Raw genomic sequence first — 57,671 nt, forward strand, 5'->3', positions numbered from 1 at the left:
TAATGGCACGACTTCTTTACGCATGGTATCGACCATTGAAGGTATACTCCCCTCGCGATAGAAGTTCATCATGAACGGAGTCATGAAGATGTTAGCTTTCCGGTGCTTAGGCAACATGCCGCAGAAATCGAAATAAGCGATCTCCTCAGGAAAAATTTCGTTGGCGGCAAGGAGGACGCTTCTTTGGCGGTCTATCACAGTGAAGTCTTCCTGAGCCCATACGAGGGAAGCAGACAGGACAAACAGCGCCGTTACGAGTGAGACGCCATAGCGCCTAGCGACCATGGCAACTGGAAGCGCACACGCAACGGCGACAGGCGCCAACATGAATACGTAATAATAAGGCGCGGTATTGTGATAAAATGCTAGCGTAATGACTGGTAAGAATAGACCAAATATGGCTATTTTTTCAGAAAGAGAAAGTTGGGACTTTCGGATCGCGAGGGGGAATAGAATCATCATGATGAAGAAAGGAACAGAGAGGGCTGCAAACTTGATTGCCATCATCCAATAAGGGGGCAGCCCAAGCACGAACATTTTTTGGGCTGAACGAGAGAGTACTGTCTGGCTATCCACCTCGACCGTAACACCAGCGGTGGAATGATAGCCGAAGAGTAGTGCAAATGATCCAACGGTCAGTACCCCTGCTATCAGTAAACGAAACAAGAATGCTTTTTCGTACCCGGCTTCACGCCAGCGCAGCCAGGCAATGCCGGCAAAAGCCGGCGCGTACAAAATAATTTTGATGCTGAACATTGACGCTAGTGCCAGAAGAACTGCGAAAATTGCGACCCAGACGCCTCGAAAGGGACTGCATGCCAGCAGGACTAGAGCAGACATCGCCAACGCTGCCAGACCGGGGTCCGCTCGGAAAGAAAAGCCATGCTGAAGCACAAAGCCGACTGACAAATATGACAGCGCTGCGAGCAGTCCAGTCGACAGATTTGTAAAACGCCTTGCGAGCAGCGCGATTGCGGCCGCAACAATAATTTCGCAACCGAACATAAACATGCGGACGACGATCAACTGATCAACCGCAGTTCCTGGCAGCATAGTTGCCCAGCTAAACAGCCGTATAAAGTAGGTCTGCAATGGCGTGTAGAGGACGCCCTCATTAAGCAAGTTGGCTAGGTGGAAGTGCCAGAATGAATCCCAGTTGATGGCGCGCCGAAACACCATAGTCGCTTGTAGAACTAGGACGAAAATAATTCCGACTAATGGTGAGAAAGCGGAGAAAGAGCGAATTGGCAGGACCGGTATAAATGAAAACCGATCGCGACGATCTTGAATTTTCACAGCCTTCGCTTTCTTGGCCATCCTACCGTATATTTTTCATCCCCTTGAAGGGACGAAGGGTTCGCTGAGGAACTATTTGTGCCGAACTGATGCTCGAGCCGGCGCACGTGCTCCAATGTCATTTCCAGAAGTTTTCTATTACCGGCGATGAGGTCCGCGAGAACGCCTAACATTCCCGCCACCACGCCAAGGACAAGCAGTGCTCCGCCCAGTATCAGAGACTGGATGTGTCCAGCGGTCTCGCCGATCAAGGCGAAGTAGAGAAAGCGCACGATAGGCAGAGCACCAATGACAGCGCACGCCACTCCCGCAATCAGGAACACTCGTAGCGGATTGTACATTGTGTAGGCCCGCACCATCGTCGTGCCAGTGCTGACGATGAACTGGGGAATATTACGAAACAGGCGCGACGGCCGGAGCGTACGGTTGGTCTGGACAGGCACGCTGACGATTCCGAGCCGTTTCCGACCCGCCTGGATGAGCATATCGGTAGTGTAGGAAAATTCGCTGGTAATCGCGATGCGTTGAGCGGCCTCTCTACTTAGTGCGCGAAAGCCGCTCACGGCATCGGGGATGTGCGTGCGTGCTAATCTTTGGACAACCGCGCTACCGAGCTTCTGCAGATGTCGTTTCACGAGGCTGAAATGCGCGTTGTTCGCAACGCCTCTATCGCCAATCGTGATGTCGGCCTGACCCTTTAGAATGGGCTCTACGAGCGCGGCAATATCATTGCTCTCATACTGGCCGTCGGCATCCGTGTTGACAATTATGTCAGCGCCTGCCTTCAAAGCAGCATTGAGTCCGGTCTGAAATGCAGCGGCAAGACCCCGGTTGGTTCGGTGCTTCACAATATGGTGGACGCCGAAGCGGAGCGCGATGTCGCTCGTGTTGTCATGGCTTCCATCGTCTATGATAAGCAGTTCGATGCAATCCACGCCGGTGATCTGACGGGGAATGCTCAACAGCGTTGCAGGCAGATGTTCGGCTTCGTTGTAGCAGGGAATCTGGATGATCAGTTTCACTTGCCTGCTCCTTAACGGGCTGCGGGTCGTCCGGCGTCGGTTGAGATGATTTGAAATCTGCAATTAGACCTCGATGATCATTCATCGCGCCCTAAGGCCTGATGGTTAATATTTGATCCAAGTTCGCGTATGGCCCTGTTGAACCTGTCTCTGAGTGACGTCTACCCGGGACCCTATTATCCATTTCTCAAAGTTTTCCGCCTAGTTCTGTCTGTCGAATGCCTCCGGGTATGCATCCTGAGATAACTGAGCAGACATCATGAACGCATTTGGACGAAAGAGCGGATTGGGCGGCAAATCGTCCTTTGGCTTGGCGCGGCCTATGCACGGGCCGGGCGTCTCTTCGCAGTCAAGTCCCGCGCCATCGGTCCCGCCATCGCCAGAACCCGTACCGGCCGATCTTCCGGCCAACCCCACCCCCGATCGTCACGCCGATGCGCTCGGGCGCCTCAATGAGCGGATGAATTCCGAGCATGCGCAGACCGATCATTCGCAGGGGTTCGAGGCCAACGTCCATCGCATTAAGGAGCAGGTGCTGCCGCGCTTGCTGGAACGGGTGGACCCGGAGGCGGCCGCGACGCTGACCAAGGATGAGCTGGCCGAGGAATTCCGGCCGATCATCATGGAGGTGCTGGCGCAGCTCAAGCTCACGCTCAACCGGCGCGAGCAGTTTGCACTGGAGAAGGTGCTGGTTGATGAGCTGCTCGGGTTCGGGCCGCTCGAGGAGTTGCTGGCCGACCCGGATATCAGCGACATCATGGTCAACGGCCCGGCCCAGACCTACATCGAGAAGAAGGGCAAGCTGCAGCTCGCGCAGATTCATTTCCGCGATGAGGAGCATCTGTTCCAGATCGCCCAGCGCATCGTGAATCAGGTCGGCCGCCGGGTCGATCAGACCACGCCGCTGGCGGACGCCCGCCTGCCGGACGGTAGCCGCGTCAACGTGATCGTACCGCCGCTCTCGTTGCGCGGCACGGCGATCTCGATTCGTAAGTTCGCCGCCAAGCCGATCACGCTGGACATCATGGCGCGGGGCGACTCGATGTCCGACAAGATGGCAACGGCGCTCAAGATCGCCGGGGCCTGCCGGTTCAACATCGTGATTTCGGGCGGCACCGGCTCGGGCAAGACGACGATGCTGAATGCCCTCTCCAAGATGATCGATCCGGGCGAGCGCGTGATCACCATCGAGGACGCGGCGGAACTGCGTCTTCAGCAGCCGCACTGGCTGCCGCTCGAAACCCGGCCGCCGAACCTGGAAGGGCAGGGGGCGATCACCATCGGCGATCTCGTCAAGAACGCCCTGCGTATGCGCCCGGACCGCATCATTCTGGGCGAAATTCGTGGCGCGGAGTGTTTCGATCTGCTCGCAGCCATGAACACCGGCCATGATGGCTCCATGTGTACGCTCCACTCCAACAGCCCGCGCGAGTGCCTCGGCCGTATGGAGAACATGATCCTGATGGGCGACATCAAGATCCCCAAGGAAGCCATTTCAAAGCAGATCGCCGATTCGGTGGACCTGATCGTGCAGGTGAAGCGCCTGCGCGATGGCTCACGGCGGGTGACCAACGTCACCGAGGTGATCGGCATGGAGGGCGACGTGATCGTCACCCAGGAGCTGTTCAAGTTCGAATATCTGGATGAAGATGCGGACGGGCGGATCATCGGCGAATATCGCTCGATGGGCCTGCGTCCCTATACGCTGGAGAAGGCGCGCGGCTTCGGCTTCGACCAGGCGTTGCTCGAAGCCTGCCTCTAAGGGCAGCGCGTTCGTCCGTCATTGGGTTGCGCTCCGTCCGGGCTTGCGACATCTTGCCGCATAACGCCCCTCACGGAGAGACACCCCATGCCTTTCAGGACATCCCTCATGCTCGCCGGTGCGTTTCTGCTGGCTGGCAGTGCCGTCGCCACCGCTGCGGCTCTGGCGGCCACCGAGGCAGCCGTCACTATCAAGCCGGACATCGCCGCTGCCGTCGCTGCGCCGACCCGCACCGCCAGCAATGTTGCCCGCGATACATATCGCCACCCGGCCGAAACGCTGAGCTTCTTCGGCGTGAGTGGTAATCAGACCGTCGTTGAATATTTCCCCTCCGGTGGCTGGTATCTTGAGATTCTTGCGCCTCTGGCGGCCAAGGGCGGCGGCACCTATTATGGCGTCCAGCCCGGCGGGCAGGGGCGCCAGTCCACACAGAAGCTGATCGAGGCCAATCCTGCGCTCTATGGCGGGGTGAAGCTGGTCGAGCTGACCGAAGTGCCGGATGGCGCGGCGGATACCGTGCTCACCTTCCGCAACGTCCACAATATGGTCATGCGCGGCAATGGCGGCGAGACTTTCGGCCAGTTCTTCCGGATGCTCAAGCCCGGTGGCGTGCTGGGCGTGGTCGATCATCGCCTGCCCGAAGACCGCGACACTGCGGCCGAGAAAACGAGCGGCTATCTGAAAGTCTCGACGGTGCGCAAGCTGGCGGAGGATGCCGGCTTCGTGCTGGAGGCAAGCTCTGACGTGAACGCCAACCCGCGTGACACGGCGGACTGGGCCACCGGCGTCTGGACGCTGCCGCCGACCCTGCGCAATGGTGCGGTCGATCGGGACAAATATCTGGCGGTGGGCGAAAGCGACCGCATGACGTTGCGGTTCCGCAAGCCCGGCTAAGCGGCGCGGCCCCGCGCAGCCCCCATCTTTTATGCGGGGGCGGGCGGGTTGCCGTCTGATGGGGCCTGTGCGGCGATCTGGCGTAACGCCTGCTCATAGGCCTCGGCGGGCTGCGCGCCGGAGATCAGGTAGCGACCGTCGATGATCGCTGCCGGCACGCCTGTCACGCCGCGGGTCTGCCAGAGATATGCGGCCTGACGCACGTCATTGGCATATTCATCCGAGTCGAGCACCGCACTTGCTGAATCCCGGTCCAGCCCGGCTTTCTCGGCGGCGTCGAGGAGCACGTCAGCGGTCGCGATATTCTCGTTGCGGCTGTGATAAGCCTCGAACAAGGCGCGCGCGAGGGCCGGCTGCCGGCCTTGCAGCCCTGCCCAATGCATCAGGCGATGGGCATTGAAGCTGTTGTAGACGCGCGTCTCCAGCGAGGTCTTCATGTCGAAGCCCAAAGCGGCGGCGCGATCGCTCACCACGGCGCGGCGCTGGAGGATCTCGTCGGGCGTTGATCCATAAGCCTGCGCAAGATGATCGACGACAGTGCGTCCCTCCGGCGCCATATCTGGGCTGAGCTCGAACGGTTGGAAATGCAGGTCGACATCCACGTCACCCGCCAGGCGATCGATCGCCTCTTCAAGCCCGAGCAGGGCCAGCACGCACCAGGGGCAGGCAATATCGGATACGAAGTCTATTCTGAGGGTGCGGGTCATGGTCTCTCCTGATCGCGACGAATGTAGCGGAGGGGAGGGGGAGCACAACCCCGGCGAGGGCCTGTCTACCGCCGCCTCTGGCACATGAAGAAGGGGCGACAGACCATCGTCCATCGCCCCTTTCTCGATATCGATCGGGTCAGCGTGCCCGGTCCCTTGAACCTCAGGCCGCCAGCTTGCGCAGCACGTAGGGCAGGATGCCGCCGTTGAGGAAGTAATCCAGCTCGTTCACCGTATCGATGCGGCACAGCGCCTCGAAGGTGAAGCTGGTGCCGTCCGCGCGGCGCGCTTCCACCGTCACCGTCTGGCGCGGCTTGAGGCCGGCGACGTTGCGGATGGTGAAGCTCTCGTCGCCCTTGAGGCCCAGCGTCTCGCGGTTCGTGCCCTCGGGGAACTGCAGCGGCAGTACGCCCATGCCGACGAGGTTGGAGCGGTGGATCCGCTCGAAGCTCTCGGCCACGACCGCACGCACGCCGAGCAGGCGCGTACCCTTGGCCGCCCAGTCGCGCGAGGAGCCGGTGCCATATTCCTTGCCGGCGATGACGACGAGCGGCGTGCCGTCGGCCTCATGCTTCATGGCTGCGTCATAGATCGGCATCACTTCGCCGGCATAGCTGGTCATGCCGCCTTCCACGCCGTCCAGCATCAGGTTCTTGATGCGGATGTTGGCGAAGGTGCCGCGCATCATCACCTCATGATGGCCGCGACGCGAGCCGTAGCTGTTGAAGTCGGCGGGTGCGACCTGCCGCTCCTGCAGCCACTGGCCGGCCGGGCTGGCCGCCTTGATCGAGCCGGCCGGAGAGATGTGGTCGGTGGTGATCGAATCGCCGAAGATGGCGAGCGGCTTAGCGTCGATGATGTCGGCGACCGGCGCGGGCGTCATCTCCATGCCCTCGAAATAGGGCGGGTTGGCGACATAGGTGCTGCCGGCGCGCCACGCATAGGTATCCGAGCCGGTCACGTCGATCGCCTGCCAGCGCTCGTCGCCGGTGAAAACGGCGGCATAGCGGCTCTGGAACATGTCGCGGGTGAGCGCGCCTTCCATCACCGAGCGGACTTCCTCGTTCGAGGGCCAGATGTCCTTGAGATAGACATCCGTGCCATCGCTGCCCTGGCCGATCGGCGTTTCGACAAAATCGGTCGTGACCGTGCCCTTGAGCGCATAGGCAACCACGAGGGGCGGGGAGGCCAGGAAGTTGGCGCGCACATCCGGGCTCACGCGGCCTTCGAAGTTGCGGTTGCCCGAGAGGACTGACGCCGCGACGATGTCGTTGCCGTTGATCGCCTTGCTGATCGGATCGGCGAGCGGGCCGCTGTTGCCGATGCAGGTCGTGCAGCCATAGCCGACGAGATTGAAGCCGACGGCATCCAGATAGGTCTGGAGACCCGCCTTCTCGAGATAGTCGGTGACCACCTGCGAGCCGGGTGCGAGGCTGGTCTTCACCCACGGCTTGGGCTTGAGGCCCTTTTCGGTGGCCTTCTTGGCGACCAGACCGGCGGCGACGAGGACGCTCGGGTTGGAGGTGTTGGTGCAGCTGGTGATCGCGGCGATCACAACGTCGCCGTCACCAATGTCATGCGCCGCGCCCTCGACGGGCACGCGCACGGCGGCATCCTTCTTGTAGACCTTGGCGAGGTCGGCGTTGAAGACCTCGTCCACCTGCGTGAGGATCACCTTGTCCTGCGGGCGCTTGGGGCCGGCGAGGCTGGGCACGACCGAGCCCATGTCCAGCTCCAGCGTGTCGGTGAAGATGGGGTCGGCAGCTTCGGGGTCGAGCCAGAAGCCCTGCACCTTGGCATAGGCCTCGACCAGCGCGATCTGGTCTTCGTCACGGCCGGTGAGGCGCATGTAATCGAGCGTCTTGCCGTCGATCGGGAAGAAGCCGCAGGTCGCGCCATATTCCGGCGCCATGTTGGCGATGGTCGCACGGTCGGCGAGGCTGAGCGCCGAAACGCCGGGGCCATAGAACTCCACGAAGCGGCCCACGACGCCCTTGGCGCGCAGCATCTGCGTAACCGTGAGCACGAGGTCGGTGGCGGTGATGCCCTCGGCCAGCGTGCCGGTCAGCTTGAAGCCGACGACCTCGGGAATGAGCATGGAAACCGGCTGGCCGAGCATCGCCGCTTCGGCCTCGATGCCGCCGACGCCCCAGCCGAGCACGCCCAGGCCATTGATCATCGTCGTGTGGCTGTCTGTGCCGACGCAGGTGTCCGGATAGGCGACCGTCTCGCCATTGGCATCGACCGAGGTCCACACGGCCTGCGCGACATGCTCCAGATTGACCTGATGGCAGATGCCGGTGCCGGGAGGAACGACCTTGAAGTTGTCGAGGCTCTTGGACCCCCATTTCAGGAAGTCGTAGCGCTCCGCGTTGCGCTGATATTCCAGCGCGACATTGTCCTCGAACGCCTTGGGCGTGCCGAACTCGTCGACCATGACCGAGTGATCGATGACGAGGTGGACAGGCACCTGCGGGTTGATCTTGCTGGCGTCAGCGCCGAGCGCGTTCATCGCATCGCGCATCGCGGCGAGGTCGACCACGCAGGGCACGCCGGTGAAATCCTGCATCAGCACGCGCGCGGGGCGATACTGGATCTCGTTGCTGGAGGCCGTGGGGTTCTTGAGCCAGTCGATGACCGCCTGCGCATCATTGGTGGTGACGGTGACGCCATCCTCGAAGCGGAGCATGTTCTCCAACAGCACCTTCATCGAGAAGGGAAGGCGCGAGCAATCGCCGAGCTTCGCGGCGGCCTTCGCCAGCGAGTAATAGCCATAGCGCTTGCCACCGACATCCAGTGTGTCGCGCGTGCCAAGCGTATCCTGTCCGATCGCGGTCATCAGCGGGTCTCCTCGAAAAATATCAGTGGCTGGCACTCCGCATGGTTCTAGCCGTTCAGTGCGGTCGCAGCGCAGGGCGTTTTGATCGGTTGGGCCATAACGGTTCAATGCGACCTGTCAACGGGAGCGCGAGCGCGGGCCGGGCCAATCAGAGCGCGGACGTGGCGCCCCGGCTCGGTGCCGATAGGACTGGATTGGTGGCGGGACAGCCAATTCATCCAAAATGGAACAAAACTGGTTCAAAAGGTTAATCGAATGGCGCATATTGGTGCCAGATCAAGCAATTGAGGCTCGAAATGTTAACAGGCTTCGATGACAACCCGCGTTATGATGCAAGCTTTGCGCCCCGGCTCGACCAGATGCTGTGCGAAGCGTTGGAGCAGCCCACGGTCCTGGTGGGAGGGGATCGCCCGGCAGGTGACTTTTTGGCGCGGGCTGCAGAGCGCGCGGGACTGCAATGCATCGGGTCTACAAGCCTCACGGCCCTTCTTTGGTCGGCGGTCTCGACCGTGCCCGATCTGCTGCTGCTCGATCTAAGGGGTGAGGAGGCCCACGACTGGCTGGAGCATCCCTTGGCGCCACAAGTCATGCTGAAGGGGCGCCGCGTCTGTGTGCTCGTCGATCTGGCTTCCCTCGAGCGCGCTTTTGCGCTTCTCGAAGGCGTCGAGGCCGAGGTCTTGTGCGACCCCAGTCTTGCGGACATCGTCACGATGCTCGTCTCCGCCGGGCTGCGCCCGATGACGTCTGGACCTGCGACGATGCGCGATATCGCCGGGGACGGGGAGGGCGTTCGGCTGGAGAGACTGAGCGAGGAAGTCCGCCGGCTCGCCCAGACGCTCGAGCGACTGTCCGGCAGCGCCAAGCCTGCCTCGTCGCTAGCGGGTTCGACATCGCAAAGCGGACAGGCGCTTTCCCCGCCGCCTTCCACACAAAAGCCTCAGGTCGCAGCGGTCCCAGCCCAGCCGGCCATGGCGGAGCGGTCGCCGATCGAAAGCCGCGCCAGTGCCGCGGAGATCCGCGCCCTCATCCGGGCGCGGCGGCTCCGCGACGAGTTTCTGCCGGCGGACCTGTTCGCCGATCCCGCCTGGGACATGCTGTTGGACCTGCTGGCGGCCCGCCTTGCCGGCCAGCGCGTTTCGGTTTCGAGCCTCTGCATTGCCGCTGCCGTTCCGCCGACCACGGCGCTGCGCTGGATCACGCAGCTGACCGAGCGCAAAATCCTGGTCCGGCTTGCTGATCCCACCGATGGGCGGCGGGTATTCATCGACCTGACCGACGAGACGGCGGACGCGGCCATGCAATGGGTCGACAAAGTGCGCCGCAGGGGCGGGCTTCTGGCGCCGCCGCGTTGAAGCACAGCTTGACCCGCCCCCATAGCGACCGATAAGGGGCGCCTGTGGCGGACGAACCGTCACGATGCTGCTCCCAAATCCCGGATTGTTTCTCTATCGCACCGAGAAGGTTGCCGAACCCAATGATGTTAGGAAGATGGCTTTTACGGCCGACCTTGTCCGAATGGACGAATTGGAGCGCCTCGGGGTTCGCGGCGGCCCATTCTAGAGCATTTGTAACGATTTCGCGCGAGCGGGCGTCAGGAATATCGACGATCCGCGGCAGGATTAGACGGCAAAAATCGGCCATCTTTGACCAAGCGCGCTGATCATTCTTCTCCATCAAGGCATCGATGAAGGCGACTGCCGCCCTATCGTCGAGAATATAGGCGATCTTGAACACCAGCGGCATACGCAGCGCCGGCATATTATAAGCGTGCCAAGGCACCGCCTTATTCTCAAAGGAGTCGAACAGGGTGTCGAAAACCTTGGTTGCTACGACGTAACTCTTTTCGACCCGCGCTATCGCGAAGGCTGGTCCAGCCTTACGGATCACCTTGAGCAGGTCTTTCGCGATGCTCTCGAGTCGTCCAATTCCCAAAACTGCTGCGTGGATCTCATCCGCGCCGTACACCTGCGCAATTGCACGGATGTCGTTGGCGAAGCGGACGTCGAAGTCCGAACGCGTCAACAGCGCCGCAGTCATGAACAACGGCTGCGCCTCGTCTAGCAGCCTCGCGCCTGTATTCCCGGTTTCATCGATATAAGCGAACATGTTGATCTTCTTTCCATCGTCGGTCAGATGGGTTGAAGCCGTCGACTTCTTCACGGCCAGCTTTGCTCATGTCTTAATCGATCACTATTGGCGTGTGAATGTCGGGTTTTTAGGAAACCGGGCGGTCGAGATTGCATTTCTAAGTGACAACTAACTTCCACTTCGGTCGAAAGATATCCCGCGGCGGCCTGATGAACGAACGGCAGATTTCAGGTAACCGTTTCGAGCGGCCGAATGACCGCTTTGTTGGCGGAAGCAGCTAATTTAGAAATGCTAGCTGCCATCAGACACTAGAAGCTTCGCGATGCCCCGGTCGGATCTCAAGCCGATCGGGCAAAACTTGTAAACGCCAATGCCAAGTGATCGAAGACGGCCCGAATGCGAGGCACATCGCGCAGGTCTTCATGAGTCACGATCCATGTGTCGAGCATACCGATTTCGAGATTTGGCAGCACTTGAGAAAGACGCGGATCGGCCAGACCGACGGGCCGCTGCACGACGGCTATACCGAGGCCCGCCCGGGCGAGTGCAAGTTGCGCCGGATGGCTGTCGGTCCGCGCCGCGAAATAATCACGACGAAAGGCAGGAAAGAGCGTCGCGGCGAACTGCAGATCCGGGCCAGAGCGATCGGGCCCGATGAAATCATGTTTATCCAAATCCTCAAGGCTCTGCGGTATTCCCCTGCGGGCCAGATAGCCATTATGGGCAAATAGGGCTAGCGCGATTGACCCGGCTTTCTTGGCGACGAGCGCGCCCTGCCGAGGCGGATGCATTCGCACGGCTATATCGACCTCCTGCTCCAGCAGATCGGCCGACACGTTGCTCAAAGACAGTTCAATGGCAATGCGCGGATGCTTCTGGCGCAGGCTCGCAATCATGGGCGGCAGCACCTCGATGCCCACAAACTCCGACACGCTGAGCCGCACCACGCCCGCGACCTCACCTGGGGGCGCCGATGCAGTGCGCACAAACGCTTCGGAGGCACGCGCCATGGCCCGGGCAGCGTCGGCGAGAGCACGGGCCTCCTCGGTCGGCGCAAGGCCATTGACCGAACGCGTGAAGAGGACCGTGCGGAGCGTCTGCTCCAGCGCAGCGATACGTGCACGCACCGTAGGCTGTGCAACGCCAAGGCGCCGCGCCGCACCGGATAGGCTGCCTTCCTCGAACACGGCGAGGAACGCACGCTGATGGTCCCAGTCGATGTTATTGCTCATAAAAAGTCTTCTAGCAGATAGAGATATTTCAGCAATTCTATATGATCTTTGTTGCGGGCATCCTTTGGCCATCAGCTAGAGGAGAAGTGAGGTGAGGAAGAACAACACAGCACTGGTATTGGGCGCCACGGGCGGCATAGGCGGCGAGGTTGCCTGCCAGCTTCGCGATGCGGGCTGGGATGTGCGCGCGCTCAGGCGTGGCCAACAGAACACCACCGTACGCGATGGCATTACCTGGATTGGGGGCGACGCGCTCAATCGCGATGACGTGATGGGAGCGGCACGGGGCTGCTCAGTGATCGTGCACGCGGTGAACCCTCCGGGCTACCGTCATTGGGCGGAACTCGTGCTGCCTATGCTCGACAACACCATCGCCGCAGCGACAGCTCAAAGCGCCACCATCGTGCTGCCCGGCACGGTCTATAACTTCGGTCCGGACGCCTTCCCGGAGTTGCGCGAAGACTCACCCCAGCGCCCGCTGACCCGCAAGGGCGCGATCCGCGTCGAATTGGAGCAGCGTCTGCGCCTGGCAACCGCCGGCAATGTGCGCGCAATCCTCGTTCGCGCGGGTGACTTTTTTGGCCCAAAACCTGGCAACAGCTGGTTTTCACAAGGGCTGGTCAAGCCAGGGCAAACAGTGAATGCTGTCAACCTTCCTGGCCGGACCGGCGTTGGGCACCAGTGGTCTTATCTTCCGGATGTAGCGCGCACGATGGTGGAATTGCTCGCGCGCCGTGACTCATTGGAGCCGTTCGCAGTGTTTCACATGGCGGGGCACTGGGACGCCGATGGCGCGCAGATGGCCAATGCCATCCGCCGCGTTGCGGCCCGGCGCGGCGGCGACACGCCAAAACTGCGCGCGTTCCCATGGTGGCTGCTCACACTCGCCTCGCCCTTCGTGACGACTTTCCGCGAGTTGCGTGAGATGCGCTACCTATGGCGGGAGCCGGTGCGCATGAGTAACGATAAGCTGAAATCCGTCCTCGGAGCGGAGCCGCATACCCCGCTCGATGAAGCCGTGGAATCCGCGCTGGACGGATTGGGCTGTCTCGCGCCGGCCAAAGCGACAACCAGTGCAGTCCCGGTTGGCACCGCGCTGGCACTCGCGGCCGCTCTTGCCATCGGTGCGCCGTCTTCACCCGGCCAAGCACGGGTGAATCATATCGACACGGCAGCGCCAGTCATTTCGCGCAACGAGATATTCATTGCTGCCCCGGTCGAAACCGTTTGGGCCGTGCAGACTGACATATCGGCATGGACGCAGTGGCGACCAACGGTCACCGCTGCACATCTTGATGGCGAACTCAAAGCTGGCTCAGCCTTCAAGTGGGAAGAAGGCGGACTGAAGATCACATCGACTGTGCAGGAACTCATCCCGATGCGCCGCATCGTCTGGACTGGCCCCGCCCAGGGCATCGATGCCGTGCACAAATGGGAGTTCATCCGAACCAACGGCGGGGTTCGCGTGCGTACCGAGGAATCTTGGAGCGGGAACGTTGTAAACAAGAACGCCGTGACGCTGCAGCCGATGCTTGATCGCGCCTTACAGGATTGGCTCACGCGCCTTAAGGCGACAAGCGAAGCCCGGTCTGAGAGACCGTCTCATTGAGTGATACCGCCGACTTGAGATTGCAACCGGCTCGCTTGCTGCCTGTGAGAAGGTTCCACACTGATTGCAGCCATCGCCGTCCTAGGCCGGTCGTTAGCTAACGGCCCGGCGTCACTCGTGACTGCCGGGCGCCGGTCCCAACGACATTCGAAACCCGGCACGGATGTGAGCCTTTGTGGACGTATCTGTCCTATGTTGCAGACACCATGGCCTGGCCGTTGGACCGCACGGACCTGCCGGAATCCAGTTCCTTCGAATTGGAGGCCAAGGGAACCTTGATGGATGCCACCTGGTGTGGGCCCCACCTCCCGGGCGCCGAGGGATCCTGCTGACCGAAAACAGATGCCAGTTTGGCGTTCATTCCTTCAACTCAACTCGAAGGATGCGGATCGGGACAGTGCCGGGGTTTTCGACCGAATGGGGCGCCTCAGTTGCATGCCATTGTGTTATCGGAAGGGCAGCGGGCGCCGCAGCCTCGTCGCGGACAATGCGGCCCTCTCCATTGCGCTCGCGAAGGGCGCCTCGCTGCATGACATACAGGACGCTCGCGTTACAGTGCGCATGCAGCGGCTCACGCTGGCCGGGCAAGACGGTGACGTCCAACACCCGTACCCGATCATTCTCCAATAAGACTTTGTGATTGTCTGGCGCGGCGCGGACCGCGTCGAGCTCAGGCCTCCACGGGCAAGCCGCTTTCGCGCCCGGTGCAGCCGCGTGGGCGGCATCCCCAAGCCAATGCGGCGCCGAGTAGCCTAAAATGAGTCCGAGGCCGAGCAATCCCCATGCCGACGCCTTCATTCCGATACTCCCCAATTGATCTGAGGCAATTTTTACACGGTGGTTACGGGCGCACAATAGTTCCGGTCATCGTCTACCCGCCTCAAAATGAAAGAGCGCGTGGTACGTCTCAAAGCGGTCAAACTCCCAAGCTGAACCACCGGCAGCTATTAGGAGGTGAGTTCTTCCGTCTGAATGACTGCTTTGGCGGCGAAGTCGGTCGTATCTGTGCGCGCTGGCTGAGTTCAAGGGATTAAAAGAGCTATGCTCTGCCATGGGTAACGGCAGCAGAAGCTGACATGCTATGTCGAGCTGCGCCGCTCGGACATCCGCAGCTGCATTTGCTCTGACAGACCCCATTGTTGTAGGTAATTGAGCACCCGAGGCGTATCGTGTTTCTGATCGGTGATCTTGCGTCGCCGCGGAGCGCTTCAGGCCATGCTCGTCACAATCTTTGCCCCAAGCAACGTTCATCTGCTGGAAATAGCCGGTGTACGAGACGCGCTGTTTGAAGCGAATTGCAAAATGGGGTCCGGTAATCGCTATCGCGTCAAGCTGGTGACAGAACGGGGCATGCCGGAGCAAAGCGCCTCCGGCATCGTTTATCTGCCTGACGCCAGCATCTACGACGAGACAGAGCCGTGCGACACTTTGATTGTAGCAGGGCCATATGGCGTCCCGTCGCCCCAAAGCGAAGCAGTTAATGAGTGGTTGCGGGAGCAGTCACGGCAGTCCCGGCGTCACGGATCGACGTGCACCGGGGCCTTCTTGCTGGCTCATGCGGGATTGCTGGCGGGTCGTCGTGCGACAACCCACTGGGAGTATGCTGCACGCCTTGCCGCCGACTTTCCGGACATTTTGGTAGAACCCGACCTCATCTTCGTGCGCGACGGACCAGTGTTCAGCTCCGCAGGGGTAAGCGCAGCGATAGACCTCGCATTTTCGTTGATCGAGGAGGATCACGGGCGGGCACTGGCGCTTTGGGTGGCACGGCGGCTGGTCGTCTTCTTGAAGCGACCCGGCGGTCAGTCGCAATTCAGCGCACTGTTGACCGCACAAACTGTTTCCAACAGCCCGATCGACAAGATAAGACTTCACATCCTCGAACATCCCCGCGCGAAGCTGAGCCTTGCAACCCTTGCAAAGATTGCTGGCGTAAGCTCGCGCCATCTCTCCAGGCTGTTCCGCGCCGAACTCGGCATGAATCCAATCGCATATGTCGAATTGACCCGGATCGATATTGCGCGACGACTGCTGGAAGAAAGTTCCGCTCCGATAAAAGCGATTGCCTACACTGCCGGGTTCGGCTCGACGACCACGCTCAGACGGGCATTCCTGCGCAGGATGGGCGTCACGCCCGTAGAGTACCGCATGCGCTTTCACAGCAGCGGAGGCGGAGAGCCGATCAACGTCGAAAGAGCCGCTATTCTGTCCTGAATGGTCGCATCAGCGAAGTTGAAAACAGCGCTGCGGGACGACATCGTGGTGCCAAGAGGCGATGGCAACTCGTTCCCGTAGGCTCACGATAAGTGAAAAGACATAAAGCGCGGCAGTCTCGCCACCCCAGCGTGGAGATTTCAGCAAATGATACAAAACGCTGTTGAGCAATGGCAAAATGTTCCGCTCCGCAAGGACTCTCTTTTCGATACCTACTTCCACACTTTGTCGCATGATCTCAGGACACCGCTCACCCACATCACGGGATTTGCTGAGCTTCTCAAGCTCGATGGAAACCTTGGGGCAACCCAGCAGGAATATGCCTCTGCAATCGTGTCGGCATGCAGCGAGCTGCAAAATACGGTCCTGGCGCATCTTCGCCTCATAGAAAGTAGCCTTCAGGCTGCATGTCAGATGCCTCCGCTTGCTGACGACGCGTCTTCGCCCGCACCTCAGAGCGACACGTAAATCCAAAAATATCTTTACCGGATATCGCAGCTTGGTGACCCGCTCGACCAGGCCACGAGACGTTTGCCGTACCCCGACGAAACTGGCGTCGATTTGTCTCGAAACGCCGCGCCGCTGAAATTGAAACGTCGGCACCACGGCATCATCCTCTAGCACGGAGGCATGGGATGAGATCTGATCTTTACGCGCTCATCGCGATGAAACTCGAAAGCCTGTTTGCGAGATGACTCCCGATGCGGCCGACGGCACGATCGTGGAGCCCGGTAGAACTGGTTCCCCGTTGCTGCGATGGCCTCGCCTCCTCGGTGGGCGCGGAGGCCAGTGTGTAACAGAGCTCTTTTCCAAACTTGCGCTCGATCATGTCAGCGATGGCCTGCTCGTCGCGGACATGCGCCTCCGGGGGCAGCCCATAGTCCTGGTAAACCCAGCATTCGAAAAAATTACTGGCTATTCTGTTGACGAAGTCATCGGCAAGAACTGCCGCTATCTCCAGGGAAGCGATCGGTTGCAGCCGGAACTTACGGAAATACGGGCTGCGCTTGCGGAGGCGCGCGCCTGCTCGGTGACACTGCGCAACTACAAGCGGGACGGAACGATGTTTCGCAATGCTTTGCGTCTGGAGCCGTTTCGGGACTACCTAGGGCACCTCACGCATTTCGTGGGCCTGATCCGGGATGTCACGCACGCACCGGGTCTCGATCGGCTTACCGGACTGCTGGATCGTTATGGGTTGCTCGACCGGCTGGCACAGATCGAAATGTCGGCGAACTCCGCCTTGCTGGTCATCAAGCTCGACGTCCTGCGGTTCCGTGACGTCAACAACGGTTTCGGATACGATGTCGGTGATGCGCTGCTTCGTTCGGCGACAGCGCGTCTGGCTGTTGTGCCAGCCCTGGCTATCGCTCGCGTCGGCAGCAATAACTTCATCCTGGCCTTCGCGCTCGATGATGCCAGCCGTGCGGGCAAGATCGTCAATGAGGTCCTCGACTTGCTGAGACCCCGATTTGTCCTGCCTGGCGCATCGCTTACAGTGCAGTTTGCCGCTGGCTTCGCTGTCGGGCTCGCCGGAACCGATCCTCTTCTACTGGTCCGGCATGCAGGTGCGGCGATGCAACGATCCAAAGCGACGCCCGACCACGGCCCCCATCCGTTTGAGGAAGCAGATGACCGAGACGCGCGTAATCGCATTCGGCTCGCGAACGAACTGCAATCCGCCGTTTCCAACGACGAGCTGCTGTTTCATTATCAGCCCCAGGTCGATCTGCGATCCGGTGACCTGATCGGCGCTGAAGCTCTGCTCCGTTGGGACCACGGCGTATTCGGCCTCCAGCTACCCGGCCGGTTCATCGCCGTTGCTGAAGAGACCGGCACCATGATGGAGATCGGAGCGTGGGGCCTGCGTACGCTCGCGACGTATGCAGCGCGGGTCAATCAAAACCGTCGGATACCGCTCCGGTTCGCTTTCAACATGTCGGTGATGGAGTTCACGCGAAGGGACGTCGTCGCCTTTGTCGAACAGGTGCTCAACGAAACCGGGTGCAAGGCCGAATGGCTGACGCTGGAGCTTACCGAAGAGCTGATGGCCCCTGAGTCGGACGATATACGCCGATCCTTCGAACATATGCGGCGCCTGGGGGTCGGCATTTCGATCGACGATTTCGGCACGGGCTATTCCAACCTACGCTATCTCGAACGGTTTCCACTCAGCGAGATAAAGATTGATCGTAGTTTCGTGCGGGAAGTGGCGCACAACCATGTCAAGCACGTCATCGTTGAAAGCATCGTGAAGCTCGGAGTGGCGCTCGACGCGCGCGTCGTCGCGGAAGGCATTGAGACTGAGGCCGATCGAGTGATGATGCGGACACTGGGCTGTTCGGTGGGACAAGGCTACCTCTTCGCGCCGCCGCTCGACGAACAGCGCTTCGAAATCCTACTCAATCAAGGAATTGTAATGCGCGAGGACCGTCTGTCTAAGAGTTAAAGCGAATGTGCGCCCCCCAATGCCATCGTGCACCTCGCAGGCGAACAAGACGCAGCCCATTTGTGAACAAATATGACGATGGCTTCTTTGCCACCTGACCGTTTCACATTTGGTGAGTAATGCTCACCTGAATGAGCGGCAGCTATTGGGTCACCGAAACCTTGCTTCCAACGACCGCTTTGTTGGCGAACGCGATGGCTTACAAGCTGGCACCGTGGGCCTTGAGGGCTTCAATCACCCGGGCCTCGGCCAAGCTGAGCGGATCGGTTTCTCCCATGAGTGCAAAGCTTCCCCCCAGCGCGAAGCTGCAATGACCATGAACGGTGGCGATCAGCGAGCGCGCCAGGCGAGCAGCGTCGGCCTTCGCTTCATCGGGGAGTATCGCTTCCACCTCACGCACAATGATCGTGGTAAGCCGCACGCGCTCCGCCGCCAGCGTCTCCGGCATTTCCATGCCTTCTGGAAGGCGGTGCTCGTAGATCGCAGCCCACAAATTGGGATTGGATTCTGCGAAGTCGAAATAGCCTGTTACGAGACATCGAATGCGTGCAGCGCCCGACGCATGCTGCAGGCGATCCTCCAGCCATTGCGCCCACCGCGTGAAGGTTCGGCTGTTGACGGCCAGCACCAGCCCGTCGACGTTCCCGAAGACGTGCATGATCGTTCCGACCGAATAGCCGATCCGCTTGGCAACTTCCCGCGCGGAAAAGCGGCTGTAGCCGGTTTCCTCCATCAAGCCCTGCGCGGAGTCCAGAATGAGCGCTTCCAGTTCTTCGCGGCCGTGATCTGATCGTCTGCCCATAAACGAGCTTTAGGAAATTAATTGAACGGCGTCTAATTTATTAATTGCACATCGTTCAATTATGGGTTAGCCCTGGCCCAATTGAAGTGGGGGAAGCGTCATGACGACGATCTTGTTCATCGCTGTTCTGATCCTGGGTTCTCTTCTCGCAGATACGCGCAAGCGGCTGACTCGACTTGAAAAAGAGGCTGGCCGATGGGCTGCCGGACCGGTGGAAGAACACCTACCCGAGCCGAAAACAGCCCATGATGCAACGTCTGATCATCCTGCGTCGTATCGCGGCCCAGCGCGCATAATGGCATTTGAACAGCCCACTGCTGTTACTGAACAAGACGCCTCGCCAGCCACGTTGGACGTGCTTGAGAATAACCCTGCGCCTGCTTCGAGCGAGGCGGCGGAGATTTCTTCGGCGGCACTAGTCGAACCTGACGAGACTGTGCCGGAGCAAGCCGCCCATCGCCCGGAGAGCAGCAGCTTTGAAGACCTGTTCGGTCGCCGTCTACCGATCTGGGCAGGCGGTGTCACGCTGATTGTCGCGGCTGTTCTACTCGTGAAATATTCAATTGATGCGGGCCTGCTTTCTCCCTGGGTCAGGGTCACCCTCGGCCTGATCTTTGGCTCAGCGCTGATCGCAGCTGCCGAGTTCGCCAGGAAGATGGAGCGGTTCGTTCAAGATGACCGTGTCGCGCAATCGCTCGCGGGCGCAGGCGTCAGCAGCCTGTATGTCGCCATATTGTCAGCCAGCAATCTCTATCATCTCATCTCGCCCGGCATGGCATTCGGGGGACTGACTGCCACGACCGCAGCGGCCATCGGTCTGGCGTTGCGGTTTGGCGCGCCTTGCGCTGTGCTCGCGCTGCTGGGCGGCCTAGCCACACCGGCCCTGATCCAGAGTGGCGCGCCCAACATTCCCTTATTGAGCGGCTATCTCGCGATGGTTATCGGCAGCCTGACCTTGCTGTCCCGCCGCCAGCGCTGGTTCTGGCTGGGCGCAATGGCACTCGCCGGGGGGATGGGCTGGTCTGCGCTTGTGATTGTCATGGGCGAGCTCAGCCAATTCTCGGTGCTCTCGATCGGCCTTATCGTTCTACTCTTCGGCATCGCTTTGCCACTCGTAACGGGCCGCGAGGACCGCAGCGTCGTGCTCTGCGCGGTTGCAGCCGCCGCGGCGGCCTTGCAACTGGGCCTGCTTGTCTCGCAGGGCGCCTATGATGGATTGAGCTGGGGACTTTATGGGCTCCTGTCCCTCGCATTCTTCTGGCTGACCAAGCGCATGCCGACCTTGCGGACGATGACGGCTCTGCCGCTCGGCATCAGCTTGTTTCTGGCGTATCTTTGGCCAGCGGCGCCCCTGGGCCTGTTCACTGCGGTGATGGGTGGCATCATCCTGATCTTCGGGGGTCCAGCCTTGTGGCGACTCTGGAGGCCTGGGGGAGGCATTGTTGAAGCCGGGCAAGTCGTTGGAATCGGCATCGGCGCCTATTTTGTGACGCTCCACCAGCCCTTTGACGCGAGCGAGACAGGCAATGCGCTGCTGGGCGTTGGATTCGCGGCGCTGCCCGCGCTGGGAGCTGCGCTCGGATGGCGCGCGTCCGACCGGCAGGATGACTGGCGCTTCCCCGTCCTTGCGCTCGCCTCGGGATTCATCCTGATCTGGTCAGCGACTTTTAGCGTGAGCATCTGGCTACAGCCTGTCGCGATAGCGGCGGTATCCGCTGGCCTTCTGCTGATCGCCCTTTTCTCGCAGGATCGGCGGATATCTAACGGCGCGCTCGTCTATCTCGCCGGCGCTGTGCTGCTGCTCATCGGTACTGGCTTGGCAAATGGCGAGGTGGAACGACTGACAGCGTCCGTCGACCCTCTCCACAGCGCCCAGGCACTGCTCCGTTGGGGATGTCTTGCCCTCGTCGGGGGAGCTTTCGCGTGGCACAACGCCGGCAAAAGTCTGGGCCGGGCCCTGTCGGCGGCGACCGCCGTCCTCGTTTATGGCTTCCTCGCCCAGATCGTGCCGGCACCCTGGCTTGCCACTGTCGTAGCCGCCTGCATCCTGGGCCTTGCCTTGATCGCACGCCGCCATTTTCCGGGGGACCTTGCATCGGCGATGCTGACGTTGAGCGCCATTGTCATGCTGTGGATGATCGCACCGTCGGGGGCGTGGCTGATCCGGGGAATGGGTTCGCTCGCCGGCTTCCCCGTCTTTTCGAGCGATCTGCCACCTCTCGGTCTTGTCCTTCGCGGCCTCGTCGGACCCGCATTCCTCCTCGCTTCGGCCTTCTGGATGCTGCGAGACAAGGCGGAACTCAGCCCGGCCCGTCTGCCCTGGCTGCTGTTCGGCATCCCCACACTGATCGGGGCTCACTGCCTCTACAAGCTGATCTTTGCGATCAATGATAGCCAGCACTTCATTGCCCTGGGCCTGGCGGAGCGGACGATTTGGCAGATGCTATTGATGGGCACCGGCCTGGCCTTGTGGCGCTGGAGAAAGCAGCAGCATGTCGCCGCCACCCTTCTCATCGGCGCCGGCCTCGCGCATAATCTCGTTTATTCGATGCTCCTGCACAATCCGCTCTGGAGCGAACAGAGTGTGGGCGCCTGGCCGCTGCTGAACCTGCTACTGCCGTGCTACGCCATCGCGTTCGCAGCCCCACGAATCGTCCAATTGGTTCGGCCGGATCTGGATGGTCAAATCGCACGCGCGCGTGTGCCATGGGACATGCTGGTGATCCTCATCTTTGCCTTCTCAAGTTTGCGTCAGTTCTTCACCGGCACCATTCTGGTCGGCGTGCCAATCGGACAGAGTGAGAGCATTCTCTGGTCGGTGCTGGCCATTGCCATGGCGATCGGCTGGCTTGGCTGGGGCATTCGGCGGGCGGACCGAATCTGGCGCACAGGTTCGCTTCTCCTTCTGCTCGCTGCCATCGCGAAGGTCTTCCTGATCGATGCGTCCGGGCTCGAAGGGCTGCTGCGTATCCTCTCGTTCCTTGCTCTGGGGTTCAGCCTGATCGGAGTTGGCTGGCTCTACAGCCGCTTCCTGCGCAGCGACTCCAATTAACGGTTCCAAAGTCAACTCGCTGCTAGGCGACAGCCTTCAAGGGAGATCTGCATGTCCGCTCCGGAATTTTCTCTGCTGACAAAGCGCCGTTTCGCACCGATTTTCGTGGTGCAGTTCCTCGGCGCCTTCAACGACAATCTGCTGAAGTTCGCGCTGCTCTTCCTGGCAACATTCTCTCTCTACAAGGGTGACGCGAGCCAGGCTGGGCTGCTTTCGGTCATCGCGAGCGGCATCTTCATCGCGCCTTATTTCCTGTTCTCGGCGCTCGCCGGACAGATTGCGGACGCGCGTGACAAAGCTGCCCTGGTCAGATTCGTGAAGGCAGCCGAGATCGGCATCATGGGGATTGGCCTTGCCGGCTTCTGGTTCGAATCGGTACCCGTGCTGCTGGTCGCGCTCTTCCTGATGGGCATGCACTCAACGCTGTTCGGGCCCGTCAAATACTCGATCATTCCGCAGCACCTCCGCGAGAATGAAGTCGTGGGCGGCGTGGGTCTGATTGAAGCCGGCACCTTCCTCGCCATTCTCGGCGGCCAACTTTTGGCGCAGCAGATCCCCCCGTGGGAGGCTGGCGTCATCGCCACCGGCCTTGCGGTGATCGGCTTCCTCGTGGCCCTTGCCGTGCCTGCGGCGCCAGCCACGGCGCCCGGGCTGAAGATCGATGTCAACATCTTTGCCAGCACCTGGAACATCCTGAAGGCTGCGCGGCATGGCCGGGGGGTGTGGCTTTCGATCCTCGGCATCAGCTGGTTCTTCGCCGTGGGCGCCGTGCTGCTCTCCCAGTTCGGGCCGCTCGTTTCCGGCGTTCTGATGGCCAACAAGGACGTCGCCACGCTCTTCCTGGTCGTCTTCTCGATCAGCGTTGCGATGGGCTCGTTGCTGGTCAACGCACTCCTCAAGGGCGAGGTTTCGGCCCGCTATGTGCCGATTTCGGCCTTGCTCATGTCAGCTTTCATGGTCGATCTCTGGCTCTCCTCCAGTGCTTTCCAGTCGGTCGTGCTCGATGCGGGCGTCCCGGCTTTTCTGGCTACGCCGGGCAGCTGGCGGATCATCTTCGACCTCCTTGGCCTTGCCGTTGCAGGCGGCATGTTCATCGTGCCCTTGTACACGATCCTGCAGACGCATTCGCCGAGCGAGGAGCGTTCGCGCACAATCGCCGCGAATAATATCGTCAATGCGGCCGTGTCCGTCCTCGTCGTCATCGTCGCCACGGTCCTTCTCTCGACGGGCACCACCGTGCCCGGCGTCATCGGCGCACTTGGCTTTGCGACGCTCTCGGTCGCCCTCATCTCCTGCTGGCTGCTGCCCGAAACGATCTTCAAGGTGATCGTCAGATCCATTCTAAAAGTCCTTTACCGCGTTGAGCTGTTCGGGGCCGAGAATATGCCGCGCGCAGGCGAGCCGGCGGTGGTCGTCGTCAATCATGTCTCCTTCCTTGATGGCCTGCTGCTGGCAGCCTTCCTGCCTGGTAAGCCGACCTTTGCCGTCCACACGCGCATCGCCAAGGCCTGGTGGCTGAAGCCCTTCCTGCCGCTCTTCGATGCCTTTCCGGTCGACCCCACCAATCCGCTTTCCGCCAAGGCAATGGTGAAGGCCGTGCGTGAGGGGCGCACGTTGGTTATTTTTCCGGAAGGCCGCATCACCGTCACCGGTGCACTGATGAAAGTGTTCGACGGCCCCGGCATGGTCGCCGACAAGGCGGACGCGCCGATCATCCCCGTCCGCATCGATGGCGCACAGTTCACGCCGTTCTCGCGCCTCAAGGGGAAGGTGCGCCTTCGGCGCTTCCCCAAGATCCGCCTGACGGTGCTGCCAGCACGTCGCTTCTCCATCGAGGGGGATCACTCCGCGCGCACCCGCCGTGCCATCGCCGGGCGCCGTCTCTATGACGAGATGAGCCAGATGATCTTCGACACTTCGTCAACGCGCATGACTCTGTTCGAGGCGCTGCTTGAGGCGCGCGAAGTCCATGCCGGCGAAACCGAAGTGGTCGAGGACGTTAAGCGCGAACCGATGAGCTACGATCGGCTGATCATCGCGTCGCTCGCGCTCGCCAGACCTTTGAACGAAACGACGCGGCGTGGTGAGGCGGTCGGCCTGCTGATGCCCAATGTCTCCGGGGTGGTTGCGACCTTCTTCGCGCTACAATCGGGCGGCCGCGTTCCCGCCATGCTCAACTACACAGCCGGCCTCGCCAGTATTCGGGCGGCGTGCACTGCCGCGCAGGTTCTCACGATCATCAGTGCGCGGGCGTTTGTTACGCAGGCGAAGCTGACCGATCTCGTGTCAGCGCTGGAGGCCGATGGCCTTGCCTTCGTCTGGCTGGAGGATGTCGGCGCACAAATCGGGCTCGGCGCCAAGCTGCGCGCAAAGCTCGCAAGCCGGTCCGCGCTGAGCCGCCACAAGCGCCTGGGCCTCTCGCCGGATACCCCCGCCGTCATCCTCTTTACCAGCGGATCGGAAGGCCTGCCCAAGGGTGTCGTGCTCACGCATCGCAACCTGCTTTCCAATTGTCGCCAGCTCGCGGCGCGCATTGACTTCAATGCGAGTGACGTGGTGCTGAACGCCCTGCCGGTGTTTCACAGCTTTGGCCTCACGGGCGGCACGCTGCTGCCGATCTTCCACGGCGTGAAGACCGTGCTGTATCCCAGTCCGCTGCATTACCGGATCGTTCCCGCGCTTGCCTATGATGCGAACGCCACGATCCTGTTCGGCACTGACACGTTTCTTTCCGGCTATGCGCGCATGGCGCACGGCTATGATTTCTACTCACTGCGTTACATTTTCGCGGGCGCCGAGCGTGTGCGTGACGAGACGCGCAAGGCTTATGCCGAGAAGTTTGGACTACGCATTCTGGAAGGCTATGGAGCGACCGAAGCCGGGCCAGTGATCGCCGTAAACACGCCGATGCATTTTCGCTCCGGTACCGTCGGACGGCTGCTTCCCGGCATCGAGGCCCGCCTGGACGATGTGCCCGGCATTGAGGAAGGCGGGCGCCTTTCCATTCGCGGCCCAAACATCATGGCCGGTTACATGAAAGCTGATGCACCGGGCGACCTGCAACCGCCCGAAGGCGGGTGGCACGACACCGGCGATATCGTCACAATCGATGACGAAGGCTTCGTCACGATACGCGGCCGCGCCAAGCGCTTCGCGAAGATCGGCGGCGAGATGATCTCCCTTCCGGCCGTGGAAGCCTATGCTGCCAAGGTCTGGCCTGAGGCCGAACATGCAGTGGTGACCAGACCGGACCCGAAGAAAGGCGAGCAGCTGGTGATGTTCACCACGGCCAAGGACGCCAATTTCGCAGCGTTTCAAAGCTGGGGCCGGGCCAATGGCGTGACCGAGCTTTCCCTACCACGCGATATTCGCGTCCTGGATGCACTGCCCGTTCTGGGCACGGGCAAGCTTGATTATGTCAAGATGGGCGAACTAGCGGCGACGTAAGGTCGGGAGCGAATCTGCGAGTTGACGCTTGTGATGCGTTGTTCACATCGGTGCGAGACAACGCGTTATCACGGCCTGACGAGCGATTGTTTCGATGGCTCTTCACGCCATCGAAACAAGATGAACCCCGCTCGCCTCCTGCACAAACGTCCAGGTCTGACCCGTGAATTTCGCAATCACGTCGGCCGCCGTCCGGGCGTGCTGGCTTGGTTTGACCGTGGTAAAAGAACCGCCTTTCGCCAAGGCAAACGGCAGCAAAAGCTGATCGGCCAGATAAGGTCCTGCAAAGGCGGTAGACGCCATGTAACCGGCCATGCGGTGGGCGGCCGTCTTAGCGATTGACTCCGCGGACACGCCGAGTTTGCCAAACCCTGTGACGATTTCCGTGCCATGTTCGAACGCCGCCTCGAGCAGTAGGGCATTGCCCGGACCGTCGCTCTCGGGAAGTTGCCGTACCGCGAACGCTTCCTCGGGCCAGCTAAGAAACTTGGCGGCCGTCCTGAGCTCACGATCCGCGACATCAAATGGCAGGCCAGCGAAGAGGGCGGTCGCGGACACGCTCCGCAATGGTCCACGATCGATACAGTCGATGCGCCGAAGGGGTGCAGGTTCGATTGTCACCTCGATCCTGCCGCCACCACGCGGATAGAAACCGTGCCGCACCAGCTTCGCGGTAACGCGAGGCCCCATGCGATTGACGATTGGCAGGAAAACCCGTTCGATAAACTCGAACGGCGGCGCCATCATGTTGTGCGTGCCGCCCTCCAGCGCGAGGTGCGATGGCGCATCGGCCAGCAGCAGCGGCATGAGGACTGTCTGCAGCACCAGCCCGGTGCTGCCGGCAGTACCAACCGCGAAATGATAATCGCCTGGACGGACAGGGCCTGGCCGAAACACGATCTCGGATGAACCGATCGAAACGCCTTCGCACTCGACATTGCCAATCTCGCACGCCGCCTCGACCGCGGTCAGATGCTGGCGCATCAGTCCCGGCTTCTCGCGACGCCCGCGAATATTGGTGATGTGGAAAGGCTCGCCGGTCACGAGCGACAAGGCGAGCGCATTGCGCACGACCTGCCCTCCGCCTTCGCCTTCCGCTCCGTCGATGATGATCATATCTATCCCCAATGATGGCGTGAAGAGGTTACCCCTTCACGCACACCACCTGCTTTAACGTATGGACGATCTCGACGAGGTCGGCCTGCGCCGCCATGACCGCCTCGATCGGCTTGTAGGCCTTGGGCGTTTCATCGATCACCCCCTCGTCTTTGCGGCACTCGACGCCTGCGGTGTCTGCAATATGCTCGTCGAGTGTCACCAACTTCTTGGCCTGGGTCCGGGACATGATGCGGCCCGCGCCATGGCTGCAGCTATCAAACGATTCCTTGTTGCCAAGGCCACGCACGATGAAGCTTTTCGCCCCCATTGAACCCGGAATGATGCCCATCGTGCCCTTCGCCGCGCGCACTGCACCCTTGCGAGTCACGAGCACATTCTCGCCGAAGTGGTTTTCCCGCGTCACATAGTTGTGATGGCAGTTCACCGCTTCCAGCTCGGCGTCGAAAGGCTTCGCGATCTGGCCGCGCAGCGCCCGGATCACATTGGTCATCATCATGCGGCGGTTAAGCGCCGCGAAGTCCTGCGCCCACTCGACCGCCTCGACATAGTCGTCGAAATGATCGGTTCCTTCCGGGAAGTAGGCGAGATCCTCATCGGCCAGGTTCACGAACCACTTGCGCATGTCCTGCTTGGCGAGTTCGATGAAGAACGTGCCAATCGCGTTGCCCACGCCGCGCGAGCCCGAGTGGAGCATGACCCACACGCGCTGCTCGGTATCGAGGCAGAGCTCGATGAAGTGGTTGCCGGTTCCCAGCGTGCCCAGATGGACAAGCTGGTTGGTGTTCTTGAACCGCGGATATTTCGCCGTGATCCGGTCAAATCGCTCCACGAGCGTTGCCCAGGCCGAGACAATCTCGGCCGGCGGGTCGCCCCACGAACCGACATCGCGCTTGCCGCGATTGACGCTGCGTCCATGCGGCACAGCACGCTCAATCGCCGAGCGGATGCCCTCGAGATTGTCCGGCAGGTAGGTCGCTACCAGCGAGGTGCGCGCTGCCATCATGCCGCAGCCGATATCGACGCCGACCGCCGCCGGGATCACCGCCCCTTTCGTCGGGATGACCGAACCGACGGTCGCGCCAATGCCGACATGAACGTCCGGCATGGCCGCGACATGCTTGAACACGAACGGCATCTGGGCGGCCTTGCGGAGCTGCTCGCGCGCCTTGTCATCGACCGGCACGCCGCGGGTCCACATCTTGATCGGCTTACCACCCTCCACATGTTGCACATCAAAATTCGCCATCTCGGTCATTCCGACCTCCTATCATTACCTTGCGCGATGCGGCGACTGCCAAACGCTGAAGCTGATCAGGGCAGCTGGACTCAGCGAGACCCTGTCACGGAGCTATTGGGGCGGCCGGCCCATTCCGGCCGCCCTTGCTCCACCGCTATCGAGAAGGTCGAAATATCACCTCGCTCGATGCATTTATATCAGCACGGAATGTGCCAGTTTTCGATGCGGAGAGGGAGGTGTGTGCACATACCTCTGTATAACAAAGAAAAATTTATGGAATCGTATTCCTTGGTGAAGGCGGCACACGATTCCAGGAAGTAGATTTTATGATCGCTTCAGCTATAGATTTATCTTACAGGATAATAATGAAGCGCCTTACGGTTATCGGATTTCTGGGTTCCACGCTCGACGCAAGCAAGTTCGATGCGTCTCGTTGGAACAAGTGGCGTCCGTCGGTTGCTGTGACGATGCATCAAGATCTGCGCGTCGATCGCTTCGTCCTTCTGCATGGGACACCGCATCGTCGGCTCGCCGAGTTCATCATCAAAGATATCGCCTCGGTCTCACCGGAAACGCAGGTCGAACCGCGCCTGCTGGATTTTACGGACCCGTGGGACTTCGAGGAAGTCTACGGCAAGCTGCTCGACTTCGCACAGGGCGAGGTGTTCGATCCTGACACTGAGGACTATCTGATCCACATCGCCACCGGCACGCACGTAGCCCAAATCTGCCTCTTCCTGTTGACAGAGGCACGCTATCTGCCGGGCCGGTTGCTGCAAACCCAGCCCTCCCGTGGCAGCATCAATCCGGCCGGAACATGGGCGGCAATCGATCTGGACCTGTCACGATATGACAGCATCGCCACGCGCTTTGCCGTCGCGAGTGCGGACAGCGCGTCGTTCCTCAAGAGCGGGATTGATACGAGGAACCTCGCCTTCAATCACATGATCGATGAGATCGAGCATGTCGCGTCTCGCTCGCGCGCACCAGTCCTGCTCATGGGGCCAACTGGTGCCGGCAAAAGTCTGCTGGCCCGTCGTATCTACGAGCTCAAACGCCTGAAGCACCAGGTGGCCGGACCTTTTGTCGAGGTGAATTGCGCGACGCTCAAGGGCGACAGCGCGATGTCGGCGCTGTTCGGGCATCGCAAGGGCGCCTTCACCGGCGCGGCTGCCGACCGAGCGGGCCTGCTGCGGACCGCGGACAAGGGCATGCTGTTCCTTGACGAGATCGGAGAACTCGGCGCCGATGAGCAGGCGATGATCCTGCGCGCCATCGAGGACAAGCGTTTCCTGCCGGTCGGTGCCGACAAGGAAGTCGGATCCGATTTTCAGCTCATTGCCGGCACCAATCGCGATCTTGGCCAGGCCGTGGCATCGGGAGCCTGTCGAGAAGATCTGTACGCCCGCCTCAACCTGTGGACGTTCACCCTGCCAGGACTTGCCAGCCGCCGTGAGGATATCGGGCCTAATCTCGACTATGAGCTCGATCGGTTCGCCGAACGGGAGGGTGAACGCGTCAGCTTCAACAAGGAGGCGCGTCAGCGCTATCTTGCTTTTGGCACGTCGCCAGAAGCCCTCTGGCTTGGCAACTTCCGTGACTTGGCGGCCAGCGTGACCAGGATGGCGACGCTCTCGCCGCGCGGACGCATCGATCTTGAGTGTGTGGAGAGCGAGATTCTACGCCTCAAGCGTCTTTGGTCTGGTGCATCGGGCCAAAGCGATGATGACCTTGTTGATCTGCTCGGGGCCGAAGCGCTTGCGGATGTCGATCCCTTCGATCGGGTTCAACTTGCCGAGACGATCCGCATCTGCCGGTCGAGCAGGTCTCTCTCCGAGGCTGGCCGCCATCTCTTTTGCGTTTCCAGAGCCAAGCGCAGCAGCGCCAATGATGCCGACCGCCTCCGGAAGTATCTCGCTCGCTTCGGTTTGGACTGGGCAACCGTCGTCGCTTGAGAACGGCCGATTTGCGGAATGCCCTACTGTGAACTGCGGGAGCTTCCGGCGGCGATTATGTGGGCAGGAGCAGTGCCTACTCAGCTGGGAGGAAAGAGCACGGAACCAGACGCGATCCTCGATAGGAGGTTAGTTGGCTCGGATGTGGCAACGAAGGGCAGCTTAGTTAATCGTTGCGAGCCCCGCCGCTACCCCTCGCGACACGCTTTTCCCCCCGCCTCGCCCGCGCGCTTTTTGTGTCGGTTTTGATGCATTTTCACAGGCGCCGGAACCCGGCCTAAGAGCCGGACGGAGTTGCCGAATATATGGGTGCTCCGCAGATGCATTCTGATGCACACTAGCACCTGCTTGAATGCGATATCGGTCGATCTTTTCTGAGCGCCCAATCACGTCGCAAAATTTCTGAATTTTTCCTCTTCCGCCCAAGGCCGGGGGATGGGGTCGGGAAAACCATAACATCCATAATCTCGCGGAAACATTGCGCTGTAAGCCCCAGAAAACTGCCATTTCTGTGGTTATGGTTCGACCATAATCTTCGATAACCTCGAGGAGGTGAAAAACATAATCTCATTGAAAAGAAAGGACTTTTCGAAACCGAGATGTCACGTTCAAAAGACATAATCTGGTTATGGTAATATTATGGTAGATGTTATCGTGTAAGCATTTGAAATTAGGTCCATGTTATGGATATTATGTTTTTCCCGACCCCTAGTTGAGAGACGGAGAGAAACATCGCGGGTTTAACATTGGCTTGGTCCCACACCGCAAGTTCAACGACAATATCTGGACCAGCGGACAGCTCAGGTATTTCGCCGCCATAGCGGAGCTCCGGGTCGGATTTGTTCAATGGTACGTGTCATTCATTCATTAGCCTCTCACGACGGAACTGGGCCGGTTTCCTACCGGCAGCTTCGGGTGACAATTAATGCGGAGCGAACGTTCGTCTGCGGACCCCACTTGGCAATGCGTCGGGACGCAACCAAACTCGCACAGGGCGGATTCGAGTCGCGGCGAGGTGACTTGGCCATCGGAAAGGGGATAACCGCGTCTTGGCGCAGATCGGATGCTACATGACCGACGAGGAGGTTGCAGCGCTTGACGAATACGCGAAGTCGATCGAATTGACGCGTGCAGCGGTTTGCTCGCTCGTGATACAGCGCGAACTCCAGGCTAGCGAGCTGGGTCGCATATCCCGCCCCCGCCCCCGCCCACGGCGCTGTTCGGACGGCGTTGGCGACACGCGGCGACGGGTTACTTTTCACGTCGGAAACCCTGCGCTTAAACTCGCGTTTACGAGACATGTGAGATCGCTGGGCCTGGGCTCCGATGAGGCGGCATTCGCATTATTCAAAAAGGAGCTGAAAGAACGATGGCTTTTCAAGATGTTCGGTTTCCAAGGGAATCGAGGTTGATTCCAGAGTGTCAAACGGCTAGAATTTGGCGGCTAAAGGTGGGCTGGTGAAATTTATTCATGTTCGCTATATGTTCTCACCCGAATTGATGAGGAGGATCGGCGCATGCCGATGATGGCGGCCTACGAGCAGAACGATGCCCGCGATGCGGCAAGGCTTCTCGCGTCGATGACACTTGAGGGTCTGCGGCATGATCGTAACGACGCACTTGTCGGTAACGCGATCAACAACATGTATCGCCTTCTGGTCGGCTACCGTGCCCACGGCTTCTACGGATACTCTGAGGAGGGCCATCCGGAGGACGATGGTGCACTGACTTCGCTACTCACATCGACCGACCGTAACGTCGCCGACCTGAAGCATGCCCTCGACGCAGCATTCGGCAGTGCGTTCGCCGGGAGTGATCCCAGCAAGGCGATCGACGAGATGAAGGTCGTGCTGCGCATGACGGCGTTTCCGCGCGAAGGCGACCATCCCGATGCGACGGAAGTCGCCCGCACAGAGACCTTCTTCACGACGCTTCTCGACGAGTTGCAGGCCTGATTTCTCTTGGCTCCCTTTCTGTATGTCCAAGAGGAGTATGAAAACGTCAGGCGCGCGCTCGACGAAAGTCTCCGCTACGACTACGGACCCGGACAGACCGTCGACTACTACGAGGAGTGCCGTTTCAGACTGGACGGCATCCAAGCAGAGCTCGAGCGTTTGGGTCAAGGCGGTGCGGCGCCGGTGTCCGCCATCGTCTCGCAGCTGTGGGATTTGGCGAACCGCCTCACACTGATCGAGCGCTCTCACCTTGGTGAGTTTTCATGGCCTTTCGCCGATGCCATACGCGTGATCGCAAGTCCGCTCCTGCTCGAAAACGAGGGACTCGAAGGCGGGCATCAGCCTATCATTCACATGATCGCGGAAGGCACCAGCTACCAGATTACCAGCGAAAAGGTCATGGGACCGAACAAGCGACGCCGACTCTATACCGTCGCGTTCCCTAGACAACTCAAGCACCACGTGCTGATGCATGCGCTCTTCGGCCACGAGTTGGGTCACGCCACCTTCTACTCGTCGCGTGCCAGCGATCTCTTCAGCAGCGACCCGCTAAGCATCCAGCTTACCAAAATACTCCGGCGAGAGGGACACCTGCGCGACGCGGCTTCCGTGATGGCATGGCTGCGGAGCGAGGACGCTCCCGAGCGGGTAAAGCAGAGAATGAAAGGCATTACGGCTGTCATCACGGAAGCCAGCCTGGAGCACTGGATCGTTGAACTGATCTGCGACCTGTTCGGACTCGCGATCTTCGGTCCGGCTTTCGTTGCAGCGCATCGAACGTATCTGGAGCCGTCGTGCAAGAACCCACACCAGATCGAGATTGAGAAGACGTCGCACCCGTCCTACGCGCTCCGCCGGTCGGTGCTTGTCAGTGCGCTAAGGGTGCTAGGCTGGCTCGATCCCGTAGCGACAGCTGCGAACTCAGAGCTCTTAAACGCCGAACGCAGCCTGATCGACTATATTGGAGGCCCGGTAGAGTCTTGGACTGAGGTGTTCACACCCGATCAACTCTGCGAAGCGATGGCGACAATCAGCCGGCACTTCAACGCGACGGGGACACCGCTGGCGCAACGACCGAGCGAGGATGTTCTTGCCGACCTAGTCGGGCGGATCGGTAAGCATCTCCCGCCAATCCGCGAAGAAGTCGACGAGGAGGGAGTGTCAACGACGCATCCGGTACGGTTGGAGGAGCAGCTCTACGCAGGCTGGACCTACTGGCTGGGGCATGAGGCGCTCGACGCTCAACCGCTGGACTTCTACTCCCTGAACCAGCTGTGCGACCTAGCGCTGCTGCAGCAGCAGGCTATAGACTTGTCAGCGGGGAGGCGCAAACTTTGAGCATTCTGGGCCGACGCCAGATTATCGAGCGAATCAGGGACAAGAGGCTCGCCGTCACGCCACTCCTGTCGCCCACCCAGATTGGGACGTCGAGCATTGACCTGCGGATGGGAAACGTGGCGCTGATGGCGAGGGCACGGGGCTCGTCACACGTGGACCCGGCACTGGCCAAGTCCGAGACGAGGCAGAGTCCCTATCTCGCGGAAATGCGTCGCCAGCAGAAGCATGAGAGATACGAACTGCCCTTCGGCGCCGAACTTCTGCTCCACCCTGGCGCTTTGGCCCTCGTGCCGACGCTCGAATGGGTGAGCATCCCGTTCGACCTCATGGGTGAGGTGACCGCCCGTTCTACTTGGGCGCGCGAAGGCCTGAGCATCGCAACCGCGACACTTATCGAGCCCGGCTACCAAGGCATTGTGACGCTAGAGCTCGCGAACCTCGGCCAAATTCCGATCGCGCTCTACCCCGGACTAAAGATCGCGCAGATCGCGTTCTCCGAGGTGGTTGGTCAAGAGCCGCGAAAGGATAAACCCCAATTCACGGGCTCATTCAGTCCTTGGCAGGGCGCGCTGGCTAAAAAGGATGAGCTTCCTTTCCTGCCTGATAAGATTGGGGCACTTGAGCGCGGAGACAGTACGACGCAGGACTAGGGGGCTCTAACCATGCCCATTCCGACGTCGGTGTGATCATAGCCCGGCGCAAGGTCCGTCATGCAGGCGGTGCCGATTACCTTTGCGTGGACCGCCCGCGCGTTTGCATGCGGACCCAGCGCCTGCCACCAGAGAGCTGCGATACCTGCGACATGGGGGCAAGCCATGCTCGTGCCGTCGAGTTCGCGATAGCCGCTACCAGGCCAAGCCGACCTAATCGCCACGCCTGGTCCGCAGACGGTCGGCAGCGTATTCGAGAAGCCTGCGACAGTCAGGCCCGCCGGTGATTGCTCCAGAGCCCCGACGGCAATCACGCCTTCCGCCGCAGCGGGGAGTGACGCAGGAATTCTGAAGTTTGGATTGGAGGCTCGGTCGCTCTCATTGCCGCTCGCCGCGATCACCAGCATGCCGAGCCCATGCTCAGGCCGTTCGAGGAGGAAGGTCATCTGCTTGTCCAGCAGGCGGACGTTGCGTCTAAAGAGGTCGAGACCGCGTGCCGCTGCAAGCTTCTCCGACCATCCCTTCGCGATGAGCTGCTGGACCACTCCGGGTACGTCTAGACCTAGCGAGAGCGACGCGATGTGCGCACCTTTGTCCGCTGCCCACTCCAGACCCCTTACGGCCATCAGTGTGGATCCCTGTCCGGCTTGGTCCAGCACCTTTCCAATGAGCGCACGCTTGATGCCGGGCGCTACTCCGATGCGGCCGCCGCCGGCGTCCCGCCCGAACACTGTGCCGGCGCAGTGGGTGCCGTGGCCATGCCCGTCGCCGAGCCCAGTCCTTGTGAAGTCCGCCTGGACAATGTCTACGCCGGCGAAACTCGGGTGGGCGATGTCGATGCCGGTGTCCAGCACTGCGACTATCACACCCGTACCGTCGTGCGCAGAGGCGTCGGCCCCGACGGCAGTGATACCCCATAAGGGGGCGGGCGTACTCCCGCTAACCCTCGGCTCGATTAGAAGCGTCGGCATGTCCGGTGCGGCGGCTAGGGTGGTCGGATCGCGCTCAAGGTCGGCGACAGCGGAGACGGGAATACTGTGGAGTTCGACCGACGGTAGTCCGGCGTCCCGGGAGTCCATCATGTCGCTATCGACCATTTTTGCACCGGGCGGCGCGCGAAGAACAATCCAATCCTCGAATTCCATGAACCTTCCTCAGCCGGAAAAAGCGGCACATACCACGATCCTTGGTCGAGGGGGGCAGGTCAAGCGTCTTGCAGATCGGCCAGCTGAACCAGCAGTGGCTGAGATGGATGAGGCCCCACAGTTTGCGACCGCTCTAAAGGCTGTCGGGCTGCCCGACCAAGTGCCTGACCTGGGACGCTTAGCAGATACGTCGGTTCACCATCGGGAGCGTCCGATGTGCCAACCCGCACTCATAAATGGCTACTATTCGGACCACCCGACATTACTGCAACACGGCAAGCTGCCGAGCTTTTAGATTTCGGGAATAGTTCGGGACTCTCAGATCCGCCTACGGCCAAATGTTACGGCTCTGTTCCGCTTATGTGCCCTTGACCTGCTGGTGGAAAACCTAGAAAGCGCGGGAATTCCCGCGAGGGGGCGATTAGCTCAGTTGGTAGAGCGTCTCGTTTACACCGAGAATGTCGGCGGTTCGAGCCCGTCATCGCCCACCAGCATCCTGTCCGGCGATCACACGGGCGCGCCAAACCGTCCGCTGTTGAAATCATTGATCGCGGCGTGGATTTCCGCTTTGCTGTTCATCACGAAGGGCCCGTAGCCGACAATCGGTTCGTCGATCGGTTCACCGGTGAGGACGAGCAGGCTCGACTCACCTGCGGCCTGGATTTGAACATCCTTGCCATCTTGGCCCAGCAGCAGAACCTCGGCCTCATCAAGCGGCTGGGTGCCATTGATCGTGAGCCGGCCAGTCAGCGCGACGATCAGAGCAATGTGTCCCTCCGGCAGAGCGAGCGTCGTGTCCGCGCCTGCGGTCAGCCGTACATCCCACACGTTGATGGGCGTGAAGGTACGGGCCGGCCCCTGAGCGTCGCCAAGGGCACCCGCGATGATGCGTGCGATACCCGTAGCAGCACCGAGGTCGACGGTGGGAATGTCTTCGGCCGAAATCGCCTGATAACCCGCCGGCCCCATCTTGTCCTTGCCGGGCAGGTTCACCCAGAGCTGCACGATCCGGAACGGACCACCGGCGCGCGCGAAGGCGGGCGAATGGAACTCCTCGTGCAGAATGCCGCCGGCGGCCGTCATCCACTGCACGTCGCCAGGGCCGATGATGCCGCCATTGCCCGTGGAATCGCGATGTTCCACTTCACCATCATACACGATGGTGACCGTCTCGAAGCCACGATGGGGATGCTGTCCCACGCCCCGCCGCGCCTGGGTCGGTTCGAACGCGTGCGGCCCAGCATAATCGAGCAGCAGGAACGGGCTGATCTGTTGCCCGAGGTCATGATAGGAAAAGAGCGAGCGAACCGGGAAGCCATCGCCGACCCAGTGACCCTGATTGTTGCCGTAACGGCCGAGAATTGCCTTGCGCACGAACGATCTCCGCAGGCGGGCACGGGCCAGCCTTTCCCCATTCAGATAGGGTGAGGGCCTCAGGAAATGAAGGACGGACGGCGCAGCTGCTCGTCCGGCGCTCGCCCGAGACCGCTCAGCGCGGCGGCAGTGGGGGCCGCATGGCGTTGCGGCGCGGGCGGGTGAAGAGGCGTCCGCGTTCGGCCAGCAGGATGAAGACGAGCGCGACCAGACCGGTGGCCATGAAGCCTTCCGCAAGTGGCTGGGTGGTGCCATCGAACCGTTGTCCGGTCGCCGCCCCGATCAGCGTCGCAATCGCCATGCGCGCAAAGCTCTGGAAGCTGGCGGCCGACCCGGCGATGTGACCGAAGGGCTCCATGGCGATCGAGCCGAAGTTCGATCCGGTGAAGCCGACCATGCCCATGTTGAGCGCGATCAGCACCATGAACAGCAGCAGCGGCTCGGGATGCATCTGGCTGGCCAGCAGCTGGGCAATGCTGACGACGATGAAGAAGATGAGCGCGAGGTGCGAAACCCTGCGCGCACCGAAGCGCTCGACGATGCGGCTGTTCGAGAAGTTCGCCACCGCCATCGACCCCGCCACGCAGGCGAAGGCGAGCGGGAAGAAAGCCCCGGCATCGAACACGTCGAAGAAGATTTGCTGCGCGCTGTTCAGGAAGCCGAACATGCCGCCCATCATGATCCCCGCGCCGAGCATATAGCCCAGGCCTTGACGATCCTTGACGACCGCCGCCCAGTTGCGGGCGATGACCGGCAGGGAAATGCGCTGGCGCTGGTCTTCATCTAGCGTTTCGGGCAGCCGGCGCCATGTCCACACCAGCACGATGCTGGCGTAAGCCGCCAAGACGAGGAAGATCTCGCGCCAGGATGCCACGGTCAGCACCAGTTGACCCACGGAGGGAGCGATGACTGGCACCAGCATGAAGATGATGAAGATCACGCTCATCAGCCGCGCCATGGTGTCGCCCGAGTAGCGATCGCGGATCACGGACACGGCGAGTACGCCCAGGCCCGCGGCAAAGAAGCCGTGCACCGCGCGCATCGTGAGCAGCATCTCGTAGGTCGGCGCCAGAGCGCTGGCGAGGCCGCCGAGCGCCGAAAAGGTAATGCTGAGCAGCAGCATCGGCCTGCGCCCGAACCGGTCCGCCAGCGGGCCGGCGACCAGCGATCCGACGGCATTGGCCAGCATATAGGCCGTGATCATATATTGCAGCGAATTGGGATCGGCCACGTTCAGGGATGCGCGAATCGCGGGGAAGGCCGGCAGCATCGCATCGATGGCGAGCGCATTGAGCGCCATGATCGACGCCATCAGGCCGACAAATTCACGTTCGTTCATGGGAAAGGGTTTAGCCGCAGCAGTCATGTCGTCGTTTCGCTGTTCTGTTCGTGGCACGCCCTATGCACCGCCTGTTGCCATCTGGCCACCCCGTTGTTGCACTGCAGCATGGTTCGGAAGGGGGGTGTGGCGCCCATCAGGCATGCAGCAGGAAGACGGCGTGTTCGGCGAACAGATTGGCATTGGCCGATCCCGTCGTTCGGCCATGGTTGAGGAACCATTGGGCATCGATGGTCCAGCCGCGCTCACGCACCAGCGCCCGAAAATCGTTGATGGTGAGGTGGTGGATGTTTGGCGTGTCGTACCAGCGCTCGGGTAGCAGCGGCGTCACCGGCATCCGCCCGCCCCACATCAGCGAGAGGCGCCCGCGCCAGTGCGCGAAATTGGGGAAGGACACGAACGCCTGTTTGCCGATACGCAGCAGTTGCTCGATCACCTTGTCAGGCCGCCGCGTGGTCTGGAGCGTCTGACTGAGGATCGCGAAATCGAAGCTCTTGTCTGGATAATAGCCAAGGTCGGTGTCGGCATCGCCCTGAACGACCGGCAGGCCGCGCCCGACGGCCGCCGCAACATTGGCCGGATCGATCTCCAGCCCGCGCACATCCGCGTGTGCTCCGTCGCGCATCGCCGCCATGAGGGCGCCATCGCCGCAACCCACGTCCAGCACCCGAGAGCCCGTGGTGACATGGCGCGCGATCAGCGCAAGATCCGGACGCAGGCCGTCAGTCATGCGGCGGAGTCTCTTCGCCATTCAGCAGCGTGTCAAAGGCGGGGTCGAGCCGTTCCATATAGCGGTCCGGCCTTCGCGGACTGCGGAATCCTAGCGGGGCATAGACGCCATGCGCATCGAGCGTGGTGAGGCCGATACGCCGGATGCCCTGGAAATCAGGATGATCGAGAAACCACTGGACCATGCGGCGTGCCAGTCCAGCCCCGCGCGCGGCTTCATCGATCCACACGTCGCTCAGCCAGGCAAAAGTGGCATGGTCGGTGATCATGCGGGCGAAGCCGATCTGGCCATTGCGATAGGCGCCGAGGCAGTGCGATCCGTCAATGGCCCGGTCCACCAGCGCGCGGGCAATGCCGGGCGACCAATAGCTCGAGGCCAGCCAGCCATGAATGCGTGCGCGGTCCAACCGGGCCGGATCGTCGCTCAGCTCGATGTGGTCGGGCATCTCTGTCACGCACCGCCTCGTAGGAAGCCATCCAGAACGCGATTCATCTCGGGCGCGTCCAGCAGGAAGCTGTCATGGCCAAAGGGGCTCGACAGCTCGACGAAGGTCGCGGCCCGACCGGCCGCATGGAGCGCGTGGACGATGTTGCGCGATTCTGTCGTCGGGTAGAGCCAGTCGGTGTCGAAGCTGATGATGCAAAAGCGCGCCTGCGTCCGCGCGAACGCATTGGCCAGACTGCCGCCATGATCCTCTGCCAGATCGAAATAATCTGTCGCCCGCGTGATGTAGAGATAGCTGTTGGCGTCGAACCGCTCGACGAAGCTGATGCCCTGGTGGCGCAAATAGCTCTCAACCTGAAAGTCGGCATCGAAGCCGAAGGTCTTCGTCTCCCGCGCCTGCAGCTTGCGGCCGAACTTTTCGGTCAGCCCGGCTTCGGAAAGATAGGTGATGTGCGCGGCCATGCGCGCCACCGCCAAGCCCGCAGCCGGGGGCTCGCCGCTCGCATAATAGTCGCCACCGCGCCAGCGCGGGTCGGCCATGATCGCCTGGCGCCCCACTTCGTGAAAGGCGATGTTTTGCGCGCTGTGACGGGCGGTAGTGGCAATCGCCAGCACGGCGCGCACGCGCTCCGGATAGAGGGTCGGCCATGCCAGCGCCTGCATCCCGCCCATCGAGCCGCCGACCACAGCGGCAAGCTGGGCCACGCCCAGATGATCGAGCAGCATCGCCTGCGCGCGGACCATGTCGGCGATGGTGATGACGGGAAAGCGCATCGCAAAAGGCGCGCCGGTGGCAGGATCGATGCTGGCCGGGCCGGAAGAGCCGAGGCAACTGCCCAACACATTGGCGCAGATGATGAAATGCCGCTCGGGGTCGATCGGCTTGCCGGGTCCCACGGCGCGTGTCCACCAGCCGGCCTTGCCGGTCACCGGATGTTCCGACGCCACGAACTGGTCGCCGGTCAGCGCATGGCAGATCAGCACGGCATTGCTGCCCTGCGCGTTCAGCGTGCCATAGGTTTCGTAAGCGATCTCGACGGGCGTCAGGCTGGCGCCGCTATCGAGCCGGAGCGGCCCTGCCAGCCGGATAGACCGCCGCAGGCCGAAGCGCTGGTCTGTGGAAGCGATGGCACTCTCCATGGACATGATCCAGCGCTTGAGCCGAAGAACGGGCATTGTCAATCGGGCCGGCCGGGCGGGGCGGTGGACCGCATCCTCGCGGAGGTTTGGGCGAATCGCACAGGCCTTTGCCAATTGCGCACAGCGGGGCTAAAGCGCCACGCCATGACAGACGATCTCCAAAAGCCCGCCGCACCCGCCGCCAAAGACTGGATCATGGCCATCGCGCCTTATGTGCCGGGCAAGTCGAAGGCGGACGATGGCCGCGAGGTCGTGAAGCTTTCGTCCAATGAAAATCCCTTCGGCACAGCCGAGCCAGTGCGCGCGGCATTCCGCTCCGCTGCCGACTGCCTGGAGCGCTATCCCGACTCCGCTGCGGTGGAACTGCGCGAGGCGATTGCGCAGCGGCATGGGCTCGATCCGGCACGGATCATCTACGGCACGGGGTCGGATGAAGTGCTGCACATGGCTGCCGGCACCTTCGCGGGCGCGGGCGATGAGATCATTTTCATGCGCTATGGCTTCTCCGTCTACCCCATCGCGACGCGTCGCGTCGGCGCGGTGCCCGTCGAGGTGGCGGACAAGGATTATGCGACGGATGTCGATGCCATCCTGGCCCATGTCACGGATCGCACCCGGCTGGTGTTCCTCGCCAATCCGAACAACCCGACCGGCACGTTCACGCCCCGCGCGGAGATCGCCCGCCTGCATGCCGGACTGCCGCCGCATGTGCTGCTGGTGCTGGATCAGGCCTATAGCGAATATCTCGACGCCGAGGATGACGATGGCGGGCTGGAGCTGGCCCGCACCGCACCCAATGTGCTGGTCACGCGCACCTTCTCCAAGATCTTCGGCCTTGCTGCCGGCCGGGTGGGCTGGGGCTATGCCAGCGCGGCGGTGATCGACGCGATGCATCGTATTCGCCAGCCCTTCTCCTTCCCCATCGCCTCGTCCCGCGCGGCGGTCGCGGCGCTGGAGGCCCAGGACTTCGTGGAGAAGAGCCGCGCGCACAACAGCGAATGGCGCGCCTGGTTCGAGACCGAGATCGGGGCGCTTAGCAACAAGGGGCTGCGCGCCGTGCCATCCAAGGCCAATTTCAGCCTCGTACTGTTCGAGGGCAAGACGAGCGCCGAGACGGCCTATAAGGGCCTGATGGACGCGGGCTATATCGTGCGCTGGCTGCCCGGGCAGGATCTGCCCAACGGCCTGCGCATCACCATCGGCACGCCGGAAGACATGAAGGGGCTCGTCGCTGCACTCCGCCGGATCGTCGGCGCCTGATGCTGCCCTTTTCGCGCGTTTCCATCATCGGACTGGGCCTGATCGGCTCGTCGCTGGCGCGCGCCCTGCGGGCCTATGCGCCGACCGTGCGGGTGGTCGGGCACGATGCCAATCCGGAAGTGCGGGAGACCGCGCGCCGGATCGACCTATGCGACGATGTGACGGACACGCCCGGGGCGGCGGTGATCGACGCCGATCTGGTTGTGCTGTGCGTCCCCCCCGGCGCGATGGCACCCGTTGCCGAGGCCATTCGCGACGATCTGGCAGCCGATGTCATCTTCTCGGAGGTGGCCTCCTCCCAAGCGAGCATCATTGCCGACATCCACCGGGTCCTGCCCGACGTGACGCTGGTGCCGGCACATCCGGTTGCCGGCACGGAGAATAGCGGCCCGGAGGCAGGGTTTGCGACGCTGTTCCGCAACCGCTGGTGTATCCTCACGCCGCCGGCCGGGACCGATCCGGTTGCGGTCACGCGGGTCGAGGCGCTGTGGCAGCGACTGGGCGCCAATGTCGAGATCATGGATGCCGCGCATCATGATCTGGTGCTGGCCGTCACCAGCCATTTGCCGCACCTCATCGCTTATACGATCGTGGGCACGGCCAATGATCTGGAGAGCGTGACGCGCAGCGAAGTCATCAAATATTCGGCCGGCGGCTTTCGCGACTTCACCCGCATCGCCGCATCCGATCCCACCATGTGGCGCGATGTCTTCCTCACCAACAAGGACGCGGTGCTGGAGATGCTTCAGCGCTTCTCGGAGGATCTCTCGCAACTGCAAAGGGCCATTCGCTGGGGCGATGGCGACGCGCTGTTCGAGCATTTCAGCAAGACGCGGGCGATCCGCCGCTCGATCATCGAGCAAGGGCAGGACGACGCCGCGCCTGACTTCGGCCGGCAGCACGAATAATCGGCCGCCCAAACACAGTGATCGCTTCCGCGGCGTATATCCCTGACAGGATATGACGCCTGTATCCGGCTCGGGCATGAGCGCGCCCTCACGACATTTGGGGGGAAAGCAAAATGCCTATCAAGATGAAGACCTGTCTCGCACTGAGCACCGCCACGCTTCTGGTGGTGTCGCCCGCCTTCGCAGAAGATGCGCGTTACTCGGTTGGCGTCACCGCCGGCACGCTCGGCACCGGGCCGGAAGTGGGGATGAGGATCAATGAGACGTTTGGCGTACGAGCCAGCGCGTCCTTCTTCGATTTCAGCCATGACATCGACGTCAACGACCTGACCTATGAGGGCAAGCTGAAGCTCGAGTCCTATGGCGCCGTCGCGGACGTCTATCCGTTCGGCGGCGCGTTCCGGCTTTCCGGTGGTTTCCGCATCGCCAAGAACCGGGTCAGCGCTACGGCGACGCCGACCGAGCCTGTCACCATCGGCGATGTTACTTATACCCCGAGTGAGATCGGCACGCTCTCCGGCACGATCCGCGCCAAGGACTTCGCCCCGCTGCTGACCGTGGGTTATGCGGGTGGCCTGACGCGCGGCATCAAGTTCGGCGTGGACGCCGGCGCCATGTTCCAAGGCACGCCGCGCGTGGATGCGCTGCGCGCCACCGGTAGCCTCGCGACCAACGCGGCTTTCCAGGAGCAGTTGCTCAAGGAACAGGCGGACGTCGACGACGAGGTCAACAAGTACAAGGTTTACCCTGTGCTGCAGTTTTCTCTGTTCTATGCCTTTTGACCTGACAGCGCAGGAATGAGCAACGGGGCGCGCCTAGATGGAGCGCCCCTTCATCCAATGTCCCGCGCGATTAGCGGCGTTTGACCGGCCCCTTGCGGCGCGCGGTGTGCCGGATGTTCGGCGGGCGTCCGGTGCGGCGGACGGGCGCACTGCCCGGACGGCGGCGGTCCTTGCGTTCGGGCATGTGGCTGGCGCCGTGCGGAATCTCGAAGCGCAGCGCGCCGCTCACCGGGTCGGATTCGGCGATGCGCAGGTCGATGCGGTCGCCCATGGCATAGCGGTCGCCGCTATCCTCGCCGATCAGCGAATGCTGCACCTCGTCATAGCGAAAATATTCGCCACCGAGCGTCGAGACGGGCACGAGTCCATCGCCGCCCAGTTCGACGACGGTGGCGAAGAAGCCGAAACTCTGCACGCCGGTGATGCGGCAGGCCATGATTTCGCCGACATGCTGCGCCAGAAATGCGGCGACATAGCGGTCGACGGTTTCACGCTCCGCCTCCATCGCACGCCGCTCATATTGGCTGATCCGCTCGCCGATGGGCGCGAGATCGGCCACGTCTTCCGAAGAGAGCCGCGTGTCGCGCGGGAGCGACTTGTCCGCCGGGGCGGGCATTTCCAGCCCATAGGCGCCGACCAGCGAGCGATGCACCAAAAGGTCCGAATAGCGCCGGATCGGTGAGGTGAAGTGCGCATAGGAGCCGAGCGACAGGCCGAAATGGCCGAGATTGCGCGGGCCGTAATAGGCCTGCGTCTGGCTGCGCAGGATCTGCTCCATGATCTGCGGCCGCGCGGCGGCATCATCCGGAATCTGCTCGATCAGCCGGTTGAAGGTCTTGGTGGTGATCACCTGCCCGAGCGCTAGGCTGATGCCGTAGGTTTCAAGATACTCCTTAAGCGTCGTCAGCTTCTCACGGCTCGGCGGCTCATGGACGCGGTACATGACCGGCGCCTTCTTGGCTTCCAGCGCCTTGGCGGCAGCGACATTGGCGGTGACCATGAAATCCTCGATCAGCCGGTGCGCATCCAGCCGTTCGCGGATGGCGATGCTGACGATGCGGCCTTCCTCGTCCAGCACCACCCGGCGCTCGGGCAGGTCGAGATCGAGCGGACCACGGGCATCGCGGGCCTTGGCCAGCGCCCGCCAGCAAGCCCAGAGCGGCACCAGTGCGTCGTCGATCAGCCCATCGCCCTTGAGGCGGTCGATGAGGCCGATGTCGAGCCGGGTGTCGGAGAAGGTCCGCCCGGGCTTGCCTTCCACCCGGTCCACGGCGGCCTGTGCCATCTCATAAGGAATGTTGGCGGCGACGCGGATGATCGCGCGGGTGAAGCGCCAGGATTTGAGCGCACCGCCCGGTCCGATGACGAGGTGGCAGGCCAGTACGGCGCGATCCTCGCCTGCCTTGAGCGAGCACATGTCCGACGAGACCGCGTGCGGCAGCATCGGCACGACACGGTCGGGGAAATAGACGCTGTTGCCGCGCTTGCGCGCGGAGCGATCCAGTGCCGAGCCGGGCCGTACATAATAAGCGACGTCTGCAATGGCGACGATGGCCTTGAAGCCGCCTTCATTGGCGGGATCATCGTCCGGCGCGGCCCATACGGCATCGTCGAAATCGCGGGCATCGACCGGGTCGATCGCGACGATGGGCAGGGCGCGCAGGTCCTCGCGCGCATCGGCGTGGAGGGGCAGGTCGTGGACCTTCGCCGCTTCGGCCTCGGCCTCCTCGGGAAACATGTCGGGAATGCCATATTTGTGAATGGCGATCAGGCTGAAGCTACGCGGCTGGAAGGGGTCGCCGAGTACGTCCGTCACCCGCGCGGTGACGCGCGGCGGTCGGCCACTCTTCTCGGCCAGCACGAGATCGCCCGGCTGCGCATCGCCCTGGTCACTGATCGGCGTCTCATAGCGGATGCGCTTGTCGACGGGACGCAGGATCAGCTTGCCGCGTTCGTCCTTGGCGACCACGCCGAGCATCTGCTCGGTCGCGCCGGCCAGCTTCTTCATCGGATGGGCGACCCAGCCATGACCGGCCTGCTCGGTGCGCGCCAGAATCCGGTCGCCAACGCCCAGAGCGCCGCGCTTGCCGCGCTCGATGACGCGCAGCTTGGGAATAGGGTGGCCCTCGGCTTCCCAGCGCTCCGGCACGGCGATGACCTGACCGCCATCGGACTCGACCACGCGCAGCACGGTCACCTTAGGGACGCCGCCCATCAGGTTGAACGCTCTCGCCTTGCCGGTTTCAAGCAGACCTTCGTCGGCCATGTCGCGCAGCAGGGCCTTGAGCGCGATCTTCTCATTGCCGCGCAGGCCAAAGGCCTTGGCGATCTCGCGCTTGCCTGCCGGCTGATCGGCATTGCTGATGAAATCGAGGATCTGTTCGCGCGTCGGCAGGCCGGCGGGCTGGGGACGGGTGGGCTTTCTGGGTGGTGCCATAGCGTCGATATAGGCACGTGCCGGCGCCGGCGCTAATCAATTGCAACGCGGCCCCTTCGGCGCATTTCGGGACGCGGCATTGGGCGCGAGTCGACGGATGGGATTTGCGCCGGCAAGCGAGCCTGCTATTTGCGGGGAGATTTCCTCAGCCCCGCAGACGTCCGGGAGGTCGGACGGACGCCGGGCCGAGCGACGGATCTAGAGAATGTTTTTTGGATAGGAAGCCGATTGTGCCGATGCCGGCAGACCAGTCCAACCCAGCGGCCGCTCGGCCTTCCCGCACGAATCTGCTCCTGTCCGCGACTATTGAGGCGGAGGGGATCGCCGCTCCGGTGCGCATCCGCAATCTCTCCGAGCACGGCGCATTGCTGGAAGGCGCTGCGCTGCCGCCGGTCGGTGCAGGCCTCATCTTGCGGCGCTTGCAGCTTGAGATGGGCGCCACGGTCATCTGGGTGGACAAGAATCGCTGTGGCGTGCGCTTTGAGGGCACGATTTCGGTGTCCGGCTGGCGCGAGGGCAATTGGATCGCTGCCGCAAGTCAGACCGGGCAGCCCCGCGTCGATGCGCCTCTGCCGTCATCACGGCCCGCTCCGGCTGGGGCGGCGCCCCGCGCCTCGGCCCCGACTGCGGAGCTGGATCGGCGGATCGCCGAGGAACTGGATGGGCTGCGGCATCTGATCGAAGACCTCGGCACGCAACTGGTCGAAACGGTGGATGTCACGAGCCGGGCGACCGCCTTGCAGCAGTTCGATCTTGCCGCGCAGACGCTTGGCTATCTGGCCGAGGTGCTCAAGGCGCCCGACCGGGCAGTCGCCATTGACGCCATCGGCATGGAACGCCTCCGCCAGCGCCTGCTCGGCGGCGGCTGAGGGGATGATCACCTCAGGGCGTAACTGCCCTTGATCGGGCGTGGTGTGGCGCCTAAATTTTCCTTGCGGCGACCACGTTCCCGCCTCTGACGTCAAGACCGGGACGGCCCGGCGCTTTCAGGAGGCTTTCATGGCGTGGATTGCGCTTTTTATCGCGGGGTTATTCGAGGTCGTCTGGGCAACGGCCATGAAGCAGTCGGATGGCTTCACCCGGCTATGGCCCACCCTCGTCATGATCGCGGCGATGCTGCTCAGCTTTGCCTGCCTGGCCTGGTCGCTGAAGGTTTTGCCACTCGGCACGGCCTATACGATCTGGACGGGCATCGGCGCGCTCGGCGCATTCGCTGTCGGCATCGCGTTTTTTGGGGAGGCGCTTACAGTGCTGCGGCTGACCGCTGCTGCGCTGATCGTTTCGGGCCTCGTCCTCATGAAGATTTCAACGCCGGTCTAGATCGTCTGGCGCAGCCAGCGGCCCGCACAATCCGGCCGCTGGTTTGACTTCATGCCTAAAGGCAGGCAGGTTGGCCGCCCAATTTGCGATAAAACAGGAGCTTATCGCCGGCCCCTCTCGCGGCCGCGCCCTTTGTCATGATTGATTCTATTCCCACGGCAACCGACCCTTCCTTTTCCATTCCCCTTTTTGATCGGTGGTTCGCCGGTTTGCCGGCCTGGGCTGAAAGCCTCGCCGGGCTGGCAATCCTGATCGCGGTCGCGGCGCTCGCGAACTTCATCTTCAAGTCGATCCTGCTGCGCATGGCGCTGCGCGTCCTGCCGCACGATACGCCTGCGCTCGGCCGCGCGGTGGCCCGGCTGACCAATATCGTCCCGGCTATGGTAGTCTCGGGCGGAATCGCGGCCGTGCCGCATTTGCCGCCGTCGCTGGTGACGGTGGTGCAGAATGTGGCGGGCGCGTTCGTGATCCTCACCATCGTGCTGGCGCTCAGCCATGCACTGACCTTCGTCAACGATCTCTACCAGCGGCGGCCGCACGCCGTGAACCGGCCGATCAAGGGCTATATCCAGGTTCTCAAGATCGTGCTGTTTGCGGCGGCGGCGATCCTGATGATCGCCCAGCTGATGGACAAGTCGCCGCTGCTGCTGCTGTCCGGCCTTGGCGCCATGGCGGCAGTCATCATGCTGGTGTTCAAGGATACGATCCTGTCGCTGGTGGCGTCCGTCCAGCTGACCTCCAACGACATGTTGCGCGTCGGTGACTGGATCGAGATGCCGCAGCTCAATGCTGATGGCGACGTGATCGACATCGCGCTGCACACGGTGAAGGTGCAGAACTGGGACAAGACGATCACCACCATCCCGACTCACCGGCTGATCGAGGAGAGCTTCAAGAACTGGCGCGGCATGTCCGAATCAGGCGGGCGGCGGATCAAGCGCTCGCTGATGATCGACCAGACCAGCGTGCGGTTTCTGTCCGATCAGGAAGAGCAGAGCCTGCGCCGCTTTGCGCTGCTGGGCGACTATCTGGCGGAGAAGCAGGCGGAGCTGGAGCGATGGAACAGCCGCATCGCCCATGACGGCCTTGATCCGGTGAACAGCCGGCGCGTCACCAATTTCGGGACATTCCGGGCCTATATGGCCGCCTATCTGCGGGCCAATGCGCGCATCTCGAAGGAGATGACGCTGCTGGTGCGGCAACTGGACCCGACGCCGCAGGGCATTCCGCTGGAAATCTACTGCTTCACTACCACCACGGCTTGGGCGGCCTATGAGGGGATCCAGGCCGACATCTTCGACCATATGCTGGCGGTGCTGGACTCCTTCGATTTGCGGGTTTTCCAGGAGCCGAGCGGACGGGATTTGCGCCAGCTCAAAGCCGCCTGAGGAATAGGGGAAGGTGGGCGAGGTCTGGCCCCGCCCCCTTTCCTGATCAGTCGCGCAGCAGGTCGTTGATGCCCGTCTTGGAGCGGGTCTGCGCGTCGACGGTCTTGACGATGACGGCGCAATAGAGGCTCGGGCCGGGCGTGCCGTCCGGCAGCGGCTTGCCGGGGAGCGAGCCGGGCACAACCACCGAATAGGGCGGCACCTCGCCCATATAGACCTTGCCGGTGGCGCGATCGACGATCTTGGTCGACTGGCCAATGAACACGCCCATCGACAGCACCGAGCCCTGGCCGATGCGCACGCCCTCGACGACTTCCGAGCGTGCGCCGATGAAGCAGTCATCCTCGATGATCACCGGGTCGGCCTGCAGCGGCTCCAGCACGCCGCCAATGCCGACGCCGCCGGAGAGGTGGACGTTCTTGCCGATCTGCGCGCAGCTGCCGACCGTCACCCAGGTGTCGACCATCGTGCCTTCGCCCACGAACGCACCGATATTGGTGAAGCTGGGCATCAGGATGACATTCTTGCCGACATAGCTGCCGGCGCGGACGATGGAACCGGGCACGGCGCGGAAGCCCGCGGCGCGGAAATCCGCCTCGCCCCAGTTGGCGAACTTGGAGGGCACCTTGTCCCACCAGTGGCCGGCGCCGGGACCGTTGTCGATCAACGTATTGTCGTTGAGACGGAAGGAGAGCAGCACGGCCTTCTTGAGCCACTGATTGACCTGCCAGCCATTCCCGGTGGGCTCGGCAACGCGTGCCTCGCCGCTGTCCAGCAGCGCCAGCGCCTTCTCCACCGCCGCACGGACGTCGCCCGTGGTGGACAGGCCGATATTGGCGCGGTCCTCCCATGCGGCATCGATGGTGGCGATCAGCTTGGTATCGGTCATGACGTCCCTCGTATTTCATCGCGAGTGCGGAGTGTGGGCCGCCCCATAATGCGTTTTGGCGCGATGCTGAACCGCTTTGTGACCGGGGCGTTAGCATTTGGGCAGTTGCCGCAACGTATGCCCTGTCGCCAGCAGGGCATTGCGCTTCGCGGCTGATTCGACGCGGACTTCGCTGGTCTCGACTGAACGGGCCGGCTATGTCCACGTACAGCCAAATCCCGATGATCGCACGTGAGCGGAAGGAACAGATTTATGAGCCGGATCAGTTTGCAACAGGCCAATGCGGTCATCGAGGGTGTCTTCGCGAAAGGGCAGGCCGCAGGGTTCAAACCGCTGAGCGCCGCCGTCGTGGATGCGGGCGGGCATTTGATCGCCTTTCAGCGTGGCGATGGCGCTTCTTTCGCGCGCGCGCAGGTGGCGACGGGCAAGGCGGCCGGCGCGCTCGCCATGGGCGTTTCCTCGCGCAAGCTGGGGGACATGGCGCAGGAGCGGCCCTGGTTCATCGGCGCTTTTGCGGCCTCCGCGCCGCATGCGGTGATCCCGGCCGCCGGTGGCGTCATCATCGTCGACGATGAGGCCGTGGCGATCGGCGCGGTCGGGGTGACCGGCGACACATCGGACAATGACGAAGCGGCCGCGCTGGCCGGGCTGGCAGCGGCCGGCCTCAAGGCGCAGGGCTGAACGGCGGGGATGCAAGGCATGACGAACAAGGTGGACCGCGCCGGGCTCTCGGTGGCGCAGGAACTGGCCGATTTCATCGAGCAGCGCGCGCTGCCGGGTACGGGGCTGACTGCGCAAGCCTTTTGGGCCGGGACGGCGGCGATCTTCGCCGATTTTGCACCGCGCAATCGGGCGTTGCTGGCGAAGCGCGACGATCTTCAGGCGCAGATCGATGCCTGGCATGAGGCGCGGGCCGGCCAACCGATCGATCAGCCGGCCTATGAGGCGTTCCTGCGCGAGATTGGTTATCTCGTTCCAGAGCCGGCGCCCTTCACCATCGATCCGCAAAAGGTCGATGCCGAGCTCGCAACGCTGGCCGGTCCGCAATTGGTGGTGCCGGTGCTCAACGCCCGCTTCCTGCTCAACGCGGCCAATGCGCGCTGGGGTAGCCTGTACGATGCGCTCTACGGCACGGATGCCTTGCCGGGAACGGCCAGGCCGGGCGGATACGATCCCGAGCGCGGCGCGCAGGTCATCGCCTGGGCCAAGGCCTTTCTCGACCAGGCTGTGCCGCTGGTGTCCGGAAGCTGGGCGGACATGGGCGATCCCGCCAAGGGCTTCGCGATCGCGGATGGCACCCAATATGTCGGCCAGACGCCCAAGGGCCGCCTGTTCCGCAAGAACGGCCTGCATATCGAGGTGGTGTTCGATCGCAATCACCCCATCGGCAAGGATGATCCCTCGGGCATGGCTGACGTGGTGATCGAATCGGCGCTCTCGACCATCGTCGATCTTGAGGATTCGGTCGCGGCCGTGGACGCGCAGGACAAGGTGGCGGCCTATGCCAACTGGCTCGGGCTGATGCAGGGTGACCTCTCTGCGACGTTCGAGAAAGGCGGCAAAACGCAGACGCGCAGGCTCAATCAGGACCGTGTTTTCAAGGACCGCGAGGGGTCGGAATGGTCGCTTAAGGGACGCAGCCTCCTGCTCGTCCGCAATGTCGGCCATCTGATGACCACGCCGGCGATTGTGCTGCCCGATGGCGCCGAGGCGCCCGAGGGCATTCTCGATGGCATCGTCACCAGCCTGATCGCCCTGCACGATCTCAAGGGCGCCGGCCCGATGCGCAACAGTCTCGCCGGCAGCGTCTACATCGTGAAGCCCAAGATGCACGGGCCGGAGGAATGCGCCTTCACCAACGATCTGTTCGATGCGATCGAGGATATGCTGGGCATGGACCGGCACACGATCAAGGTCGGCGTGATGGACGAGGAGCGGAGGACGTCCGCCAACCTCATGGCCTGCATCGCGGCGGTCAAGGATCGGGTGGTGTTCATCAACACCGGCTTCCTCGACCGGACGGGCGATGAGATTCACACATCGATGCGAGCCGGGGCGATGATCCGCAAGGGCGACATGAAGAGCGCCGCCTGGATCAAGGCCTATGAGGATCGCAACGTGCAGATCGGTCTGGCCTGCGGATTCTCTGGCCGGGCGCAGATCGGCAAGGGCATGTGGGCGGCGCCGGACCGGATGGCCGACATGCTTGAGCAGAAGATCGCGCATCCCATGAGCGGGGCGAACACGGCCTGGGTGCCCTCCCCGACGGCGGCGACGCTGCACGCGACGCATTATCACACCGTTGATGTGGCGGCGCGCCAGCAGGGGCGCGGCCGCGAGCCGGTGGCGCCGCTTTCGGACCTGCTCACCGTGCCACTCTCGTCCGGCACCAACTGGTCCGAGCAGGAGATCGTCGAGGAGCTGGAGAATAATGCGCAGGGGATTCTCGGCTATGTCGTGCGCTGGATCGATCAGGGGGTTGGCTGTTCGAAGGTGCCGGACATCAACGACATCGGCCTGATGGAAGATCGCGCGACGCTGCGCATTTCCTCCCAGCATATCGCCAACTGGCTGCTCCATGGCGTGTGTACGCCGGCGCAGGTCGATTCGGCCTTCGAGAAGATGGCGGCCAAGGTCGACGCACAGAATGCCGGCGATCCGCTCTATCGACCGATGGCAGGCCATCCGGAGAGCCTCGCCCTGCAAGCTGCACGGGCCTTGGTGTTCGAGGGCGTCGCGCAACCAAACGGCTATACCGAGCCGCTGCTTCATGCGTGGCGATTGCGGGTGAAGGCGCAGGACAACCGGGCATGAAAATGGGCGGCTCCGGAGGGAGCCGCCCTATTCGTTTCAGCGTTGTGCGCGCCGCGTCTTAAGGATTCGCGGTCGCCGGCTGCTGCGTCGCCATGTCGGCCGAGGCCAGTTCCTGAATCTTCTTCACGAGATCCGGATTGGTCCGGGTCGCCTGGGCAATCTCGTTGTAGCGCGCCGGCGTCAGGCCACTGGACTGCACTGCGGCGAGCATCTGCTCCTGCTTGGCGTCCGCAGCGACCGTTGCGTCCTTCTGGATCTTGTCCGCCTGGATAGCGGCCTTGGCAAAGCCGACCAGCTCCGCATCCGTAAAGCTCGTGGGAGCTGCTGCCGTAGCCGGTGCGGCCGGCGTGGCAGGAGAAGCCGGCGCTGCGGGCGAGGCTGGCGACGCGGGGGCGGCCGGCTGTGCAGTAGCCGGCGCTGCGGTGTCCTGCGCCATGGCTGGCACGGCAATGCCGCCGCTCAGCAGCAACGCAGCGGTGTAAAGCAGTGATGACTTCATGACGGATACCTTTCAGATGTTTTGAACCGTGCTTGAAAGGTAGGGAGCGATGGGGAGGGGGCAAATAAACGTCGATTACACGTTTACTCACCGGGGTGAGGTGTGTCTGCAGCGCCACTCATGCGCCGTAAGTCGATGATTTATCATGGCCCGCAACCGCCCTTCAGGGGCGGGCGCTGCGTTCTTCACAGCAGATGGGGAAAATGGTGCTGCCGGCGAGGATTGAACTCGCGACCTCAGCCTTACCAAGGATGCGCTCTACCACTGAGCTACGGCAGCACTGCCGTTCGCAGGGGTACCCCGCGTCAGCAAGGCCGCGCCTATGGCCTTACCGTCTGGCCTTGTCAAGGCGACTTGCAGCGCAAAAGCCGGATTCGTAAAGCAAGGGCATGAGTACCCCGCCCTCCGACCGCCAACGCCGGCTCGCCGAAGCGCTGCGGGCCAATCTGCGCCGCCGCAAGGGGCAGGCCCGTGCCAAGACGGATGCGCCGGATTCAAAGGCCACGCTGGATCAACCTTTCGAGGGGCGCGAGGAGGAGGCTCCTACGGGTCGCTAGGGCGTCGCAGCGGTTCAAACCAGCCTTCCTGACGGTTACTCTCACCATTTGACATTGTTCGTTCGATCGAACAAATATCCTTCATGCGGTCTCCATCGTCATTGTGCTGGTCATCGTTGAACGCCACTCGACGAAGGATGTCGAGATCGAGCGGTTCAGGGACGTGCCACCAGCACGTCCGCCACGCCATGACGGGCAAAGAAAAATGCATGAGGCCGTAACCCGCACGCGCAAGAAAGCGCTCGCGACGGATATCGGGGCCGCATCCGTGGACACGGAAAGCCCTGCAAGAAGCGATCTTCCGTTGCAGATTATCGAGGCAGCTCTTGAGCAATTCGGCCGCTTCGGCTTCGATGGGGCAAGCACGCGCGAAATTGCCCGCGCCAGCGGGACGGCGATGTCCTCGATCACCTATCACTTCGGCTCCAAGGAAGGGCTCTACCTCGCCTGCGCCGACCATATCGCCTCCGTCGTGGGGAGTATCTACGCGCCGCTGATCGCCATCATCGAGAAGCAGCCACCGCAGACGCCCGCGCAGGCCCGCACACAGATGCTGGCGCTGCTGGAGACGCTGGCGCGCTTCCTGCTCTCGTCGCGCTCGGCGACCTTTGCGCAGTTCGTGGCCCGCGAGCAGCAGCACCCGACCGAGGCCTTCACGCGCCTCTACGATGGATTGATAGGGCCGCTGGTGGAGACCGCGATTCTTCTCTCCGCGGTCGCACGGCCCTCGCTCGCGGAAGCGGAGCGCCGCCCGCTGATCCTCCATATCATGGGCATGGCGCTGATTTTGCGCCTCGGCCGCGCCTGCGTGGTGCGGACCATGCAAGTGCCCGATCTCGATTCCGCCACGGGCGAGGCGCTGGTCGCCAGCCTGCTCAAGTCCGCCGAAACCCTGCTCACCGAGGAATGACGCCATGACCCGCCAGCGCCTGATCGTGCTCATCATCGTCACCGTCATGCTGATCGCTGCCGTGAGCACGCGCGGCTTCGGGCTGCTGGGGCGGGATGACGGGCCTCTGACGCTCTATGGCAATGTCGACATTCGGGAAGTGGATCTCGGCTTCCGGGTCGGCGGACGGATCGCGCAGATCCCGGTCGAGGAAGGCCAGCGGGTCAAGCAGGGCATGCTGCTGGCCGAGCTGGACCGGGCCTCCATCGATAGCGCCGTCGCCCAGTCCGATGCGCGCGTGGCGCAGGCTCGCGCGGAACTGCTCAAGCTCCAGCGCGGCAGTCGGCCGGAAGATGTCGCTCAGGCGCAGGCTCGCTTTGCGGCAGCGCAGGCGGCGGCGCGCGATGCCCAGCGCGACTATGAACGCCGGCAGCCGCTGGTCGCCCCGGGCGCAATCAGCCGCGATGTGTGGGAATCGACCGTCGCCATGCGCGATCGCGCTAATGCCCAGCTCGCTGAAGCGCAGGCGGCGCTGACCCTGGTGCGCACCGGCGCGCGGCGCGAAGATATCGAGGCGGCGCGCGCGGCGCTGCAGGCGGCAGAGGCATCCCGCAAGGGCGTTGGCACCGATCTCGATGACGCCCGCCTGCTCGCGAGCGTGGATGGTGTGGTGGTGACCCGTGCGCGCGAACCCGGCGCGATCGTGGCGCCGGGCGAAACCGTCTTCACGCTGGCCATCGATCGCCCGGTGCGCGTGCGGGCCTATGTGGCGGAGAACCAGCTCAGCCGGATAGCCCCGGGCATGACGGTCACGATCACGGCGGACGGCAACCCCAAATCCTATTCCGGCATCATCGGCTATATTTCGCCGCGCGCGGAATTCACCCCCAAGACGGTGGAGACGAGCGACCTGCGCACCGACTTGGTCTATCGCTTGCGGATCGTCGTGGATGATCCGGACGGCAAGCTGCGGCAGGGCCAGCCGGTGAGCGTTGCCATCGCCGATCCCGCCCCCACAGCGAAGCGCTGACCATGCGCGGGACGTCGCCATCGCGACGGAATAACGGCGGCAGGCCGATATGAGTGACCTCGCGCCAGTCGCTGGCGATAGCCAGCCGGTCGCGACGGCCACGGGGATCGTGAAAGCGTTCGGCGACACACGTGCGCTCGGCGGGGTCGACCTGGTGGTGGTGCCGGGCAAGGTCACCGGGCTGGTCGGGCCGGATGGCGCCGGCAAGACGACGTTGATTCGCGTGCTGGCCGGGCTGATGCGGGCGGACCAGGGCGCCGTTTCCATTCTCGGCGCGCCGCCGGCCGACCGCCTTGATTCGATCGGCTACATGCCGCAGCGCTTCGGCCTCTATGAAGACCTGACCGTGCGTGAGAATCTCGTCCTTTATGCCGAGATGCGGGGTCTGCCGCGCGATGCGCAGGAGAGCGTCTTCAAGCGCCTGCTCGAATTCACCGATCTCGCCCGCTTTCAGGCGCGCCCGGCCGGCAAGCTCTCGGGTGGCATGAAGCAGAAGCTGGGCCTGGCCTGCGCGCTGGTGAGCACGCCGCCATTGCTGCTGCTGGACGAGCCGGGCGTGGGCGTCGATCCGATCAGCCGCCGCGAGCTGTGGGCCATGGTTGCCGAGTTGACCAAGGAGGGCATCGGCGTGCTCTGGTCCACCGCCTATCTCGATGAAGCCGAGATGTGCGACACGGTGTATCTGCTGAGCGAGGGGCGAACGCTGTTCACGGGTCCGCCGGCCACGCTGACCGATGCGATCAGCGACCGCGTGATTCGGGTCACCGGTTTTGCCGAGCGCCGGCGGCAGGCGCTCATCCGCGCGCTCGACCGGCCTGACGTGATCGACGGTACCTTGCAGGGCCGCGCGATCCGCCTGCTCATCGGCGAGGGCCATCCGGTGCCGGATGCCGACGCGCTCGATATGGGGCCGGAAACGCAGGTGTCTCGGGCGCCTGCGCGCTTCGAGGATGGGTTCATCGAGCGGCTGGGGGGCGGGCCGGAAGGGACCAGCGCGCTGGCGGCGGCGTATCGCGAGATTCCCGCCAGCGACGCACCCGCCATTGAGGCCAGGGGGCTAACCAAAAGATTCGGCGACTTCACGGCGGCGCGCGATGTGAGCTTCACGGTTCCGCGCGGGCAGATTTTCGGCCTGCTGGGGCCAAATGGGGCCGGCAAATCGACCACGTTCAAGATGCTGTGTGGCCTGCTCACGCCGAGCGAGGGCAGCGGATCGGTCGCCGGGCACGATCTGCGCCGGGCCGCCGCACAGGCCCGCGGATCGCTGGGCTATATGGCGCAGAAATTCTCGCTCTATGGCGATCTGTCGGTTGCCCAGAATCTCGATTTCTTCGCCGGCGCTTATGATCTGTCCGGCGGGCAGGCGCGCGCGGCGATCGAGCGGGTTACCGACATTTTCGAGCTCGGCGGCAACCTCAAGCGCAATGCCGGGACGCTGCCGCTCGGCTTCAAGCAGCGCCTCGCTCTGGCCTGCGCGGTGATGCACGAGCCGCCGGTGCTGTTCCTCGATGAGCCGACATCCGGTGTCGATCCGGTGATGCGCCGCGAGTTCTGGACGCATATCAACGGACTCGTCCGGCGCGGCGTCACGGTGCTGGTCACCACTCATTTCATGGACGAGGCCGAATATTGCGACGATGTGACGCTCATCTATCGCGCGCAGCAGATCGCCAGCGGCCCGCCCGACTCGCTCAAGGCGAAAGCCGGCGAACTGACCGGCAAGGATGATCCCACGATGGAGGATGCGTTCATCGCGCTCATCGAGGCGTCCGACGCCCACCGGGACGCGGAGGCCGCGGCATGAGTGGGACCGATCCCGACCCGACGCTGGCGCAGGTGGAGGCGAGTGCCGGCGCCATGGCAGGCTCTTCGCGCCGCCGGCTGCTGGCGCTGATCGTCAAGGAATATGCCCAAATCCGGCGCGACCCTTCGACCTTCCTCATCGCCTTTGCGATGCCGCTGCTGCTGCTCTTCCTCTTCGGCTATGCGATTTCCCTCGATCCGCGCGACACCAAGATCGCTTTGGTCGTGCAGGATGACAGCGCGCCGGCCGCGCGGCTCGCGCAGGCCTATGCCCATTCGCCCTATTTCCAGGTCACCCGGCTCAATGCCGTGCTGCCCGCCCGTACACTGATGCAGCAGGGGGCGATCCGTGGCTTCGTCGTCGTTCCGCTCGATTTCGGCCGGGCCATGGTGCAGGGCACGCCACAGCCGATCCAGATCGTCACCGATGGCACCCAGCCCAATCAGGCGAATTTCGTCGCCAGCTATGCCGAGGGGGTGCGCCAGACATGGATGGCCGACGAGCTGGGGATGCGCCTCGGGCGCAGGGCTGCGCCGCCCATCGATGTCTCCCAGCGCATGTGGTTCAATCCGGGCCTGCAGAGCCGCTATTTCCTCGTGCCCGGCGCCATCGCCATCGTGATGACGATGATCGGTACGCTGCTCACCGCGCTGGTCGTCGCGCGTGAATGGGAGCGCGGCACCATGGAGGCGCTGCTGGCCACGCCGATGCGGATGACCGAGTTCATCCTCTCCAAGGTGCTGCCCTATTTCCTGCTCGGCATGGTCTCCATGGCGCTGTGCACGGTGATCGCGGTGACCGCCTTCGGTCTGCCCTTCCACGGGTCGATCTTCGCCCTGTTCGCCATCGCCGCCGCCTTTCTGCTGCCGGCGCTTGGGTTGGGGCTGTTCATTTCGGCCACGACGCGCAACCAGTTCGTGGCCAGTCAGGTGGCGTTGCTCGCCTCCTTCCTCCCGACCTTCCTGCTCTCCGGCTTCATCTTCGAGATCGGATCGATGCCTTGGCCGATCCAGGCGCTGACCTATGCCGTGCCGGCGCGCTACCTCATTCCCGCGCTGCAAACCGTGTTCATGGCCGGAGACATCTGGGCGATCATCCTGCCCAACATCCTCATCATGCTGGGCTTTGGCCTCCTGTTCTTCATCCTCTGCTTCCGCGCCACGCGGCGGAGCCTTGACTGATGGCCGCCCGGTTCACCCGCCTGCGCGCGATGATCGTCAAGGAGATCTGGGCGCTGCTGCGCGATCCCAAGTCG

General features: G+C 62.5%; 46 protein-coding genes and 2 tRNA genes (2 of these 48 cut by a window edge). 28 read left to right on the forward strand and 20 right to left on the reverse strand.

Going from position 1 to position 57,671, the window contains the following annotated elements; genetic code table 11:
• Together M2332_RS10705 and M2332_RS10710 are read right to left on the reverse strand one after the other, a co-directional pair.
• Window positions 1-1,317 carry the 5' portion of a hypothetical protein gene (locus tag M2332_RS10705; protein ID WP_264574021.1) on the reverse strand. The gene continues 375 nt to the left of window position 1, outside the view, so 1,317 of the gene's 1,692 nt are visible here — the first part of the coding sequence; it begins with the start codon at window positions 1,315-1,317; the stop codon falls past the left edge of the window.
• Window positions 1,293-2,318 carry a glycosyltransferase gene (locus tag M2332_RS10710; protein ID WP_264574022.1) on the reverse strand — a complete coding sequence of 342 codons (1,026 nt, stop codon included), beginning with the start codon at window positions 2,316-2,318 and terminating at the stop codon, window positions 1,293-1,295. The genes M2332_RS10705 and M2332_RS10710 overlap by 25 nt, the downstream gene beginning before the upstream one ends.
• Window positions 2,319-2,577: 259 nt before the next feature.
• Between M2332_RS10710 and M2332_RS10715 the strand changes: the two genes are divergently transcribed.
• Both M2332_RS10715 and M2332_RS10720 read left to right on the forward strand, forming a co-directional pair.
• A complete protein-coding gene (locus tag M2332_RS10715) occupies window positions 2,578-4,080 on the forward strand; it encodes a CpaF family protein (RefSeq protein WP_264574023.1) in 1,503 nt (500 codons plus the stop codon).
• An 87-nt stretch (window positions 4,081-4,167) separates the two neighbouring features.
• Window positions 4,168-4,974 (forward strand): class I SAM-dependent methyltransferase, encoded by an 807-nt coding sequence (locus M2332_RS10720; RefSeq protein WP_264574024.1) that lies wholly within the window; start codon window positions 4,168-4,170, stop codon window positions 4,972-4,974.
• A gap of 29 nt (window positions 4,975-5,003) precedes the next feature.
• On the opposite strand, the gene M2332_RS10725 is transcribed toward M2332_RS10720, so the two are convergent.
• Together M2332_RS10725 and acnA are read right to left on the reverse strand one after the other, a co-directional pair.
• Complete coding sequence (locus tag M2332_RS10725) at window positions 5,004-5,681, reverse strand: DsbA family oxidoreductase (protein WP_264574025.1); 678 nt, start codon at window positions 5,679-5,681, stop codon at window positions 5,004-5,006.
• Between the two features lie 163 nt (window positions 5,682-5,844).
• Window positions 5,845-8,520 carry an aconitate hydratase AcnA gene (gene acnA / locus M2332_RS10730; protein ID WP_264574026.1) on the reverse strand — a complete coding sequence of 892 codons (2,676 nt, stop codon included), beginning with the start codon at window positions 8,518-8,520 and terminating at the stop codon, window positions 5,845-5,847.
• Between the two features lie 296 nt (window positions 8,521-8,816).
• Here acnA and M2332_RS10735 point away from each other — a divergent pair, with 296 nt between their 5' ends.
• On the forward strand, window positions 8,817-9,872 hold the full coding sequence (locus M2332_RS10735; RefSeq protein ID WP_264574027.1) for a MarR family transcriptional regulator: 1,056 nt from the start codon (window positions 8,817-8,819) through the stop codon (window positions 9,870-9,872).
• Here M2332_RS10735 and M2332_RS10740 read toward each other — a convergent pair.
• Window positions 9,781-10,680, reverse strand: a complete 900-nt coding sequence (locus M2332_RS10740) for a hypothetical protein (protein WP_264574028.1) — start codon at window positions 10,678-10,680, stop codon at window positions 9,781-9,783. The two genes, M2332_RS10735 and M2332_RS10740, sit on opposite strands and share 92 nt — an antisense overlap.
• A 266-nt stretch (window positions 10,681-10,946) precedes the next feature.
• Window positions 10,947-11,840: a LysR family transcriptional regulator gene (locus M2332_RS10745; protein WP_264574029.1), complete on the reverse strand. Its 894-nt coding sequence runs from the start codon at window positions 11,838-11,840 to the stop codon at window positions 10,947-10,949.
• Window positions 11,841-11,931: 91 nt separating this feature from the next.
• On the opposite strand from M2332_RS10745, the gene M2332_RS10750 reads away from it, so the two are divergent.
• Window positions 11,932-13,449 carry an SRPBCC family protein gene (locus tag M2332_RS10750; protein WP_264574030.1) on the forward strand — a complete coding sequence of 506 codons (1,518 nt, stop codon included), beginning with the start codon at window positions 11,932-11,934 and terminating at the stop codon, window positions 13,447-13,449.
• 357 nt (window positions 13,450-13,806) lie between these two features.
• Here M2332_RS10750 and M2332_RS10755 read toward each other — a convergent pair whose 3' ends face one another.
• On the reverse strand, window positions 13,807-14,247 hold the full coding sequence (locus M2332_RS10755) for a cupin domain-containing protein (RefSeq protein ID WP_264574031.1): 441 nt from the start codon (window positions 14,245-14,247) through the stop codon (window positions 13,807-13,809).
• Between the two features lie 417 nt (window positions 14,248-14,664).
• Here M2332_RS10755 and M2332_RS10760 point away from each other — a divergent pair, with 417 nt between their 5' ends.
• From M2332_RS10760 to M2332_RS10770, 3 genes are all read left to right on the forward strand, one after another.
• Window positions 14,665-15,663, forward strand: a complete 999-nt coding sequence (locus M2332_RS10760; RefSeq protein WP_264574032.1) for a GlxA family transcriptional regulator — start codon at window positions 14,665-14,667, stop codon at window positions 15,661-15,663.
• A gap of 147 nt (window positions 15,664-15,810) precedes the next feature.
• Window positions 15,811-16,131: a histidine kinase dimerization/phospho-acceptor domain-containing protein gene (locus M2332_RS16660; protein WP_181558473.1), complete on the forward strand. Its 321-nt coding sequence runs from the start codon at window positions 15,811-15,813 to the stop codon at window positions 16,129-16,131.
• A gap of 223 nt (window positions 16,132-16,354) precedes the next feature.
• On the forward strand, window positions 16,355-18,112 hold the full coding sequence (locus M2332_RS10770) for a putative bifunctional diguanylate cyclase/phosphodiesterase (protein WP_264574033.1): 1,758 nt from the start codon (window positions 16,355-16,357) through the stop codon (window positions 18,110-18,112).
• A 199-nt stretch (window positions 18,113-18,311) separates the two neighbouring features.
• Here M2332_RS10770 and M2332_RS10775 read toward each other — a convergent pair whose 3' ends face one another.
• Window positions 18,312-18,914 (reverse strand): TetR/AcrR family transcriptional regulator, encoded by a 603-nt coding sequence (locus M2332_RS10775; protein WP_264574034.1) that lies wholly within the window; start codon window positions 18,912-18,914, stop codon window positions 18,312-18,314.
• A 100-nt stretch (window positions 18,915-19,014) separates the two neighbouring features.
• On the opposite strand from M2332_RS10775, the gene M2332_RS10780 reads away from it, so the two are divergent.
• Both M2332_RS10780 and M2332_RS10785 read left to right on the forward strand, forming a co-directional pair.
• Complete coding sequence (locus M2332_RS10780) at window positions 19,015-21,966, forward strand: DUF2339 domain-containing protein (protein WP_264574035.1); 2,952 nt, start codon at window positions 19,015-19,017, stop codon at window positions 21,964-21,966.
• A gap of 51 nt (window positions 21,967-22,017) precedes the next feature.
• Window positions 22,018-25,413 carry an acyl-[ACP]--phospholipid O-acyltransferase gene (locus tag M2332_RS10785; RefSeq protein ID WP_264574036.1) on the forward strand — a complete coding sequence of 1,132 codons (3,396 nt, stop codon included), beginning with the start codon at window positions 22,018-22,020 and terminating at the stop codon, window positions 25,411-25,413.
• Window positions 25,414-25,515: 102 nt separating this feature from the next.
• Here M2332_RS10785 and rtcA read toward each other — a convergent pair whose 3' ends face one another.
• Window positions 25,516-26,529, reverse strand: coding sequence for an RNA 3'-terminal phosphate cyclase (rtcA, locus tag M2332_RS10790; RefSeq protein ID WP_264574037.1), 1,014 nt, complete (start codon window positions 26,527-26,529; stop codon window positions 25,516-25,518).
• Between the two features lie 28 nt (window positions 26,530-26,557).
• A complete protein-coding gene (locus M2332_RS10795; RefSeq protein ID WP_264574038.1) occupies window positions 26,558-27,787 on the reverse strand; it encodes an RtcB family protein in 1,230 nt (409 codons plus the stop codon).
• A gap of 308 nt (window positions 27,788-28,095) precedes the next feature.
• Between M2332_RS10795 and rtcR the strand changes: the two genes are divergently transcribed.
• The 4 genes from rtcR to dcd all read left to right on the forward strand — a co-directional run bounded on the left by rtcR (window position 28,096) and on the right by dcd (window position 33,667).
• Entirely contained in the window at window positions 28,096-29,724 is a 1,629-nt protein-coding gene (gene rtcR, locus M2332_RS10800) for an RNA repair transcriptional activator RtcR (protein ID WP_319801488.1), read from the forward strand.
• A gap of 1,517 nt (window positions 29,725-31,241) precedes the next feature.
• Complete coding sequence (locus M2332_RS10805; protein ID WP_264574039.1) at window positions 31,242-31,679, forward strand: hypothetical protein; 438 nt, start codon at window positions 31,242-31,244, stop codon at window positions 31,677-31,679.
• 6 nt (window positions 31,680-31,685) lie between these two features.
• Window positions 31,686-33,017: a hypothetical protein gene (locus tag M2332_RS10810; RefSeq protein WP_264574040.1), complete on the forward strand. Its 1,332-nt coding sequence runs from the start codon at window positions 31,686-31,688 to the stop codon at window positions 33,015-33,017.
• Window positions 33,014-33,667, forward strand: a complete 654-nt coding sequence (dcd, locus tag M2332_RS10815; protein ID WP_264574041.1) for a dCTP deaminase — start codon at window positions 33,014-33,016, stop codon at window positions 33,665-33,667. The genes M2332_RS10810 and dcd overlap by 4 nt, the downstream gene beginning before the upstream one ends.
• Here the strand turns inward: dcd and M2332_RS10820 are convergent.
• Window positions 33,664-34,812 carry a S8 family peptidase gene (locus M2332_RS10820; protein ID WP_319801489.1) on the reverse strand — a complete coding sequence of 383 codons (1,149 nt, stop codon included), beginning with the start codon at window positions 34,810-34,812 and terminating at the stop codon, window positions 33,664-33,666. The two genes, dcd and M2332_RS10820, sit on opposite strands and share 4 nt — an antisense overlap.
• Before the next feature lie 415 nt (window positions 34,813-35,227).
• On the opposite strand from M2332_RS10820, the gene M2332_RS10825 reads away from it, so the two are divergent.
• Window positions 35,228-35,303, forward strand: a tRNA-Val gene (locus tag M2332_RS10825).
• A 16-nt stretch (window positions 35,304-35,319) separates the two neighbouring features.
• On the opposite strand, the gene M2332_RS10830 is transcribed toward M2332_RS10825, so the two are convergent.
• From M2332_RS10830 to metX, 5 genes are all read right to left on the reverse strand, one after another.
• Window positions 35,320-36,186, reverse strand: a complete 867-nt coding sequence (locus M2332_RS10830) for a pirin family protein (protein WP_264574042.1) — start codon at window positions 36,184-36,186, stop codon at window positions 35,320-35,322.
• A gap of 115 nt (window positions 36,187-36,301) precedes the next feature.
• The gene (locus M2332_RS10835; RefSeq protein WP_264571617.1) at window positions 36,302-37,525 is read right to left on the reverse strand and encodes a multidrug effflux MFS transporter; all 1,224 of its coding nucleotides are present in this window, start codon (window positions 37,523-37,525) and stop codon (window positions 36,302-36,304) included.
• Window positions 37,526-37,661: 136 nt separating this feature from the next.
• Window positions 37,662-38,255, reverse strand: coding sequence for a methionine biosynthesis protein MetW (metW, locus tag M2332_RS10840; protein WP_264574043.1), 594 nt, complete (start codon window positions 38,253-38,255; stop codon window positions 37,662-37,664).
• Window positions 38,248-38,700: a GNAT family N-acetyltransferase gene (locus M2332_RS10845; RefSeq protein ID WP_181561564.1), complete on the reverse strand. Its 453-nt coding sequence runs from the start codon at window positions 38,698-38,700 to the stop codon at window positions 38,248-38,250. The genes metW and M2332_RS10845 overlap by 8 nt, the downstream gene beginning before the upstream one ends.
• A gap of 5 nt (window positions 38,701-38,705) precedes the next feature.
• On the reverse strand, window positions 38,706-39,845 hold the full coding sequence (gene metX / locus M2332_RS10850) for a homoserine O-acetyltransferase MetX (protein ID WP_264574044.1): 1,140 nt from the start codon (window positions 39,843-39,845) through the stop codon (window positions 38,706-38,708).
• 138 nt (window positions 39,846-39,983) lie between these two features.
• Here metX and hisC point away from each other — a divergent pair, with 138 nt between their 5' ends.
• The 3 genes from hisC to M2332_RS10865 all read left to right on the forward strand — a co-directional run bounded on the left by hisC (window position 39,984) and on the right by M2332_RS10865 (window position 42,789).
• Window positions 39,984-41,099, forward strand: a complete 1,116-nt coding sequence (gene hisC, locus M2332_RS10855) for a histidinol-phosphate transaminase (protein ID WP_264574045.1) — start codon at window positions 39,984-39,986, stop codon at window positions 41,097-41,099.
• The gene (locus tag M2332_RS10860; RefSeq protein ID WP_264574046.1) at window positions 41,099-42,007 is read left to right on the forward strand and encodes a prephenate/arogenate dehydrogenase family protein; all 909 of its coding nucleotides are present in this window, start codon (window positions 41,099-41,101) and stop codon (window positions 42,005-42,007) included. The genes hisC and M2332_RS10860 overlap by 1 nt, the downstream gene beginning before the upstream one ends.
• A 125-nt stretch (window positions 42,008-42,132) precedes the next feature.
• Window positions 42,133-42,789 (forward strand): hypothetical protein, encoded by a 657-nt coding sequence (locus M2332_RS10865; protein ID WP_264574047.1) that lies wholly within the window; start codon window positions 42,133-42,135, stop codon window positions 42,787-42,789.
• A gap of 70 nt (window positions 42,790-42,859) precedes the next feature.
• On the opposite strand, the gene M2332_RS10870 is transcribed toward M2332_RS10865, so the two are convergent.
• Window positions 42,860-45,226: a ribonuclease R family protein gene (locus M2332_RS10870; RefSeq protein WP_264574048.1), complete on the reverse strand. Its 2,367-nt coding sequence runs from the start codon at window positions 45,224-45,226 to the stop codon at window positions 42,860-42,862.
• Window positions 45,227-45,462: 236 nt separating this feature from the next.
• Here M2332_RS10870 and M2332_RS10875 point away from each other — a divergent pair, with 236 nt between their 5' ends.
• The 3 genes from M2332_RS10875 to M2332_RS10885 all read left to right on the forward strand — a co-directional run bounded on the left by M2332_RS10875 (window position 45,463) and on the right by M2332_RS10885 (window position 47,934).
• Window positions 45,463-46,095 (forward strand): PilZ domain-containing protein, encoded by a 633-nt coding sequence (locus tag M2332_RS10875; protein WP_264574955.1) that lies wholly within the window; start codon window positions 45,463-45,465, stop codon window positions 46,093-46,095.
• 130 nt (window positions 46,096-46,225) lie between these two features.
• Window positions 46,226-46,546: a DMT family transporter gene (locus M2332_RS10880; protein WP_264574049.1), complete on the forward strand. Its 321-nt coding sequence runs from the start codon at window positions 46,226-46,228 to the stop codon at window positions 46,544-46,546.
• 137 nt (window positions 46,547-46,683) lie between these two features.
• On the forward strand, window positions 46,684-47,934 hold the full coding sequence (locus M2332_RS10885; protein ID WP_264574050.1) for a mechanosensitive ion channel family protein: 1,251 nt from the start codon (window positions 46,684-46,686) through the stop codon (window positions 47,932-47,934).
• 46 nt (window positions 47,935-47,980) lie between these two features.
• Here the strand turns inward: M2332_RS10885 and dapD are convergent, their stop codons facing one another.
• The gene (gene dapD, locus M2332_RS10890) at window positions 47,981-48,823 is read right to left on the reverse strand and encodes a 2,3,4,5-tetrahydropyridine-2,6-dicarboxylate N-succinyltransferase (protein ID WP_264574051.1); all 843 of its coding nucleotides are present in this window, start codon (window positions 48,821-48,823) and stop codon (window positions 47,981-47,983) included.
• 252 nt (window positions 48,824-49,075) lie between these two features.
• On the opposite strand from dapD, the gene M2332_RS10895 reads away from it, so the two are divergent.
• Both M2332_RS10895 and M2332_RS10900 read left to right on the forward strand, forming a co-directional pair.
• Complete coding sequence (locus tag M2332_RS10895; RefSeq protein WP_264574052.1) at window positions 49,076-49,504, forward strand: GlcG/HbpS family heme-binding protein; 429 nt, start codon at window positions 49,076-49,078, stop codon at window positions 49,502-49,504.
• Between the two features lie 18 nt (window positions 49,505-49,522).
• The gene (locus tag M2332_RS10900; protein WP_264574053.1) at window positions 49,523-51,637 is read left to right on the forward strand and encodes a malate synthase G; all 2,115 of its coding nucleotides are present in this window, start codon (window positions 49,523-49,525) and stop codon (window positions 51,635-51,637) included.
• Between the two features lie 58 nt (window positions 51,638-51,695).
• Here the strand turns inward: M2332_RS10900 and M2332_RS10905 are convergent, their stop codons facing one another.
• Together M2332_RS10905 and M2332_RS10910 are read right to left on the reverse strand one after the other, a co-directional pair.
• Window positions 51,696-52,136: a DUF4168 domain-containing protein gene (locus M2332_RS10905; protein WP_264574054.1), complete on the reverse strand. Its 441-nt coding sequence runs from the start codon at window positions 52,134-52,136 to the stop codon at window positions 51,696-51,698.
• A 204-nt stretch (window positions 52,137-52,340) separates the two neighbouring features.
• A tRNA-Thr gene (locus M2332_RS10910) sits at window positions 52,341-52,415 on the reverse strand.
• A gap of 110 nt (window positions 52,416-52,525) precedes the next feature.
• Here M2332_RS10910 and M2332_RS10915 point away from each other — a divergent pair.
• The 6 genes from M2332_RS10915 to M2332_RS10940 form a co-directional block, all read left to right on the forward strand.
• A complete protein-coding gene (locus tag M2332_RS10915; RefSeq protein WP_181560989.1) occupies window positions 52,526-52,693 on the forward strand; it encodes a hypothetical protein in 168 nt (55 codons plus the stop codon).
• 205 nt (window positions 52,694-52,898) lie between these two features.
• A complete protein-coding gene (locus tag M2332_RS10920; RefSeq protein ID WP_264574055.1) occupies window positions 52,899-53,603 on the forward strand; it encodes a CerR family C-terminal domain-containing protein in 705 nt (234 codons plus the stop codon).
• A 4-nt stretch (window positions 53,604-53,607) separates the two neighbouring features.
• Window positions 53,608-54,612, forward strand: coding sequence for an HlyD family efflux transporter periplasmic adaptor subunit (locus tag M2332_RS10925; RefSeq protein ID WP_264574056.1), 1,005 nt, complete (start codon window positions 53,608-53,610; stop codon window positions 54,610-54,612).
• 49 nt (window positions 54,613-54,661) lie between these two features.
• On the forward strand, window positions 54,662-56,416 hold the full coding sequence (locus M2332_RS10930) for an ATP-binding cassette domain-containing protein (protein ID WP_264574057.1): 1,755 nt from the start codon (window positions 54,662-54,664) through the stop codon (window positions 56,414-56,416).
• Window positions 56,413-57,597 carry an ABC transporter permease gene (locus tag M2332_RS10935; protein WP_264574058.1) on the forward strand — a complete coding sequence of 395 codons (1,185 nt, stop codon included), beginning with the start codon at window positions 56,413-56,415 and terminating at the stop codon, window positions 57,595-57,597. The genes M2332_RS10930 and M2332_RS10935 overlap by 4 nt, the downstream gene beginning before the upstream one ends.
• A protein-coding gene (locus M2332_RS10940) for an ABC transporter permease (RefSeq protein ID WP_264574059.1) crosses the window boundary here: on the forward strand, window positions 57,597-57,671 show its 5' end (the start). Its footprint extends 1,038 nt past the window's final position; the window shows 75 of its 1,113 coding nt (coding positions 1-75); it begins with the start codon at window positions 57,597-57,599; the stop codon falls past the right edge of the window. The genes M2332_RS10935 and M2332_RS10940 overlap by 1 nt, the downstream gene beginning before the upstream one ends.

Source organism: Sphingobium sp. B11D3A, assembly GCF_025961695.1.
In the GTDB taxonomy this organism is placed as follows: Bacteria; Pseudomonadota; Alphaproteobacteria; order Sphingomonadales; family Sphingomonadaceae; genus Sphingobium.

Excerpts from the sequence above, each read along its gene's own strand:
- M2332_RS10715 (WP_264574023.1), top strand. The coding sequence starts at position 2,578 with ATGAACGCATTTGGACGAAAGAGCGGATTGGGCGGCAAATCGTCCTTT.
- M2332_RS10720 (WP_264574024.1), top strand. The coding sequence starts at position 4,168 with ATGCCTTTCAGGACATCCCTCATGCTCGCCGGTGCGTTTCTGCTGGCT.
- M2332_RS10725 (WP_264574025.1), bottom strand. The coding sequence starts at position 5,681 with ATGACCCGCACCCTCAGAATAGACTTCGTATCCGATATTGCCTGCCCC.
- acnA (WP_264574026.1), bottom strand. The coding sequence starts at position 8,520 with ATGACCGCGATCGGACAGGATACGCTTGGCACGCGCGACACACTGGAT.
- M2332_RS10735 (WP_264574027.1), top strand. The coding sequence starts at position 8,817 with ATGTTAACAGGCTTCGATGACAACCCGCGTTATGATGCAAGCTTTGCG.
- M2332_RS10745 (WP_264574029.1), bottom strand. The coding sequence starts at position 11,840 with ATGAGCAATAACATCGACTGGGACCATCAGCGTGCGTTCCTCGCCGTG.
- M2332_RS10755 (WP_264574031.1), bottom strand. The coding sequence starts at position 14,247 with ATGAAGGCGTCGGCATGGGGATTGCTCGGCCTCGGACTCATTTTAGGC.
- M2332_RS10760 (WP_264574032.1), top strand. The coding sequence starts at position 14,665 with ATGCTCGTCACAATCTTTGCCCCAAGCAACGTTCATCTGCTGGAAATA.
- M2332_RS16660 (WP_181558473.1), top strand. The coding sequence starts at position 15,811 with ATGATACAAAACGCTGTTGAGCAATGGCAAAATGTTCCGCTCCGCAAG.
- M2332_RS10770 (WP_264574033.1), top strand. The coding sequence starts at position 16,355 with ATGACTCCCGATGCGGCCGACGGCACGATCGTGGAGCCCGGTAGAACT.
- M2332_RS10775 (WP_264574034.1), bottom strand. The coding sequence starts at position 18,914 with ATGGGCAGACGATCAGATCACGGCCGCGAAGAACTGGAAGCGCTCATT.
- M2332_RS10780 (WP_264574035.1), top strand. The coding sequence starts at position 19,015 with ATGACGACGATCTTGTTCATCGCTGTTCTGATCCTGGGTTCTCTTCTC.
- M2332_RS10785 (WP_264574036.1), top strand. The coding sequence starts at position 22,018 with ATGTCCGCTCCGGAATTTTCTCTGCTGACAAAGCGCCGTTTCGCACCG.
- rtcA (WP_264574037.1), bottom strand. The coding sequence starts at position 26,529 with ATGATCATCATCGACGGAGCGGAAGGCGAAGGCGGAGGGCAGGTCGTG.
- M2332_RS10795 (WP_264574038.1), bottom strand. The coding sequence starts at position 27,787 with ATGACCGAGATGGCGAATTTTGATGTGCAACATGTGGAGGGTGGTAAG.
- rtcR (WP_319801488.1), top strand. The coding sequence starts at position 28,096 with ATGATCGCTTCAGCTATAGATTTATCTTACAGGATAATAATGAAGCGC.
- M2332_RS10805 (WP_264574039.1), top strand. The coding sequence starts at position 31,242 with ATGCCGATGATGGCGGCCTACGAGCAGAACGATGCCCGCGATGCGGCA.
- M2332_RS10820 (WP_319801489.1), bottom strand. The coding sequence starts at position 34,812 with ATGGAATTCGAGGATTGGATTGTTCTTCGCGCGCCGCCCGGTGCAAAA.
- M2332_RS10835 (WP_264571617.1), bottom strand. The coding sequence starts at position 37,525 with ATGAACGAACGTGAATTTGTCGGCCTGATGGCGTCGATCATGGCGCTC.
- metW (WP_264574043.1), bottom strand. The coding sequence starts at position 38,255 with ATGACTGACGGCCTGCGTCCGGATCTTGCGCTGATCGCGCGCCATGTC.
- M2332_RS10845 (WP_181561564.1), bottom strand. The coding sequence starts at position 38,700 with ATGCCCGACCACATCGAGCTGAGCGACGATCCGGCCCGGTTGGACCGC.
- metX (WP_264574044.1), bottom strand. The coding sequence starts at position 39,845 with ATGTCCATGGAGAGTGCCATCGCTTCCACAGACCAGCGCTTCGGCCTG.
- hisC (WP_264574045.1), top strand. The coding sequence starts at position 39,984 with ATGACAGACGATCTCCAAAAGCCCGCCGCACCCGCCGCCAAAGACTGG.
- M2332_RS10860 (WP_264574046.1), top strand. The coding sequence starts at position 41,099 with ATGCTGCCCTTTTCGCGCGTTTCCATCATCGGACTGGGCCTGATCGGC.
- M2332_RS10865 (WP_264574047.1), top strand. The coding sequence starts at position 42,133 with ATGAAGACCTGTCTCGCACTGAGCACCGCCACGCTTCTGGTGGTGTCG.
- M2332_RS10870 (WP_264574048.1), bottom strand. The coding sequence starts at position 45,226 with ATGGCACCACCCAGAAAGCCCACCCGTCCCCAGCCCGCCGGCCTGCCG.
- M2332_RS10875 (WP_264574955.1), top strand. The coding sequence starts at position 45,463 with ATGCCGGCAGACCAGTCCAACCCAGCGGCCGCTCGGCCTTCCCGCACG.
- M2332_RS10880 (WP_264574049.1), top strand. The coding sequence starts at position 46,226 with ATGGCGTGGATTGCGCTTTTTATCGCGGGGTTATTCGAGGTCGTCTGG.
- M2332_RS10885 (WP_264574050.1), top strand. The coding sequence starts at position 46,684 with ATGATTGATTCTATTCCCACGGCAACCGACCCTTCCTTTTCCATTCCC.
- dapD (WP_264574051.1), bottom strand. The coding sequence starts at position 48,823 with ATGACCGATACCAAGCTGATCGCCACCATCGATGCCGCATGGGAGGAC.
- M2332_RS10895 (WP_264574052.1), top strand. The coding sequence starts at position 49,076 with ATGAGCCGGATCAGTTTGCAACAGGCCAATGCGGTCATCGAGGGTGTC.
- M2332_RS10900 (WP_264574053.1), top strand. The coding sequence starts at position 49,523 with ATGACGAACAAGGTGGACCGCGCCGGGCTCTCGGTGGCGCAGGAACTG.
- M2332_RS10905 (WP_264574054.1), bottom strand. The coding sequence starts at position 52,136 with ATGAAGTCATCACTGCTTTACACCGCTGCGTTGCTGCTGAGCGGCGGC.
- M2332_RS10915 (WP_181560989.1), top strand. The coding sequence starts at position 52,526 with ATGAGTACCCCGCCCTCCGACCGCCAACGCCGGCTCGCCGAAGCGCTG.
- M2332_RS10920 (WP_264574055.1), top strand. The coding sequence starts at position 52,899 with ATGCATGAGGCCGTAACCCGCACGCGCAAGAAAGCGCTCGCGACGGAT.
- M2332_RS10925 (WP_264574056.1), top strand. The coding sequence starts at position 53,608 with ATGACCCGCCAGCGCCTGATCGTGCTCATCATCGTCACCGTCATGCTG.
- M2332_RS10930 (WP_264574057.1), top strand. The coding sequence starts at position 54,662 with ATGAGTGACCTCGCGCCAGTCGCTGGCGATAGCCAGCCGGTCGCGACG.
- M2332_RS10935 (WP_264574058.1), top strand. The coding sequence starts at position 56,413 with ATGAGTGGGACCGATCCCGACCCGACGCTGGCGCAGGTGGAGGCGAGT.